Source organism: Secundilactobacillus paracollinoides DSM 15502 = JCM 11969 (assembly GCF_001311135.1).
GTDB classification, from domain to species: Bacteria; Bacillota; Bacilli; order Lactobacillales; family Lactobacillaceae; genus Secundilactobacillus; species Secundilactobacillus paracollinoides.
Genome location: NZ_BBAG01000001.1, coordinates 1 through 57,671 on the forward strand (window position 1 = coordinate 1; position 57,671 = coordinate 57,671).

Genomic DNA, 57,671 nt, shown 5'->3' on the forward strand with positions numbered 1-57,671 from the left:
GTTCCAGTTGGAACGGACGTGGTTCGGGTTCGAACCCCACCTCCGGTACTAAAAGTGACTAAGATAAATGATCTTAGTCTTTTTTTGTGTTTTAAATTATTAATATTGCCTGTAATCATTACCGGCTCTTAGTCATCTAACGGTGCTTAAGCACGTGGTGAAGTGACCCGCAATTTTGTTCTAGAACGACAGTCGTGTACGGACTGTTGTCTAATTGGTATAAACCATGATATACTTTCTCTGAAAATTTTGAATCTGTCTGGACACTTGTTCGTTACTTTGCCCACAAAATAGGAGGAACTATGTACACTGGTCACCCATCATTGAAACAAGTGATAGAAACCTACGCTGAATTACACCGCGCCAGCCACACGCTATTTCGACCTGGACACCAAATTGATACTATTTTGAACATTCACAATCCGCTTGATCGATACCGGCCTATTGAATTACGAAATGAACAGATGCTGAGGGCAACCTCTTACGAAAATAAAATTGGCGATGTCACGCTAAAACTGATTTATGAGGGAACGCCATTAACCGCATATTTGTCCTATACAATCAAACACGCCAGACTTCATTTTAAACACTTCGTCGGCTATGTTGGAAACGAACAATACCCACTTGAGTCCTTCATTAAGGTGATTGGCGTCCAATTGCCGAAATTGATGGTCCCTAAAAATAATCGTGTCATTTTTCCAGCTTTCTTTGTGTAGGCGTTGGTTGATGTAAAACATGAAGACACAGGTGCAACCATACTTTGTTTCGACTTCCGCAGCATGCTCATACGCCCTGATTAGTCATTAGTGCCTGTATGAGAGTGGTGTTTCATACTGAGTCTTAAAAACATCCCAAGACCAGAATTCATACGATGAATTCAGTCTTGGGATGTTTTTAATGATTGGGCAGGAAAACGATGAATGAGAGTCAAACCACGCTTCTACTCGACACTATATCACTCACGAAGGCGGACCCGTTATTTTGTTATCGCTAAACTCTTAAGAAGTACGACTATGGCGTCAAAATAGGCATCTGGGCGGGCATGCAACAGATCCTGATGGTCAACGGGCAAGATGTGCATTTGATGCACTTCATGCGCGTTAAAAACGGATAAAATCTGTTTATCCACTATGTATAAGATATCGTCGTTCGCATTATCCGTTACTGAAAAAGCATGTTACAGCTGAAACTGGATAGGCAAGGTGATGGGCTGTTAACCAGTCGCTGAGGTGATCACAGAATTGATTGATTAATGCAGTATCAACAATTGGGTTTCGCGTTAGCGCAGGCTGGAACTTCCCTTCACGAATGTCCCCAACAACTTTAATTTCTTTCAAGTCTTCAACCTCCCAGATAAGTCTTGATTACATTCAGTATCATAAAGCAAGAACGGCATTTATGATATTATTTGATGGACATTTTAGAAATCTTTAAAAGGTTGGTTGGGCAGGGCGCCCTATGAGATGAAAATACGGTTGAATCATCACTTTATTCTCTAAATGAGGGGGTGCATGAGCAGTGTCTTTAAACACTAAAAAAGCCTGTAAGCTAACAAATTGGGGTTTAGCTTGCAGGCTATTGGAATTGAGAAATCCTTATATAAGGCAGTAAAATCAGCTTTAAATGAGGTTCCTTTGTCGTTAACGGTTCAAAATGAGCACGATTGCAGTGAAGCAGGCTGATAACAGTAAGAATCGGTTTGACGTTTGGGATAGCTGTCTCGTGAGTAGGAACCAGATTATGAGACATACGATCGTCACAATAATCATTAAAATAGCTGATTCTGTCATGAAGAGTGCCAAAACGATTAAAACGCCTAGGAGCCAACTGCTCCTGACCATTTAACGGTTACAAAATGAGCTTTAAAGAAGTACCCGTAACACAGAAATGGCAGTAACATGGCCTTAACGGCAGCAAGGGGCAGATATTGATGACTCAGCAGGAAAAAACTGGGCACTAACGCAGAAAAAAGCAGCGCCATACTGAGCAGACCCCATTCATTCGTGAACTGAGCTGGCAGTATAAATAACAGCACCAATAAAATGACAATGAGATCGTTAATCACATTGACCATTAGGGGTAACATTAGGTTACTCAACACGGTGACAACGATGGTGGCCAATAACCATAATTGCGTTTTAAACCGGGAGTAATAAGGGCTATTTAGGGCAATGAAGAGGTCACCAAATGCAAAGAACACCACGGCAATCATCATTAAAAAGGGGAGCAGTGTTGGTGTTTCATAGGCTTTAAAAGAGATCGAAGCGGCGTACATCGTGATTCCGGCGGTTTGTAGCACACTGAATAATATCACTTGCAGGAGTCGGCGGTAGCGTACGATCAGTAGTTTTATAGTTTCGATAAGATCAAATCCTCCGCAGTATCAATGTCCTTATCCTATACATTTTTCCCTGACTGGTCAACGAAAATCACCATTTCTTATGTTAATGACAACAAATTTGTGATAAACTGGAAAAGTTATAAGTCTATTCCCGATAGGATTCACGTTTCAGTGAAGATGCCTTGTAACCGCTCTAAATCAAGAATTGGGGGAATTTTTACAATGCAAGAGAGACATTTGTTTACTTCAGAATCTGTTTCTGAAGGTCATCCAGATAAGATTGCTGATCAAATTAGTGACGCTATCTTAGATGCCATGTTAGCGCAGGATCCGGACGCTCGGGTCGCCTGTGAGACATCAGTTACCACCGGCTTAGTTCTGGTCTTTGGTGAAATTTCAACCTCAGCGTACGTTGATATCCAACACGTTGTTCGTGAAACCATTAAGAAGATTGGCTACACTGATGGTAAATACGGGTTTGACGGTGATAACTGTGCCGTGCTCGTCGCCATTGACGAACAGTCACCAGATATTGCCCAAGGGGTCGATGACGCCCTTGAGACCCGTGAAGGTGAAACGGATCCACTGGACCAAATCGGTGCCGGTGACCAAGGCTTGATGTTCGGGTATGCCATTGATGAGACGCCTGAACTCATGCCATTAGCCATTTCACTTGCACATCAATTGATGCGGCGAATCGCCAAAGTTCGCAAGGAAAACATCCTGGACTACCTTGGCCCTGACGCTAAGTCTGAAGTGACGGTTGAATATGATGATAACGGCAAGCCGGTACGTGTTGATACGATCGTTATCAGTACCCAACATGCTGAGCGCGTTGAATTGGACCAGATCCATGACGATGTGATTGCACAGGTCATCAAACCTGTCATTCCAGCTGAGCTGTTAGATGATAAGACGCGTTATTTGATCAACCCAACCGGTCGTTTCGTTATCGGTGGGCCACAGGGTGACGCTGGGCTAACCGGTCGTAAGGTCATTGTTGATACTTACGGTGGGTATGCGCACCATGGTGGCGGTGCCTTTTCAGGTAAGGACGCCACTAAGGTTGACCGTTCAGCAAGTTACGCTGCCCGTTACATTGCTAAAAACATCGTAGCAGCAGGCTTTGCACACCAAGTTGAAGTTCAACTTGCCTATGCTATTGGGGTTGCACAGCCGGTTTCCGTTTCAGTGAACACGTTTGGCAGTGCCACTGTTTCTGAATCTGCACTGACTGCAGCTGTTCGAAAGATCTTTGACTTGCGTCCAGCTGGCATCATTGAAATGCTGGATCTTAAGCGGCCAATCTACGAACAGACTGCTGCATACGGTCATTTCGGCCGGACCGACGTTGATCTGCCTTGGGAACACACAGACAAGGTCGACGCATTGAAGGCTGAGTTACAATAAGTAAACATATCGGTTAAGACCGAGTAAAAAGAGTCGTTTATCCGTCTGGATAACGGCTCTTTTTGTCTGCCTGATTGATTCGAACTACTGACGCAGCGATTGGTCTTTGTTATACTAGATATTAGCGGTTTTATGAGCGAATACAACGTCAGCGGCAGACGACTGACACTGTGGCAGGGGTAATTGACCCCTAATTTCAACGTTGGGGGTGCGGGCCAACGTATACTGTGAGGATGTAACATGGGTTCAAGAAAAACAAACGTGACGCTGGTCACCATCGCCATTTTTATTGCGACGTTTATGTCAGCAGTTGAGGGGACAATTGTGTCCACAGCAATGCCGACCATTGTGGGTGATCTCCACGGCGTTGCCTTGATGAACTGGGTCTTTTCTATTTTTTTGCTGACAAACGCAATTGCGACACCAATTTACGGCAAGCTGGCGGATATGTTGGGTCGTAAAAATGTGTTTTTGTTCGGTCTGGCTGTTTTTATTATTGGGTCAACGCTTTCCGGACTCTCGAATAGTATGGGTGAGCTCATCCTCTGGCGGGCTGTTCAGGGGATCGCGCCGGATCGATCATGCCGATTTCATTTACAATTATTGCTGATATATACCCCTTGGAAAAACGCGCCAAGGTCATGGGGTTCAACGGGTCCGCATGGGGTATAGCTTCCATTGTTGCCCCACTTTTAGGCGGGTTCATTGTTGATCAGCTGAGCTGGCACTGGATCTTTTTTATCAACATTCCAATCGGTTTGTTGGCAGTGGTGATGATTGTCGTTTTCTTGAAGGAGGAACGTCGTCGGACAACACAACGGCTGGATCTCTTGGGGAGTTTCTGGTTGACTGTTGGCTTGCTATCCCTGATGTATGGGTTCCAATTATTAGGTGATAGCACACTCAGTTGGCCGTTACTGCTTGGTTGTTTATTAGTGGCAATTCTTGGCTTCATAGCGTTTATTCGTCACGATGGCCGTGTTGACAACCCGATTATTCCATTGGGCATGTTTAAAAATCGAACGTTTGTCACGCAAAATTTAGTCGCAGCACTGATTAGTGGCTTCTTAATGGGGTTTGAAGTTTACCTGCCAACGTGGACTCAGGGGATTCTTGGTCTGCCAGCTTCATTGGCCGGATTTGCTGTAACTCCTAGTTCGCTGATGTGGATCGTGGGGTCGTTTATTGCCGGGAAACTATTACTGGATCACACGCCTAAAAGCATCATCGCAATCAGTTTAACGTTTATTTTGATTGGTGCGATTGCCATGGCAGTATTACCCGAAACTACTGCGTTTGCCTGGTTCTTTGTCATTGCCGCCATCTGTGGGACTGGCTTTGGCATCACCATCACGACCACGACAGTTACCGCACAAAATCAAGTTAGCGGCGCCAACGTTGGGGTTGCAACTTCCATCAATACACTTGGACGAACGCTCGGTCAAACACTGATGATCTCAGTCTTTGGCATCATTATGAACGTTCAAATGGCAAACGGCGTCCACCATCATCCGGGTACAACACTCAATATGATGAACAAACTGATCAACCCGCAAACGGCGTCAGAATTGCCTGCACACCTGATTAAGCCGCTGCGGGAGATCCTCTATAGTGGGCTTCACTGGATCTTTATTGTGGCGCTATTGTTGGTCGTTTTATCATTTTGCGTCAACGGGTTGGACCGCCCGAAAACAACTTCCGAACGGCAAGCCTGATATCGTTGGATAATTGCGGTATAATCGTTGTCAGATAACCAATGAAAGAGAGGCGATCGCGATGTTTGAAAATGATCACGCACGCTATGCCAGTTATGGGGTCGTAAATATCCTCCCCGATGAAATCATCGACCAGGTCTGGTACATTATTGATAATGACCTTCAAGGCATGTTTGAATTGCCTCAGACCCTCGCGCTTGGATTGAGAAATAATGACGGTCAATTAACCTTTGACTTCAGCCAAAATGACACCCTAGTAGCAAGCTTTGACACGCCGTTCCCATTCTCAGATGACTTCCCAGAAAATGTCTGGGTCTTCGATGACGGTGAGAGTCAGATTGTGCTGCTGCCGCAGGAACAGTTGTAGAGTGTGGAGCAAGGCGGTTTAGGGGCGGTGTGTAAGGGACTCTGACCGAAAAGTCCGGGCCTGACTTTTTGGTCAGAGTCCCTTACACGTTAGCCCCGTGCCTTGCGGAACACGTTTCGGCAACGTGAAAGCAACGCACATCGCCAACAGCACTGTTGGCAGAAAATCCCGGTTCTGGATTTTTTGCCAGAGCCCGTTACATGGCCGCCCCGTGCCTTGCAGAACACGTTTCGGCAATGAGACCGAGAAAGCCAGCAGCAAGATGCACTCAATATCAGAAATGCCTGAACCTGGCATTTTTGCCAGGATTTGCTTAGGCAGAAACAATCTGCGCTGTCTTGCGGAACACAATTCAGCACAGAAGCTAAGCAAGTCTAAACACCAAAGCGAATCCACAGAACCACCAAATCGTTTCCATGATAAAAAGACCTCACCCTTAACACCCAATCCGGACGCTAAGAATGAGGTTTTTTATTCACGCCTCATCGCTACCAAACCTACCGTCGCTGAATCGCCACTAAAAACGGCGGTTCATGCACCTGATTAATAAACTGATATTGCAAAACTTGAAACGCAGCTTGATCCAAGCCACTGACATAGTCCAAAACAGCCTGTTTTTCACTTTTACCGGCGGGGTGCCCATAATAGACCATTACCGAAACGATGCCACCGCGGCGAAGATGCTGCAGGCAAGCCGCAATTGCGGGCACGGTCGTCGTGCTGGTTGTCGTGATTGTTTTGTCACTACCCGGCAAATAACCGAGGTTAAACGTTGCTGCCGTGATTTCTTGGTCAGCATCAAGGTAATCGTTCAAAGACTCGTGACCGGCCAAAATCAGGTTCGTCTGAGGGGCTAATCCCGTTAACACAAGTTGCTGTTTAGTTGCTACTAGCGCTTGTGGTTGAATGTCAAAGCCCAAAACATGACCAGTCCGACCGACTTGACTGGCCAGAAAAATCGTATCGTGACCATTGCCCACCGTTGCGTCAATCACGGTATCGCCTGATTGAATAACGGGTGCCAGTAAGGTGTGACTGTATGTCAAAGGTGATTCTAAATTCATTTTTTTCGGTAACCTCCATAAAACCGTTTTCTTAAGTATACCAACCTGAATGGTATCTTGCATTTTAGACTGCCATTTGGTAGGATTAAGACACTTGAATCTATTAAAGACTGATGAGGATTAGTAGGGGATTATCACGTTCAGAAAGTGGCTGGTTGTTGCGAAGCCACCGTGATGAGATACCGAACTCGTCTCGGAGTTAGTTTGACTGAACCTAAGTAGGTCGGACCGTGGCTGCCGCGTTATGGCACAACGAAGCGCCCGTGTTATTGACGGGAAGTGTAGGTGGTACCGCGGAATTTCCGTCCTACAAGAAACTAGTCCTTAGTTTCTTGTAGGCTTTTTTAGTTTTTAATAGTGCACACAAACATATTGAAAGGGAGCGTTTTTGTTTGGCTTACAATCACGATGTCATTGAACGCAAGTGGCAACACTACTGGAAAGAACACAAAACATTTAAAACATATGACGACGACTCAAAAAAGAAATTCTATGCCCTGGATATGTTCCCGTATCCATCAGGACAAGGACTTCACGTTGGGCACCCGGAGGGTTATACCGCAACCGATATTGTTGCGCGGATGAAACGGATGCAGGGGTTCAACGTCTTACATCCTATGGGCTGGGATGCCTTTGGGCTGCCTGCTGAGCAGTATGCTTTAAAGACGGGGCACAACCCAAAGGACTTTACTGCCCAGAACATTAAAACGTTCAAACGCCAAATTCGTTCCCTTGGCTTCTCTTATGACTGGGATCGTGAAATCAACACAACAGATCCTGGTTACTACAAGTGGACCCAATGGATCTTTGAACAATTGTATAAAAAAGGGTTAGCCTATGAAGACAAGATCATGGTCAACTGGGCACCCGACTTTATGGGCGGAACCGTTGTGGCCAACGAAGAAGTTGTCGATGGAAAAACTGAACGTGGCGGGTATCCTGTATATCGTGTCCCAATGACACAGTGGGTACTGCGGATCACAGCCTATGCTGACCGGTTGATCGATGATCTCGATGATCTGGACTGGCCAGAATCCATTAAGGAAATGCAGCGTAACTGGATCGGCCGTTCTGAAGGCACTAGTGTCTTCTTTAAGGTTGCTGGTCATGAAGACAAGCAGGTCGAAGTTTATACGACCCGCCCAGACACGTTGTTTGGCGCGTCATACATGGTTTTAGCGCCTGAACATGACCTGGTTGATGAAATTACAACGACAGAACAGGCCGATGCCATTGCCGCTTACAAGAAAGAAATTGAATCACGTTCTGACCTTGAACGGACTGACCTCAACAAGAATAAGACTGGTGTCTTCACCGGGGCTTACGGGATCAACCCGATCAACGGTGAACAGATTCCAATCTGGATCGGCGACTACGTGCTGGCGTCATACGGTACTGGTGCCATTATGGCCGTGCCAGCTCATGACGACCGGGACTTTGAATTTGCCAAGAAGTTTGACCTGCCGATCAAGCCCGTTATCGAGGGCGGCGACACGGATGAAGCAGCGTTCACTGGCGATGGGACCCACATCAACTCTGACTTCCTGAATGGGATGGACAAGAAAACGGCAATCAAGGCCGCTATTGACTGGTTGGAAGAACACGACGCCGGCCACAAGAAGGTCAACTACCGTTTGCGGGACTGGATCTTCTCTCGTCAACGGTACTGGGGTGAACCTATTCCTGTCATTCACTGGGAAGATGGCGAAACCACTCTGATTCCAGAAGATGAATTGCCGTTGCGCCTGCCTAAGGCTAAGCAGCTTGAACCTTCTGGTACTGGTGAAAGTCCACTGGCGAACCTGGATGACTGGGTCAACGTGGTGGATAAGAACGGCCGTAAAGGCAAACGCGAAACAAACACCATGCCGCAATGGGCTGGGAGTTCATGGTACTTCCTGCGCTACGTCGATCCACACAACGATAAGATGGTTGCTGACCCAGAAAAGTTGAAGTACTGGTTACCAGTTGACCTGTACATTGGCGGGGCGGAACATGCTGTTCTGCATCTGTTGTACGCCCGGTTCTGGCACAAGTTCCTGTATGATATTGGCGTTGTGCCAACGAAGGAACCATTCCAGAAGCTGGTTAACCAAGGGATGATCCTTGGGACGAACCATGAAAAGATGTCTAAGTCTAAAGGGAACGTCATTAACCCTGATGAGATCGTGGACAAGTATGGTGCCGACACGCTGCGGCTGTACGAAATGTTCATGGGACCTTTGGATGCATCAAAGCCTTGGAGTACTGAAGGGATTACTGGGTCACATCGTTGGCTTGACCGAGTATGGCGCTTGATGATCGACGATAACAATCATTTGCGTGACCGGGTCACTACGTTTAACGACGGCCAGCTTGATCTGATTTATAACCAAACTGTCAAGACGGTTACCGACGACATGAAGAACCTGCGTTTTAACGTGGCCATTTCTCAAATGATGGTCTTCGTAAATGAAGCGTACAAGGCTGATAGTCTGCCATTAATGTACATGGAAGGCCTTGTGAAGCTGTTGGCACCAATCGCACCGCATATTACGGAAGAACTGTGGTCACTTCTGGGCCACGACAAGACCATTGCCTACGCGTCATGGCCAACTTACGACGAATCAAAACTGGTCGTCGAAGAAGTTGAAATGGCTGTTCAGGTCAACGGTAAGGTCCGTGCGCACATTAAGGTCGCTACTGAAGCTGATGAGGATTCAATCAAGGCGGATGCCCTGGCTGACGACGTTGTGAAGACCTATACTGAAGGTCATGATGTGAAAAAGGTCATCGTGATTCCAAAGAAGATCGTCAATATCGTTGTGGGTAAGTAATTAATCAACCTTGGAATAACAAAATGAGGAATCATGCGCGCATGATTTCCTGAAAAAGTCACTCGTTTGCACACTAACTGTGTGCGCGGGTGGCTTTTTTGCGTCAGGGTTGGTGAAGCAGTTGTTGCTGATCCGGATCACGGATAATCGACAATCGTGTTGAGAAAAAATCGACATTAGTTCTACTAAACACGAACTATCAGTCGATAAATTTAAACATAGTTCGATTATAGTATTGACACAATCAAATGAACTTGGTACGCTATGACTAATAAACGCAAAGGAGATTTTCAGAATGCAGGTCGCACTTGTCATGGGATCAATTTATGATTGGCCGTCTGTTAAGCAAACGGCTGATCTGCTGGAACAGTTACACGTCTCGTTTGATAAACACGTTATTTCCGCACATCGGATGCCACAGGAATTGCAAGCATTTGGACAATCAGCGAAAGCCGAACAATATTCGGTCATCATTGCCGCAGCGGGTGGGGCAGCCCATTTACCAGGCATGCTGGCAGCCAATACAACGCTGCCGGTCATCGGAGTGCCAATTCAGACCAAAGCGCTAAACGGCGTTGATTCGTTGCTGTCAATCGTTCAGATGCCGACGGGGATCCCGGTTGCCACCGTGGCAATCGGTAACGCTGGCGCGAAGAATGCCGCGCTGCTAGCCGCTGAGATCATCGCTTTGACGGATGAGGATGTCAACACACAGTTGGTTGCGTACCGGGACAAACAAACCAAGGAGGCCATTGCCAGCAATGCCCAATTACAGTAAGCCCATATTACCGCCAGCAACCATTGGTATCATCGGTGGGGGGCAACTCGGCCAGATGATGGCGTTAGCTGCCAAGGCGATGGGGTATAAGGTTGGCGTCCTCGACCCGACACCTGCTGCACCGGCCGGCCAAGTTGCTGATTTTCAACTGGTTGCCGACTACGATGACCAGGACCAGCTCACTGCATTAGCAAAGCGAGCAGACGTTATCACCTATGAATTTGAAAATGTTGGTCAAGAAAGTTTAACCAAGGTACTACCGCTGACCCAGTGTCCACAGGGCGTTGATCTGTTGACCATTACCAGTCATCGGCTCCGTGAAAAGAACTTTTGCCGTAACCACGGCTTGCCCGTTACCAACTACGCGTCAGTAAAGACCTTGGCAGATCTCCAAGCGGCTGTTGAACAGATCGGCGTCCCGGGGCTGTTAAAAACCGTTGAAGGAGGCTACGATGGCCACGGCCAATTTGACATCAATAGCCCTGCTGATTTTGACAAGGTCGCTGACGAATTGCCGAACACTGAATGGATCTACGAGCAGCGACAACCCTTTGTCCGCGAATTATCCGTCATGGTCACACGCGATGGCCGCGACCACGTCATTGCTTTTCCAGTTAGTGAAAACCAGCATCAGCATCACATTCTGCATACGAGTATCATTCCGGCACGAGTACCTGCTGAAGTGACCGCACGCGCAACGGATATTGCGGAACGCACGGCGGAAGCGTTAGACCTGCGAGGCGTGCTTGGCATTGAGTTGTTTGAACTGCAGGATGGCACCCTGATGATCAACGAACTTGCACCACGCCCGCATAATTCTGGCCACTACTCCATTGAGGCCTGCAATATCTCACAGTTTGAAGCGCATATTCGCAGTATCTGCGGGTTGCCAATACCACCGATTCAACAATTACAGCCGGCGGTGATGGTGAATCTGCTTGGGGATGAGCTCACTCAGGCGCGCGCCAGTTTCAAGGATCATCCAGAATGGCATTTTCATGACTACGGCAAGGCCGAGATTCGACCCGCACGTAAAATGGGGCACATTACCGTTGTCGGTCCCTCAACTGAAACATTGTTAGCATCTGTAAGTCAATTTCAATAGCATTTAGATAACCAGAAAGGATCTGAATAGTTTGGCAACATTGATCAAGGAAGGCAAAGCAAAGCAGTTATTTACAACGGAGGATGACACGATCATCCGCGTGCACTACATGAACCAGGCCACCGCACTTAATGGCAAACGTAAAGAGCAGATCGCTGATAAGGGTGAAGTGAATAATCAGATCGACAGCTTGATTTACAACTACCTGCAATCAAAGGGCATTGAAACGCATTTCATCAAGCAGCTTGATGCTAGCGACCAGCTCGTTAAGAAAATGACGATGATCCCGCTTGAAGTTGTCATTCGTAACTATTCCTCAGGTAGTTTCCAACGCAAATTTGATACTGAATACCTGCTGCCATTTAAAACCCCGGTTCAAGAGTTCTTTTACAAGAGTGACCGTCTCGATGATCCGTTTATGAACGACTCACAGATCCTGGCACTCTCGATTGCTGACGAATCTCAGTTGAAGACCATTCGTGAGCAAGCCCTCAAGGTGAACGATGCCTTGACGGAACTCTTCGCTAAAGCTGGCATCACCTTAGTTGATTTTAAACTCGAGTTTGGGTTCGATCCCGAAGGTAAGCTAATCTTGGGTGACGAAATATCGCCTGATTCATGTCGATTAGTCGATGCGAAGACCCATGATTCCTTAGATAAAGATGTTTTTCGTAAGCATACCGGTGACGTCATGGACGGTTATCGGACCGTGCTCTCTCGTTTACAAGCCACTCGTTAACCACCCACCTAAGGAGGAAATCACCCAATGTTTTTAGCGCAAATTCACGTCACCTATAAACCATCAATTTTGGATCCTCAGGGCGTTGCTATCAAGAATGCCATGCACCGGTTATCATTCAACGAGGTGGATGCCGTCACGCAAGGTAAATATTTTGAAGTGACGTTGAATGCTGAGTCAAAGGACGCTGCCGAACAACAAATCGATTCGATCTGTGACACATTGTTAGCTAACCCCAACATGGAAACCTACCGTTACGATGTAAAGGAGCTGGCGAACCAATGAAATTTGCCGTAATCAGTTTTCCCGGGTCAAACTGTGATGAGGACCTTTACTACGCGATTGTTGACGGATTAAAGGAAACCGCTGAAATCATCCCGCATACCCAGACACAACTCGATGGGTTTGACGCCGTTCTGGTACCCGGCGGTTTTTCTTACGGTGATTATCTGCGGTCAGGTGCGATTGCCAAATTTGCGCCGGTGATGCCGGCGCTGAAGGCCTTTGCTGCGACTGGCAAGCCGGTGTTGGGTATTTGTAATGGGTTTCAAATTTTAACTGAGGTCGGGTTGTTACCCGGCAGTCTTCAACATAATACGAATATGCAGTTTATTTGCGAACCGGAACCGTTACATGTTGCGAACAACAAGACGTTATTTACAAATGACTTTGCGACGGATGCGACCATCACGCTCCCGATTGCGCATGGCGAGGGGAACTACTACTGCGACGCAGCCACGCTAGCCGACCTTCAAGAAAACCATCAAATTGTGTTTACCTATCGTGATAATCCGAACGGCAGTGTCGCCGATATTGCTGGAATCGTGAACAAACAGGGGAACGTGCTTGGCATGATGCCCCACCCAGAGCGGGCTGTCGATCCATTACTTGGCGGCAGTGACGGACTCAGTGTTTTTCGGTCACTTTTAGCCAACTTTACAAGGATGGTGTAATTTGATGCAAGAACTGCGAACGGAACCAACACCGGAAGAAATTCGGGATCAAAAACCGTATAAAGATTGGGGCTTATCTGAAGAAGAATACGACCTGATCAGTAACAAGTTATTACACCGATTGCCCAATTATACTGAGACCGGCTTGTTTGCTGCCATGTGGAGCGAACACTGTTCCTACAAAAACTCTAAGCACGTGCTTCGTAAGTTTTGGAATAAGGGATCAAGGGTCATCATGGAACCTGGTGAAGGTGCGGGTGTCCTCGATATTGGTGACGACCAGGCCGTCGTGTTTAAGGCTGAAAGTCATAACCACCCAAGTTTTGTTGAACCCTATGAAGGTGCAGCAACCGGCGTTGGCGGCATTATCCGCGACATCTTTTCTATGGGTGCCAAGCCAATTGCATCACTGGACAGTTTGCGCTTTGGCGAACTGACTGATGCCAAAAACCGTTACCTGGTGGACGAAGTCGTTCGTGGCATTGCCGCTTATGGTAACTGTATTGGGATTCCAACAGTTGGCGGCGAAATTGGGTTTGACAGTGTCTATAACGGTAATCCACTCGTTAACGTGATGTGCGTTGGTTTAATGAATCAAAAGGACCTGAAGAAGGGCCGCGCTACCGGGACTGGCAACAGCATCATTTATGTTGGCGCAAAAACCGGTCGCGATGGCATCAATGGCGCCACGTTTGCTCCAATGAATTTAGTGAAGAAAAGGAAGCCGATCGTTCCGCTGTTCAAGTTGGTGATCCCTTTATGGAAAAACTGTTAACGGATGCTTGTCTGGAAATTATTCACGACCACGCCGACATTTTAATGGGCATTCAAGATATGGGCGCCGCTGGACTAGTCTCTTCCTCCGCTGAAATGGCAGCTAAGGCCGACGATAGCGGTTTAACGATGAACCTAGACCTTGTCCCGCAACGCGAACCCAATATGAACGGTTACGAGATCATGCTGTCTGAATCACAGGAACGGATGTTGCTCTGTGTGAAGCAGGGTGAAGAACAGACCGTTCTGGACATTTTTGCCCGTTACGAGCTTGATGCAGTCGTTGTTGGTCATGTGACCGATGATGGCATGTATCGACTGACGCAACATGGCGAGGTCGTGACGAACGTGCCCGTTTCAACGTTAGTCGATGATGTGCCGGAATACGTCCACGAAGGGCGAAAGCCGCAACATATTGTGAGTCCCGCTAAAAATGATCTGCCAGATATTCCTAATGCTGAGGCCACGCTGAAGGCACTCTTGGCACAGCCAACGATTGCGTCTAAAAGACCAGTCTTTCGCCAGTATGATGCTCAGGTGCAGGCCAATACCGTCGTGACACCTGGGAGCGACGCATCCGTTATCCGCGTGCGGCATACGAATAAAGCTCTGGCCATGACGACCGACTGTAATGGCCGCTATATCTACCTTGACCCATATCAGGGTGGGGAGATTGCTGTCAGTGAAGCTGCTCGAAACATTGTGGCTGCTGGGGGCACACCAATTGGCATCACGGATTGTCTGAACTTTGGCAGTCCCGATGATCCTGAAAGTTACTGGTCCCTTGATCAATCCGTTCCAGCATCGCCAAGGCCTGTGAGTTATTTGATACACCCGTCATTTCTGGAAACGTGTCGATGTACAACGAAACGGATGGCAAGGCAATCTACCCAACACCAATGATCGGCATGGTTGGGCTAATTGAAGACTTGAACTACATTACGACTCAGGATTTCAAACAAGCGGGGGACTTAGTCTACCTCGTTGGCGAAACTCATGATGACTTTAGCGGTTCAGAACTTCAAAAATTGCTGGGTCAGACCACGCCAAGCGGCACCATCAGCTTTGATTTAGCGACTGAACATTCTAATCAACAATTTATCAAACAAGCGATTCGCAACGGTTTGATTCAATCTGCTCACGATTTAAGTGAAGGCGGGTTAGGGGTTGCCTTAGCGGAAGCCCTGTTTACCAACCACCTTGGTTTTACGGGGACACCCCCCCTGACTAACCGCCAGCTGTTTGCCGAAACGCAATCCCGGTTCTTAGTTAGTGTGAGTGCTGACCAACAAACGGCTTTCGAGGCACTTGCAGGAGATCAGGTCGTGCTGCTCGGATCAACTACTGATGCAACAACAATTACGCTGTCAACTGCTGACGGTGAACTACGCACCGATAGCAACGACCTAAATGAGATATACGGAGGCGCACTCGCATGCCTGCTGAAATCAAAGGATTAAATGAAGAATGCGGTCTGTTTGGTATCTGGGGCGCAAGTGATGCGGCTCAGTTGACCTATGACGGCCTACACAGCCTCCAACACCGGGGTCAAGAAGGCGCCGGTATTGTGAGCAATGACCAGGGGCAGTTTTATCGCCACCGCGGTCTGGGGCTGTTATCAGAAGTGTTTCGAGATTCGGAAACAATTCATCAATTATATGGGTCATCAGCCATTGGTCATGTGCGATACGCGACGGCAGGTAATCATGGGGTCGAAAACATTCAACCCATGCTGTTTACACACGATGAAGTTGGTGAATTTGCGTTAGCCCATAATGGTAACTTAACAAACGCGGATACGATTCGCGGTATACTCCGTGATGCAGGTGTCAGTTTTCAAGCCACATCTGATAGCGAACTTCTGGGTGAACTTGTGGCTACCAGTCATGAAACGGGCTTCATTAATCAACTTAAAGCATCACTTAACCAGATTCATGGTGGGTTTGCCTACCTCTTGATGACACCGCATATGATGGTCGCTGCACTGGATCCAAATGGGTTTCGCCCGCTCGTTGTTGGCGAGATGCCTGATGGGGCGACGGTGATCTGCAGCGAAACCTGTGCGCTTGACCAAGTCGGTGCTAGTTTCGTTCGCGATGTTGAGCCTGGTGAACTTATTATTGTCACTGACGATGGCATGACCATTGATCACTTTACGACTGACACGCACCTGGCGCTCTGTTCAATGGAATACATTTACTTTGCCCGCCCGGATTCAATTATTCGCGGTATCAGCGTGCATGAAGCGCGGAAACGCATGGGTGCCTTGGTTGCCCGGGAAAATCCGGTGAAAGCCGACGTCGTCCTTGGGGTACCGAATTCATCACTGTCAGCGGCCATTGGGTACGCTCAAGAAAGTGGTATTCCTTACGATATGGGGATGATCAAAAACCAGTACGTTGCGCGCACCTTTATTGAACCGACGCAGCCAAACGCGACCGCGGCGTTTCAATGAAACTCTCCGTTGTGAAGTCTGTTGTCGCTGGCAAAGATATCGTTCTAGTGGATGATTCGATCGTTCGCGGGACGACCAGCAAGTATATCGTTCGATTGCTGAAAAAAGCCGGCGCAAAATCGGTTCATGTGCGCATCGCATCCCCTGCGCTGAAGTTTCCGTGTTACTACGGGATCGATATTCAAACGACCAAGGAACTCATTGCGGCAAACAACACGATTCCAGAAATCTGTACGCAAATTGAAGCAGACTCATTAGCCTTTTTAAGCGTCCCAGGGTTGATCAAAGCCATTGGTGACCTCAACGATGCAGAAAATCATGGGCTGTGTACCGCCTACTTTGACGGCAATTATCCAACCCCGCTTTACGATTATCAGGCCGGGTTTGATGCTGAAGTTGCCCGACTCGGACTTTATGAAGGAGCGAATATTGGTGACTAGTCAATACGAACAGGCCGGCGTCAACATTGAAGCTGGCGAACAAGCAGTGGACAACATTAAGACGATTGTTGCGGCCACACAGGACACCAACGTCTTGAATGGCATTGGCGGATTTGGTGCCGAGTATGAACTGACCGCCTTAATGGGGCAGTATCACGAACCTGTGCTGGTTTCCGGAACCGATGGTGTTGGGACGAAGTTGTTGCTGGCGATTCAAGCGCAACAGCATGCCACCATTGGGATCGACCTGGTTGCCATGTGTGCCAATGATATCTTGGCTCAGGGGGCTAAACCACTGTTTTTCCTGGATTATCTAGGGCTTGGTCAGCTTGAGTCCGACCAAGTCACAACAGTGGTCAGCGGCATTGCCGAAGGATGCAAACAGGCAGGATTGTCGCTGATTGGCGGCGAAATGGCTGAAATGCCTGGCATATACCACGATGGCGATTATGATCTGAGTGGGTTTGCTGTTGGGATTGCTGACAAGCAAAACCTGCTCGGCAGCCATCACGTTGCGGCTGGTGATGTCCTCATTGGTTTGGCATCCAGTGGCGTGCATTCGAATGGGTTTTCACTGGTGCGCAAGATCATTAGTGATGCCAAGTTAGACGTTGATCACCAATACGAAGGTCTATCGGATTCCTTAATGCAGACGCTGCTGACACCGACCATCCTTTATGACAAAGCGGTGCGACCATTGATCGACGCCGGTTTGATTCACGCCGCCGCAAACATTACGGGTGGCGGGATCATTGAAAACTTAGCGCGGATGATGCCAACGGCGTTAACGGCTGAGGTGGATGAGACAACCTGGTCGACGCCGACAATTTTTAAGCTCTTACAACGGGCTGGGTACGTGAGTCAGTCTGAAATGCGGACCGTCTTTAATATGGGAATCGGGATGGTATTGATCGTTTCAGCTGACAAGGCGCAAGTTGTTCTGGATAAGTTGCATCAAACGACAGTTAAAGCCCAATCTATCGGTAAGGTGGTGACACGACATGACCAACCAGTCGAATACGTTGCCCACTAAACGGGTCGCCATCTTTGCTTCCGGTAACGGCACCAATTTTGAAGCCTGATGCAGGCGTCATTGCCGATGGATGTCGTCATGTTGGTCTGTGACCATGATAACGTGCCGGTGATCGAACGGGCAGCCAAGTATCACGTGCCTGTTGTGCTGTCGCAAGTTAAAAAAGGGGTGTCTAAGATTCAGCGTGAAACCCAGCTATTGACGCAGTTACGCGTAGCCAAGGTTGAGGCCATTCTGCTTGCGGGTTACATGCGGATCGTTGGCACGACGCTCTTAGATGCCTATCCGCGGCGAATTGTGAACATTCACCCGGCGTTGCTGCCATCATTTCCTGGTCGGACAGGAATCGAGGACGCCTTTGCGGCCGGGGTCAAGGTCACCGGTGTGACGATTCACTTCGTTGACGCTGGGGTTGACTCGGGGCCGATCATCGCTCAGGAACCTGTTCGTCGGTACGATGATGATCAGTTAAGCGATTTAGAAAATAGAATTCATGAAGTGGAACATCAGTTATACCCAAAAACCGTTCGGAATTTAATTGAAAAAGGAGTGCTTTAAGTGGCTAAATTAGCATTGTTAAGTGTTTCAGATAAAGATGGTATCGTCGACTTTGCCGCGCAATTGACAAGTCGGGGCTTTAAGGTCATTTCCACTGGCGGGACGTTAAAGGCCATTCAGGATGGCGGCGTTCAGGCGACAGCCGTTGAAGACATTACCGGATTTCCAGAAATGTTGGATGGCCGGGTCAAAACGCTGCATCCACGCGTACATGCCGGTATTTTAGCGAAACGGGATAACGCTGACCACATGGCACAGCTGGCCGAAAACCACATTGATCCGATCGATTTAATCTGTGTTAACCTTTACCCATTCAAAGAGACGATTCAAAAGGATGGCGTTTCCGATGCGGAGGCCATTGAAAACATTGATATTGGCGGGCCTTCGATGTTACGTGCAGCCGCAAAGAACTACCGTGATGTGACGGTGATCACTGACAAGGCTGACTATGCTGATTTCTTAGCCAAATTTGATAATGGCACAGCAGACGAGGCGTATCGTCGTGAGTTAGCAGCGAAGGTCTTTCGCCAAACTGCTGCCTATGATGCCCTGATTGCCAAGTATCTGACCACGGAAGAATTTCCTGAGAAGCTCACCATGACCTATGAAAAGGTTGAGGACATGCGCTATGGTGAAAACAGTCATCAAAAGGCGGCCTATTACAAGGATCCAATTCCAGAAGCTTACTCACTGGCGAATGCGAAGCAATTACATGGCAAGGCGTTATCGTATAACAACACCCGTGACGCAGATGCGGCCCTACGGATCATTGCTGATTTTGACGAGAAACCAACCGTTGTCGCATTGAAACATATGAACCCGTGTGGTATCGGTGTTGGTGATACGTTATTAGATGCTTGGCAATTAGCATTCGATGCGGACCCAATTTCGATTTTCGGCGGCATTATTGCTTAAATCGTCAAGTTGACTTAGCGACCGCTGAAAAAATGCATGCGCTGTTCCTCGAAATTATTATTGCTCCAGGCTATGATGACGATGCCTATGCAGTGTTAGCTAAGAAAAAAAATTTGCGGATCTTGACGCTAGATTTTGTCCCGATGAAAAAGCAGCGACAAGATAGTGTCAGTCTACTTGGCGGTCTTTTGCTGCAAGATAGCGACACGACCCATGAAACTTACGATCAGTTTGAGGTTGTTTCTAAAGTACAACCTACGCAAGCCCAATTAAAGGCCCTCCAATTTGGACAGACCGTAGTTAAGCACGTTAAGAGTAACGCCATCGTTGTTACAACTGATCATCAAACGTTAGGCGTTGGCGCTGGGCAAATGAACCGGATCGATTCCGTGAAGATTGCGATTGATAAAGCAAAGGATAAACCAGATTTTGCTGATGCCATTTTAGCCTCTGATGCCTTTTTCCCAATGGATGACTCGGTTGAATTTGCTGCCAAAAATGGCATTAAAGCCGTCGTGGAACCGGGTGGTAGTATCAAAGATAAGGATTCAATTGCCAAAGCGGACGAGTACGGTATTGCCCTGGTCTTTAGCGGCGTTCGGCATTTTAAACATTAATCACAGCAATCTTACAATGAAGATGACACTACGGCCGGAATACAAATTGGATTCCAGCCGTCTTTAGAAGGGACGACAATGATGGAAAATTGGTTAGTGATTGGTGGCGGCGGTCGTGAATTTGCACTCGCACAGACTTTGGCGAAAGCTGGTAACCGACTTGTTTTTGTGGCACCTGGCAATCCCAAAATGGCTGATTTAGCCCATGTTGAACCAGTTGCAATTGACGAGCTGGCGTTCTCTCAACTCGCCTATTTTGCGAAGACTCACGCGGTCGTTTGCACCGTGGTTGGACCTGAACAGCCTCTGTCGAAGGGCATCGTGGATTATTTTGAGGCGCGTGACTTACCGATTTTTGGGCCTTCTCAGATGGCGGCACGCCTTGAAACGTCAAAATCATTTGCCAAACAAATCATTACCGACAGCGGGGTTCCGACTGCAGCTTATCAGGAATTTACGGATAAAACGCAGGCTTTGAGCTATGCTGAGACGCTGACCTATCCACAAGTCATCAAAGCAGATGGTCTTGCTGCGGGCAAGGGTGTCATTATCGTCAACAGCGCCGCTGAAGCGAAAACTGCTATCACAACCATCTTTGATAAACCGGATCAGCATCGCCTGTTGATCGAGGCCTATTTGACCGGTGAGGAATTTTCACTCTTCACAATGGTGCAGGGCGACCAGCTTGTGGTGATGCCGATTGCCCAGGACAACAAACGTTTGGCGGATGGTGATAAGGGGCCGAACACGGGTGGTATGGGTGCATACAGTCCAGTACCCACATCACAGATGACCTTAAACAGGCGGCAATTGATCAGGTCGTCAAACCCGTTTTAGCAACGATGAACACCAATGGCACACCGTTCAATGGTTTTCTGTATTCGGGGTTAATGAACACAGACCAGGGGCTTAAAGTGATTGAATTTAATGTTCGGATGGGTGATCCTGAAACGCAGGTCGTTTTGCCGCAGTTGACAAGCGATTTGGGGGCAATCATTCTTGATTTGCTTGCAAACCAGACCCCACAAGTGACCTGGCAAACGGATGACTTTTATTTGGGCACCGTGATTGCATCACGCGATTATCCACGCAACGTGGTCAACGGGCGACCGTTACCCACTATTCATAATGACCAAGTCTTAGTCAGTTATGCTGGTGTTGCTGAGGAGAATGGGCAGCCAGTCAGTCACGGTGGTCGGGTGATGATGGTTACAGCCAAGGCCCCTGATTTGAAAACGGCCCAACAGCTGGTGAACGCTACGTTGGATGCTGATGTTGATGCGACGGCTTATACGTTCAGGCATGACATTGGGTTTCATGCGTTTTTGTAAGCGATCGCCACGTTAGTGATAGTGTAACTTCTACACTAGTCTTTACCCTTTTTCCAATAGTTAACAAAAAAAGCGATCAACCCATTAGTTGATCGCTTTATTTTTGCCCCATATAAAATTGGTGAGGGCTTTGTTAACTGTTAAATTATATTCGTGAAGCTTACTATGTTGTGCATTTGCGCCTGTCACTCGTAATTCGTGGTACGAACGGACTTCGTTCTTAATCAAGTACTAGAGAGCGCGCTGAGGGAATCGTAATAACACCATCTGAATTAGACCCGTCCAACAAATCACCGTAAATATTAAGCACTTCAGCCTGCTTAGGGAAACGGCTGCGAATCGCCAATAGTTTTTGGTACTCAGGCCGAATGATCGCTGGTCGGCCATTTTTTAAAAGGTGGTTCTCATTTGGCCGGTCATCCCAAAGTTTACTCAGTGGTGGATTCTGCGGTTGATTGAGTTTATGGTTATCAATGATGCCGTCGTAGGGGCCACCAATGAGGACAGCGCGTTCCAGTTTTGGATACTTCGCACTATTGCCGACAAGCATGTTGTAATAAACCCAGGCATAAGACCCCATGGAGTGGCCGACCGCGTTGTATTTATTGACGTGATATTTCGTTTTTAGGACCCGCATGATCTTTAATAACCAGTGCGCATCCTTGATTTCGCCGGCGCGATTATTCTTAAAGATCACCTGAACGATCGGATTCTTCATTTTAGCAGTCAAATGCCCCTTGATTTTGAGCTTGCCATTTGGACGCATATAAATAATCATGTGCCGTTTAGCAATTCCCAAGCTTTGGGCAGACGCAAAGAGTGGCTCCTCCGAGCGACCAGTACCTGTCCAGCCGTGCACGAAAATAGTGGGTGTGCTGGAAAAACTGTACTCATGTTTAATTGTTTGATGCTGGGTGTATCGCGCATACCAGACACCAAGTCCGAGGCCGCAAATCAAGCTGATGATAAGCGCAATCAGCAATTTTTTACTTTTCAAATGAGCCTCCTGTATGACAATTAGATTTCAAATTACGTTTATTATACCAGAGTTTGGCGGCGACTATTTTGAATTCGTGTTGAGACGCATGGGTTTAAGAAAGTCTTTTCATTTGGCCTTTAATCTAAGTGACAGGTTGTTTCAGTATGGAATTTGGTATTTTTGTCTCTGAGTGGTACCGGCGACTAATTTCTGCTGATATATTGCCGAAACGTGTTCAGCAAGGCGAGACCATGTAAGGGACTCTGGCAAAAATGCCAAGTTCGGGCATTTTTTCTTCTGAGTGGTACCGGCGACTAACTTCTGCTGCTACATTGCTGAAATGTGTTCAGCAAGGCAAGGGGCTAACGTGTAACGGACTCTGGTTTTAAACTTTCTCAAATTTAATTGCGTCAAACTCACATTCATAATACAATGTATAAGTTGTGACGAAGTTAAAAAATGATATTAGATTAGCGCTCCAACCAGCGCGATGAAAGCAGGGTTTTTGAATGAGTGAGATGTCAAATAAGGATGACACCTTAACGCCTGAAATTGATGCACAGGACCAAATGGTTAAGGGGTCAGCCTGGATGACAGCCGGCAGCATCTTTTCACGCATACTTGGGGCGATTTACATTATTCCTTGGGGGATCTGGTTTGGGTCCTTCTTTCTTCAGGGGAATGCGCTGTATGGTAAGGGATACAATATCTACAGTTTCTTTTTGATTGCAGCGATTGCCGGGATTCCATCCGCGATTGCTAAACAGGTGGCGCACTATAATACGCTTAATGAATACGGCGTTGGGTTTCGGCTCTATAAGCATGGGCTAGTCCTCGCAGGCGCCACTGGTGTGATCTGTATGCTGGTGCTGTACTTTGGCGCACCAGTCTTCGATGGCGGCGATCCACACGTGATTCCAGTGTTACACTCACTGGCTTGGGCCGTTTTGATCATTCCAGTCATGAGTTTATCCCGGGGCTTTTTCCAAGGCTACCAGGACATGGCACCATCGGCAATCTCTCAATTTGTTGAGCAGCTTGCCCGCGTCCTTTATATGTTGATCACAGCGTACTTGATTATGCGCGTGTGGCATGGCAGCTGGATCACAGCCGTTTCCCAGTCAACTTTTGCGGCCTGCGTCGGTGCGATTTTTGGCTTGCTGACTTTAGGTGTCTATTACCTGCGGCGGCGGTCACTGTATCGCAATTTAGTTGCCAACAGTAATAATGAAATCGTGGTGCCGGCTAAACAGCTCTACCAAGAAATTCTACAGCAAGCACTGCCATTTATTGTGCTTGGTGCCGGTATCACTATCTTTCAACTGATCGATCAATTTACCTTCTTCAAGTTTATGCCATCAACAGGGATATCAAACCCTGTGATGCTTAATGATCTGTTTGCGCTGTTTAGCGTGAACGCCAATAAATTGATCATGATCACCGTTTCGTTGTCCTCTGCTTTGGCCATTACGGCGGTACCGTTACTGTCCGAAGCCTTTACTCGCGGCGATAAGAAGGACATCAGCAGTCAAATTACGAACGCAGTCTTGCTGTTTGAATTCGTGATGCTGCCTAGTGCCTTGGGTATGGCAGCGATTGCCCACCCGTTGAATATCCTGTTTTATGGGGTTGCTCACAAGGGACTGGCCGCCGCAGTTTTGGCCTTTTCTTCCTTTATGTCGATCATGCTTGGGTTGTTCAGTGTCACTTCTGCAATCATGCAGGGGGTCTCGCAAAACAAGCGGGCAGTTCGTTATTTCTTGATTGGGACAGCTGTCAAACTGTTGTTGCAGTGGCCATGCATCCATTTCATGGGCGTCTTTGGACCACTTGTTGCAACAATGATCGGATTTATCGTGGCGAACTACTTTATCATGCACTGGCTCAATGGCGAATTTGGTGTTGATTACGCTGGTATCGCCAAGAAAACGAACGGTATCTTGAGTTTCTCGCTGATCATGTGCGTGATTGCGTACGCCTTGGTTAAGATTGTGAGCTGGCTGATCAGCATGTCATGGTGGTTGATTCACGTGTCGGCAGTTTGCTCGTTATTATTTTTGCGGTGGGCATTGCTGGGTACTTTTATGTCTACATGGTCTTAAAGACCCGCTTAGCTGATACGGTGCTGGGTGCGCGGACTGAACGATTAAGACAACTGTTAAGAATTAAATAATCATATCAAAAAGAAGTTGGAAATGACCTTATTCCCAACTTCTTTTTGATTCGATTCTCCTTTATTGTGCTTGGTGATCATGCATAAATCGTGGCAACTCATGCATGATCTGCGTTGGCAAGACCACATACTGCGTTGCCGCCAGTTCGTCAGCAATTGCGCTGTGCGCGTAAACGGCAGCTAACACGGCGTTCTCCAAATCAGCAAACTGCGCGGTAAAGCCACCGACCATCCCGGCGAGGGTGTCTCCCATACCACCGGTAGCTTGCGCAGGTGTGCCAGTAGGGTTCAGGTAAACGTCGTCCGCGGTGTAGATGCGGGTGTGATGTGATTTAAGGACCACGATACCGTTTAACTGTTCGCGGACTTGGGCATTGTGCGCGTCAGTTTGATCCGTAATCGTAATGCCAGATAGCCGTTGCCATTCCATTTCATGTGGGGTAAAGACCAGCCGTGCGTTTGGCAGCGAGAGGGACTTGTCTGCAACGAGGGTGATAGCGGACCCGTCGATGACTAGGATCTGGTTGGGTGACACGGTTTTGAAAACAGTCTCCAGAACCGCTAAACTATCAGCGTCCGTTCCTAATCCTGGGCCGACAACGACCGTCGTTGCAGCAGCTACCAACGATTCAAGTTGGTGTTCGTCATGGAAATCAGCAACCATCGCTTCTGGCAACCGTGAATGCAGACTCACAAAATTGGCTGGGTCAGTCAATGTGGTGTTCAGGCCGGCACCGCTATAAACCGCCGCTTCGGTGGCCATCATGATGGCGCCGCCATACTGGGCGTTACCACCTACGAGGCAGACACGGCCATAAGTGCCCTTATGGCTATTTTCCGGGCGAATTCGAATCGTGTTGCGTAAGATCTGTTCCGATAATGTTTGCATATTTTGGCCTCCGTTCAATGTCGCTACCTTGAGTATAGCACGCACGAGAAAAGAAAAGGGGCTTTCCACTTTTAGGGGATAGTCCGTTGCATTCCGTAATTCGGCAGGCCGTGTAGTGGCTCGTGATGAAGCTAATTCGATTTCTGCTGTGCAGCTCTCGAATGGATCTTCATCGTCTCGCACATCAGTAACCGACCCAAGTACGGTCGCTAACTGATGTCGACACCACAGTTCCGTGCCAAATTGGGCCATTTCACTGACGTTGAGCACCCTTTTTCCCACTGGTTAAGCATCATAACAGCGTTAATCCGAGGTCGAAGAGAATCCATCCTCGACTGCTAGTCAGACAATTAACAGCAATGCTTCTCTCGCGATGTGCTAGTTACTGGTCACGATTCATTAGCAGGTTCCATGACACCACTTATGAAACCTGACCATCTATTCAGACTAATACCAGTATCGTAGCGTAGTGGAGCCGTTCGGCATTGCCGGAGCGACCCCACCTCAGCCTGCAGGCCCGAACGGCGCAACGGAGCGACATGTTAATGCTATTTGGATCACCTAACAATGGAAAGACCCAAAGAAAAGCGGATTCATAACAGTAAACACGGTCACCTATGCTAAAATGGAGGTAGAAATAAGATGGAGGGACTTTCATGACAATTGATTGGAAACAAGCAGCAGCGGACCATCGCGATGCTTATTTAAGTGATTTAAAGGATCTGATCGCCATTCAGAGTGTGCGTGACGATAGTCAAAAAACGGCTGACGCGCCACTAGGGCCTGGGCCAGCAACGGCTTTACAGGCGTTCTTAAAACTCGCTGAACGCGACGGCTTTGAAACAACAAATCTGGACAATCTTGCGGGCTTCGTGGAGGTTGGATCAGGCGACGAAACTGTCGCTATTTTGGCGCACGTTGACGTGATGCCCGCTGGCGAAGGTTGGGACACGGATCCGTTTACCCTGACTCTCAAAGATGGCAACGCCTATGGCCGGGGAACCTCTGATGATAAGGGGCCAGCGTTGGCCTGCTACTACGGGTTAAAGATTCTCAAAGAACAGGGCGTTAAACTCAATAAGAAGATTCGGTTTATTTTGGGCACTGACGAAGAAAGCGGTTGGGCTGGGATGACCCACTACTTTAAGACGCATCCAGAACCCACAATGGGCTTCTCACCAGACGCCGAATTTCCAATTATCAATGGTGAAAAAGGGAACGTTTCCTTCACATTAACAATGGCCGGTGAAAATGATGGCGACTATACGTTGACCTCATTTAACGCTGGCTTACGGGAAAATATGGTCCCTCGTGATGCACACGCCGTTGTTGAAACTAGCGACAACGAAGCCCTGGTCAGCGACTTCACCAGTTTCTTAGATAACCAGCCCGTTACTGGGGATGTGACCACGGATGGTGACGGTGTGCATTTGCATGTGATCGGTAAAGCCGCGCATGGGATGGAACCTAAGAATGGCATCAATGCGGGGACTTATTTGGCCCGCTTCTTGAGACAGTATGGATTTGGTGCTGATGCTAAAGCCTTTCTTAACCTGTTAGGTGACCAATTACACGATGATTCGCGGGTCACAAAACTTGGGCTTGCCTACACTGACGACATCATGGGTGAGCTCACGATGAACGTTGGTGTCATGGCCTTTGATGCTGAAAAGGGCGGGCATATCGTATTGAATTTCCGTTATCCAAAGGGCATCGGCTCTGACGATATTCAAGCCACCTTTGCTGAGGTCGCAAAATTAAATCATTTTGAACTCGAAAAGGGTCGCGAAATGGTGCCACACTACGTCTCACCTGATGATCCAATCGTAACCACGTTAATGAGCACCTACCAGGAGCTCACTGGTGACACGGCTGCTGAACCAGAAGTTGTTGGCGGTGGGACCTATGGCCGGTTAATGAAGCGCGGGGTTGCGTTTGGTGCCCTGTTTGCCCACACCCCAGACACGATGCACCAGGTCAATGAATTTCAACCGGTTGATGACCTTCTGACCGCAATGGCCATTTACGGCCGGTCAATTGAGGCGCTGTCAAATGAATTAGCCGATTAATGTCAGTCGGTTAGACGACCACTTGGAGGTGGGGTCCTATGAAACTCAGTGCAAACTATCACCATATTCTGGTCGGTGTTGACGGATCAAAACAGGCCCAACGCGCGGTTCAAAAAGCGATTGCCGTTGCCAAACGAAACCAGGCTGAACTCACGATTGTGAGTGTCCTGAACGTGAGCAAACTCATTGGGTTAGGGTCGACTAAACTCGGATTTGGTTACGTCGATCAGGGCTTGCTCGATGAAATCAAGGAAAAAATTGAGCGCCTCGTTGATAAAAACGTGGCCAGTGCCAAACAAGCAGGGGTCACGAACGTCAGAGGTGAGGTTCAGTATGGCAATCCTAAGGTTGAGTTAGCTAAGAACTTACCCGCTAAGTTTGGCACCGATTTGATCATGCTTGGTGCTACGGGCGCAAACGTTGTTGAACGGATGATGCTGGGGTCAAACGCCAGCTACGTTGTGACGAATGCCCGCTGTGATGTACTGATCGTTCGAACAGACGTGACGAATCAACCAATTTTAAGTCAGAAATAAGCGACAAATTAAAAGACCTTCAACGAGGAAACCACCAAGTTGAAGGCCTTTTTTGTAGCTCGTTAACACGGATTCAGTTAAAACTGACGATTTTACAACATAAGTCTATAATACGGGCAATTTTGTGCTATACTTACGATCACTCCAGACCCCAAGCCACATAAAATGCAAAAAAGAGGCGGTCAACTCAAAATCCCCAACGAGGATATTCGAATCGACCGCCTCTATTCAACGCCTCAATTAAAATAATTGCGCTATACATTTAAAAGGCATGCCACCAACGGCGTACCGCAACACTCATTAGATCAGCGCTACTTTATCAAATTAAAGTGCTTTAACCCGTGCACGATCCCATCAGTGACATTGGAAGTGGTCACATAGGACGCTTTTTCCTTCGCTAGTTGGTGGCCGTTTGCCATGCAATCGGATTGTCGACCACGTCAAACATCTGCAGGTCATTGAGCTGATCGCCGAAAGCGTATGTTGGAATGTTTTCTAATTTGGCCGCCGACAACAGGATCTCGATACCCGTCTTCTTAGAAACGCCGGCCTTCATCGTATCCAGACAACGTGGGTTATTTCGAACCAGTGACAGCTGATTCTTGAATTCAGCGGTATACTGGTCTTCTTTGTTGGTGTTGAACACGTTCATGAAATTAATCGGTTCTTTGCGGTAAAAATCAGGGTCGACCTTGGCATCGAGTCGTAATAATTTAAAGTTTGGCCGGGTCAGGTCATTTTCTTTACTTAAGCGAAAACCACGATTGTTAAAGTAGGCGACCGCATCTCCCTGACGGTTTGCATAGTCGGTGAAGGTCGCAATCAGTTCTGGGTCAATTTCTTCTGCGTGCAGTTTTTTGCCTTCATATTGGACGTAGCTGCCGTTTGCACTGACGACTGAATTAATCCCCGTTTCATCTAGAACATACTGGATTTCAAAAATATTGCGGCCAGTTGAGACCACTGAAAGAATGTTTTGCTGCGCCATTTGTTTAATTGCGTCAATACTTGCTGGTAACACGTGTTTGTCGTTATCAAACAGAGTACCGTCTAAATCAAAAAAGACAATTGCATCATATGCCATAGGTGATCCGCTCCTTTTCTATTATGCCTGTTACTTCTGTATGAAACTGGACATCTGTCCTGCTACAATGTGCTAACCCTTATACGTTCATTATACTACACGTCGTGCGCTGTCTCAGGAACCGCGCTTGACTAAAATATCGTCAATATAGATGTGGTAGGGGGTGAATTTTGGTACACTATATCTTGCATATTTTTTTAAAAGAGGGGCTATTATGGTGATAATTACTGCCGGAATGATTGGCGTTGGGAAAACCACGCTCACAGGAATGCTCGCAGACCATTTGGGAACAAAGGCTTTTTTTGAACCCGTTGGCGAAAATCCTGTTTTACCGTTATACTATTCAGATCCAAAACAATATGGGTTCTTGCTGCAGATCTACTTTTTAAACAAGCGCTTTGGGATGATCAAACAGGCGTTGGCTGATGACAACAATGTGCTTGACCGGTCGATCTACGAAGACGCTCTGTTTACAAAGGAAAACAACGCGGAAGGCAACATTACAGACACAGAGCTTTCCGTTTACCTCAAATTGTTGGACAACATGATGGGGGAATTAAACGAACTGCCAAAGAAAGCGCCCGACCTGTTAGTATACGCAGATAGTGACTTTGACACGATTCTGTACCGGATCAAGAAGCGTGGTCGCGACTATGAACAAATTGACGGCCACCCGGAGCGTGAGGATTACTACTATAAGATGTGGACTGCATATCACAAGTGGTTTGATGAATATGATGTCAGTCCCAAGTTAAAGATCAATCTCCAGCAGTATAACCTGGAAGATCCTAAAAATGTTACTGCTGTTTTGGGTCAGATCGACGATGCGCTTAAGGCCATTCGTTCTGATAACTCAATGACTGAAGCATAAAAAATACAAAATAGTGACCAGAAAAGTACGCGGCCTATCATGCGTGCTTTTTTAGTTGCAATGAAACAAAAAAGACGCTCGGAAGCGTCTTTTTTAAAATCGACATTAAGCCATCGCTTTTTTGATGTTTGCTAACGTCATTTCAGCAGTGTTATCAAACCGAACGTCGGCATCCTTCAGCAACGTTGCGTCACCGATACCAACGGAGACTTCGTTTGCTGCGTTAATGGCTTCAATGCCAGCTGCAGCGTCTTCAACGCCGATGCAGGTCTCTGGTGCCAGGCCAAGCAATTCAGCACCCTTGGTGTAAATTTCTGGGTCTGGCTTGCCCTTAGACAATGAGGCTGGATCAACGATCTTTGGGAAGTAATCTGTTAGTTCAAGGTTTTTTAGGACGGTTGGGCCGTTTTTAGAAGCGGATGCTAATGCAATTTGGTAGCCGTTAGCGCGCAGATCATCTAAGAACGCTTGATACCGGGAAGAATATTTTCTGGGGTCATTTTACTGATCTCATTGACATAGTTGGTGTTCTTTTCGGTAGCAAGCGCGACCTTTTCGTCATGCGTATAGTCGTTTTCCTTGTGTCCGGCTTTGAGAATCATCTCGAGTGAATCCATCCGCGAGATACCCTTTAAACCGTCTTCCAATTCCTTGCTCCAGGTAACGTCTAGCTTATCTGCAAGCTGGTGCCAGGCCTTTGTGTGGTAGAGCGAGGTATCCGTAATGACCCCGTCGAGATCGAACACAAAGCCCTTAATTTGTTCAAATGAAACCTTTGCCATACTGCAACACTCCTTCGTAGTTGGTTAGTAATCGTAAATCGTTTCCTTGTTTGGTGTTAATGCAACCGGTTGTCCTAGGATTTGGATCGTCACCTTCGTATCTGTTTTAACAGAAATTTGATGGTGCGTGATCGTAAATTCAAACCAATGACCACGGATCAACTGTTTGAAATGCAAGCGCTGCCACTGAGCGGGTAAGTGCGGGTGAATTTCAAGCTGCGGTCCCAGGCTATCCACACCACCATAGTTTCTGGTCTCGATCATTAAGGTTGCACCCATGACACCAAGGTGAATCCCTTCGGCGGTCGTGCCACCTTGAATATCGTAGTAGTCAGAAAAGAGGGCGGTCGAGAAGAGCGACCAGGACTGATCCATGTTGTCGTCCATTTCAGTCAGCACTGAGTAAACAATTCGTGACAGGGTCGAGCCATGAGTCGTTCGGTTCAGATAGTACTGAATGTTCTTGGTTAAATATTCCTTCGGCAACTGATAGCCTAATTGTCCCAGAATATGACCCACTTCGTCAATGCTTAATGTGTAATAGGGCATTAATGTATCAGCCTGTTTGGCCACTTGATAAGCATCCGGGGTCTTGCCCTCGGCCTTTAAGATTCGGTCGATCCGTGAAATATCACCATACTTGCTCCGGTAATTGTCAAAGTTCATGCTTGGCAATTTGAAGTAGCCTTCGAATTGGCCAATGATGCCGTTATCGTTGATATCAAGCTTGAGCTTATGGGCAACATCGGTCATCTTTGTAAAGAGGGTTTCGTCAAACGCACTTCTTTCGGCGACGTCCTTAAAATCAGCCGCCTTCATGTCGGTCCGAATCGTACTTAGCATGTTGAAGAGCCAAGCCACCATGATATTGGTGTAGGCGTTGTTGGTTAAGCCAGGTTCGTCACTGTTGGGATAATTTTCGTGGAATTCATCCGGTCCCATGACGTGTGGAATACTGTAGCGGTCCGCCTTTTTATCATAGGTGACGGTACTTAGCCAGAACTTCGCGATGCTCAGCAGCATTTCCAGCCCGTATTGTTTCATAAACTTCCGGTCGCCAGCCACGTTGACGTACGTGATGATGTTGTAGGCAATCGCCAACGAGACGTGCCGTTGCAGGCGGCTGTTGTCTGGATCCCAAGTGTGCGTGATCGGGTTCAGATGAACAAACTGAGATTGTTCATCGCCGGTCTCACCAGACTGCCAAGGGAACATCGCACCATCGTAATTTTCGCTCTTGGCGTAGGCCTTTGCGGCGTCCAAACGACGGTAACGGTACATCAACAGCTGTTTAGCTAACTTCGGGAAGTGCAGGCTGTAGAAGGGCATGATGAACATTTCATCCCAGAACACGTGCCCCCGATAGGCTTCACCGTGTAACCCACGCGCACCAACAGATGCATCAAGTTCGCCAGATTCATTTGCGGCGGCTGAGACCATGGTGTGAAAGAGGTTGACCCGGGTCAGTTTTTGACTCGTGATATCGTTATCGATCTGAATATCGAAGTTATCCCAGGTTGACTTCCAGTAGGCGAGACTCTGTTTCTTAGTCTGCTTGTAACTGGCTTTAGCGAGTGCTTCGCTTGCAGTTGACATTGTTGGGGTCTCGGCCGTTTCCAAGGTCGTGTAGATGACGACGTTCTTCGTAAACGAATAGGTCTGGCCGGCAGTGACTTCTGTCGATAATTGCTGACGGATGTGCTTATCGTCGTTTGTCACCTCAATATCATTGTCTGTTGGTTGCTCACTTAACAGGCTTGCCCCGACCGTAAATCCGATTTTTGACGTTTTGGTTTCACCAGTGAGGTACATTTCGTTACCGTGGGCGCTCATGCCCGTGATGTCGATATGATGCTGGTCGAAGTCCTGGTACCGATCGACGTTGCCGTTGGTCACATCGCCATCGATTTCTGAATAGATCTGAATGCTACCAGAGAAATTGACGGGTGTCAGCGTGTACTTGATGGCGTATTGATGCCAATCTTGCATGTTAGCCATCTTTGTCGTTGTCACGTTGAGGACGTGACCCGTTGAAAGCTGAACCCGCATCATTGTTGTCAAGGTCCCATGCTTAAGATCAAGCGACCGGTAAATATCTTGAATGTCTCTTGATGTGATCTTAAATGGCGGCTGATGATCAACACCAAACGTGAGAAACTGGGCGTTAGGCATGTTCACCAGATCTTCGTTCGTGACGTCACGGTCACCAATTTTGGTGGTCAGTTGGTTATAGACACCAGCAACATAAGTGCCTGGGTAATTATCCTCATCTGCTCGCGACTCAACAAAGGCCCCACGCAGTCCAAGATAGCCGTTTCCGACCGTCAGCATGGCTTCCTGACCATAGTTACGCTTTTTTTCATACTCACCATAGTAATCTAGGTGCCACTCGTTGTAGCGCTGCTTTTTATCGGTTGCTGCTTGGAGACCGTTTTCTTCAACATCTCGCTGGCAAACCACCGGAATGTTCAACATGTTGGTCAACGCAAGCCCAATATCGATTCGTTGGTGGTTGATGCCAATAACCGTGTCTGAAAAATCGTATTCCAGTGAATTCGTCAAAATAGCGGCATCGACTGGAAGACCGGCTAGCACAACCTTGATCTTTTCCAAGTTATCCCCAATGGCCTGATCAGGATTGTACGTGATCATAAATTGCCGAAAGGGCGGTTCGTTATTATTCGTTGAGTAAGCGACCTCAATCGATTCTTGCATGACATTTAGTGCAATAGTTCTCATACAAGTTAGCCTCTTTTCCTTAAAGTTTAAATTCCTTAATTAAAACCCCTCTAAATTAATGATAGGCATGATTCGGGTTTTCTACAAATATTGTGATTTAAGTTTCATTTTTCACATTAAATTGGAAATGGTACGGTAACTCTTTCACTCCCTAAGGTCACCTGTTTGTCACCAATTTGGATGGTGATCGGTTTACCCTTTAGATTTTCAAGAATAACGGCTTGATGATTGATCGTGATACCAATGTGCCGGTGCTGGAACCAAAGCTTAAAGCGCATTTCCAGCCACTCAGTCGGCAGTTTGGGATGCAGGTGCAGCGTGGTATCTTTAATTTCAAGTCCTGCAAAGCCATAAATCAGACTTAGCCAGCTGCCGCCCATGTTGGCAGCGTGAATGCCATCGCCAACGTTACCCTGAGCGTCTGTTAGGTCCGTCAGGGCAGTGTCCATAAAGTACTGGTACGACTTATCGGCTTCATCCAAGCGGTGCGCTAAGATACCAAAAATGGCCCGAGAGAGGGAAGAATCATGAACCGTGATGGCTTCATAGTAATCGTAATCTCGTTTCAATTGGGCCTGATCTTGATCCTCTGGAAATAAGAAGTCACTCATGACCGTATCAGCCTGCTTATTGACCTGGTAGTGGTAGATCGTCATTGGGTGGTAGTGAAGCAGTAACGGAAACTGCGTCCGCGGCGTTTCTGCAATCGGCCAAACCGGTTTTTCCGTACTGGTATCATCCTGCTTTTTGATTTGGCGATTCGGATCAAACGGCAGATACATCTGGTCAGCTGCGTGCTGAAAAGCATCGATCTCGGTCGTCGTAAGCCCTAATTTTCCAATCACATTATTGTCAGTCTGTCCCAGTATTCTCGCGTAGTGCGCTGCTAGATACAAATTATGTTGCGCCATGCGGTTGGTGTAATAGTTGTTGTTGACCATTGCCGTGTATTCATCCGGACCAGTCACATCGTTGATCACAAATCGACCATGGTGTGCATCGTCCGTTGCGTAATGCCCATAAGACAGCCAGAAGCGTGCTGTTTCAATGATCAGCGGCAACCCCTGAGTTGCTAAAAAGTCCTGGTCATCAGTCACGCGAACGTACAGGTCGACGGCGTAGGCAATATCTGCGTTGATGTGAACCTGTGCAGTGCCGGCGGGATAGTAGGCACTGGCCTCGGTGCCGTTGATGGTTCGCCAGGGGAAGAGAACGCCCTTTTTAACAGTCATTTCTCGGGCGCGTTGCTGGGCTTGAAGCAGCTTACTATACCGGTAACTGAGGACTTGTTTGGCCGTTTCTGGTTGGGTGAAAATAAAGAAGGGTAACATAAACATTTCAGCATTCCAGAAATAGTGACCTTCATATCCAGAACCAGTCAATCCCTTTGCAGGAATACTCGTCATGCCATCACGACCCGCAGCTTGATTGAGGTGAAAGAGGTTAAACCGGATACTTTTTGCCAGTTTTGCGTCCCCCTTAAGTTCAACGTCGCTGTTGTCCCAAAAAATAGCCCACTGGTGCGCAGACTTATTGAGTAACGTTGAAAACGTTTCGTTCGCCAGCGTTTGGTCGACCGTATCCGGATCGGCATTGGCGATGACGACCGGGTGTGGAAACCCGATACTATAAACGAAATCAACTTCTTGGGCAATGCAGGAACAAGATCAAAGTCGGTGACGTACGTCGGCAATTGATCCTGAGTCGTTAATTTAGGGACTGGCTGGTCGTCATTTTTCAAAGGTTGTACCTGCAGCGTAATGGCCAGCTGACTCTTTCGCGTAATCATCTGCATTGTTGGATGATCAGCTTCTTGGTACGTACAAGTCAATTGTGATTGTCGCTGCACATTTCGAACATCAATGTCGTGTTGTGGAATTTGCTGCTGCGTATAGCGGTGCTGTTTGATCACCTTGACGTTTCCCGAGAAGTTGAGGGCCGATAGGGAATAGGCCACGCCATATATCCGGGCATCATCCTGCGAGGCAAAGGTCTGCATGGTCAACCGAACTGTTTTATCAGTCGGCGACGTGATTTCATAAATTTCCGATAGCAACCCCGTTTTGAGATTCAGATTTTTATCGACCTGCTTCACGCTAAATGTTTCATCGTCAGAGCGCAGACCATCAATTTCTAACACAATAAAGCGGGGATCCGGCAACTGACACATTGTTTGTGAATTTTGCGGGTATCCGGGATAGTCCTCGCCGTAATGGAGCGCTGTCAGGTCATAAAACCCGTTGATAAACAGTCCTGGCTGCCTGGGTAATCGGGGTTATCGCCCTGAAGCGGATTCGATGCACGGACGCCAAAATGGCCATTTCCAAGCGCGTAGACCGTTTCAATCGCAGTTGCTTTCTTGAAAGGGAGTCGCTGTAAGTGAATTTGAAACTCATCTGTTGTATCCATAACATGCCTTCTTTGTCACTAATGAACAGGAACCGCTTACAGTTATTGATATTGGGAAGTTTCAATGGCTGTTTGCGGTCGACTGTTAGCAATGTGGTTGTAAAACAACTCGAGAGCGGGTGGCTGAACTGCGCTTTTGTACGGACAGGTATTTTGGGTAAGTTGAGTTAGATTGAAATTCCTTGAATAGGAATTTGCTTCGGTGGTTCTCTTGTCTGTAGCTGAAACGCGTTCAGCAAGGGGCTACCGTGTAAGCAACTTCGACCGATAAAGGCAAAACCCGGCCTTTACGTTAGCTGTTCACTTATCTGTAGCTGAAACGCGTTCAACAAGGCAGAGGCTCCTGCCTAAGCTAACTCTGACAAAAATGCCAAGTTCAGGCATTTCTGTCAGAGTTAGCTTAGGCTCCGCCCTCTAAGCGCCTTGCTTCACGCTCTAAAAAAAGAGCACCGCCAAAATGGCCGCACTCATTCCTTGGTTTGCTGTTGAGTTGTTTCCTGCTGTTGCTTTAATAAATCACGGATCTCGGTGAGGACGATCTCTTCTGAACTTGGTTCAGGGGTCGCTTCTTCCTCTGGTTCCTCGGTAGGCATCAGTTTAGTGATCCCTTTGACCATAAGAAAGACCACGAATGCAATGATGAGAAAGTTAATCACGCATCTAGGAAGTCGCCATAACGAAAATGGGCTTGGCCCACGGTCAAAACCAGCCCGGATAAATCAATCTTACCCAGGAAGATCCCAATCAGCGGGTTGATCAAATTTTTCGTCAACGATGTCACAATAGCAGTGAACGCTGACCCAATGATCACCCCAACGGCGAGATCAATCACGTTTCCACGCGCGATAAATGTCTTGAATTCCTTTAACACAATCATGTCACCTCAATTCATTCTTTATGGGTCTAGTGTAACGAAAAATAGGGGGTGGGTGCAAGGAAAACGCCGTATGTTGCGACATTATGGTCATAGTGTACCCCATTAACCATTAAAAGCGACTATTAGAGATAACGTGGTTGCCCGTGAAAATCTAATTAACACGATGCCAAGTACCGGCGAGCAGATTTGGTTAAAATGGTGATAACCAATTCGGGTTCTTGCGGCTATTCTCAAAATTTGTGCCAGACCTAAATACCAAGACTTGAACAATCAGTCAATAATTGCTATTTTTAAGGTAGCACCAATTTAATCTAACAAAAATTATTCGGCGATTAACCACGGAGGCAAACTATGAGGACAGTTCGTGAACAATTGTTAAATGCAGCTAAGACCGGTCGGCTTGTGGAAATCTATCGGTATGGCGATAACGCGCATTTTTCAGTTGGCAATGTGTTGGCAGTGGATGATAAATTTGTTCTATTGAAACAGATCAACCCGGATGGGGCGATTAATGGCGGCGGTGTGTATCGCCTGAATACCATTACCCGAGTGATCGAACAATCAGATTATCTCAAATCGCTGGTTGCAGTGATGGCACTCGCTAGAGAACGTGGCTATGCCAATGTTTGGCAGTTAGACAGTATCATCAGCTCTCTGGACTTTAAGAAAAAATCGATTCTGAAGACCCTTTTAGCCTGGGCGTTTAATGCTGACCAAGTCGTGACGGTGGGAGAACATCCGGGGAAACGTGAAGCTGTCTATACCGGATTTTTGGGGAGTTTAAAAAACAAGCAGGTTGTCTTTAATTACGTTGATCGGTCAGATCTTTCAGCGCGGTGGCAGGTAGGCTTAAAGTACGCGAACATGAACTTTGTGGAGTTTAATAGCTTTGAAACATTAGCCATCACCGCCATTTTGGAGCGGTATATGTCGGAAGACTTTCATTAACCACACAATATAATGTGGGTAAGGAGACTTTAATTGAAGGGATTTATGTACACGATCATTGTATTGGTGCCGTGTCTCATTATTGGGGGCACCATGGTGCTCGTTCATGACTGGCCAGCAAATAGCGTTGTCACGATTTTGACGCTGTTTGTGGCCTTTGTCGTTTCTATGACCTTAGTGACGGTGATTTATTTGAAGTTGCTGCCCTTTGTTAAACGAGCAAACGGTGATACGGCAACGGATGACGATGATCATCACGAGAGTCATTAATTGTTAGGAGGTGGCCAGCTGCATGCAGCCATTGGAAAAGTCGGGCATCGCAAAACCGTCTGTTGCGACTCGAATCTTAATTTTTTTGACGTTCTTTGTTTTAATTCAGTTGGTACCTCTGTTATTAACGGTGATTAGGGGGCTACCTAAAACGCAGTATTTGGGGCGTTCCCTAGCCGCCGCAGGGTACATCTTAGGCTATGTTGTGCTGATCTTGGTTCTGTATCAGTGTTTAAAACGGGTGATGGACCATCCAGTGTGGCACCGACCATCACGTAACGATATTGCCTATTTGCTAATTGCGTTCGTTGTCTTTTTGGCAGTTGAGATGCTGCTGACGACGTTAAATAGTCGACTGTTTGGTGAGACTCAGACGGCGAACAACCAGGTGATCATTACGCTGTTGCGCAGTGACAGGTGGATCTTTTACCTTTTGATGTTCTCGGGAATCTTTTTATCGCCAATCATTGAGGAACTCCTGTTTCGCGGCTATTGGATCAATGCTTTCTTTAATCCTGGCAGACTTTGGCTGCCAGTGATCACAAGCGGGTTGATCTTCTCAATCGCCCATGCAAGCAATAACGTGATCAGTTTTTTGATTTACGCCTGTCTCGGCGGAATCTTGGCCTTCATCTATCGTCGGACGGACAACCTGGTAACGTCGATTGGATTGCATATGTTAAATAATTTGATGGCGATGTCGATTATGGCGGCGATGTTGAGATAGAGAGTGGCGGAAAGCGATTAAGGAGCGGAGCGTAAGCTGACTCTGGCACAAATTCCAGAACCGGGAATTTCTGCCAGAGTTAGCTTACGTGCAGCTCCTTACTTTCCAGAACTCGTTTCGGCACGGTAGACCGAAACAATCAAAAATACTGTCATAAAGCATAATTGCTATGTACAATCGTGTAAAAATTGGTAAACTGAATCAAAAAAAGAATGTCTTCAGTACAATGCAAGAAGAAACCTAACCGGTCAACCAAGCACAAACAGATCAGGGTTCTCAAAACTAAAAGTTGCTATATACAATAGACCTAATAAACAACAAAAAAACGACCCACAGGATTCAACTGTGAGTCGCTTTTTAATACCTAAATATGCTGTTAAAAACTCTTCTGAATCTTCCGGTCATTTCGCACGTTGTCCAAATCATCGCCAACGCTACGAATCTGGTCAAGAAAAGCATCGTAAGTTGCAAGGTCGAGATCAAGCAGGTCCACACACTGGTTAACGCGGTCGTAAACGACATCGCGTTGCTCAATGGCATAGTCGGTCAGTGAGATGTCCACTTGACGTTCATCCTCTTCACTGCGATCACGAGAGATCCACCCTTGTTTTTCTAGTCGTTTTAAGAGTGGTGTCAGGGTGCCACTGTCTAAGTTGAGTCGTTGCCCAAGTTCGCGAACGGTCAATGGCGACGTTTCCCAGAGCGCTAACGCTAACATGGTAATGTACTGGGGGTAGGTTAGGTGAAACGGCTTGAGCGCCTCCTGATAAAAGTGATTAAATTTTTTACTTGCCGTATAGAAGGCAAAACAGAGCTGGTCGTCTAGGAGACGCGGTTTCGTATCGCTCATAACGGTCCCTTCTTTCTTGTGAAATTGATTATGGTCATATCTTATTGTGTACAATTAAATTGCTAATTGAATTGAATTATAACGTGAATACACCATTTTGTCCATGGAATGGGGGCTAAAGTTCGTGATTTAAAGAAAAACCTCGATCAGGTATTAATTGGGACTTTGAGAAAATTGGATATTTAAACCTCTTGAAAGACGGATTAATTCAGATACGAGACGATTTGCGTTTCTGTTAACTGTGCTGAATATGTGCAAACTAGTTTATTTTTCGACTAAAAACAAAAAAATAAGAACCGGCCAAAGTTTGATTTAGCGCGATTCTTATTTTATAAAATTTATCCAGTTTTGTTAAAAATGCCCCGGGCAGGATTCGAACCTGTACTTGGTTACCCAAACAGCGACCTGAACGCTGCGCGTCTGCCAATTCCGCCACCGGGGCAGTGCCTTTAACAACAAAAAATATATTACACTATAATTGCCATATTTGCAAACCTTATTTTGAATTTTCTATCGAAATAACGGTCCCATATGCATGAACAATTAAAAACTTAGGGGCGACACTCATGCGAACAACCTCGGTGTTAAAGGAAACATCGACGATGCCGTCCGCATTTTTTTTCAGCCGCCTTTTGATATAACTTTTGCTTTGCGTCTTCAAATAGTTGATCAAATAAGTCAAACTCATCTGGCTTTTCTGAAGTTAATTGTGTATGACAAGTAACCGCAACCACACCTTTTATCACGTGTGGTTGATTAAACGCCCCCGTTGACATAAACATCATTCTCACACTCCAATCTCATAAGGCCATTATACCTAATATCGATTTTTAATGACACCTGAATATTATTTCAACAGCTCAAGACTACCCGAGTTCTTCGTTTACCATTGGCTTGATCTTAGAAATTAAGATGCCATTATATTCAAACCAGTCAAACCCATTTCGGTCGTGACCCTGTTGTGCTTCTGGTAGCTGGTGGAAATAATCGAAGCAGCAGATTGCTGCGCGAGAGAGGGTGTGTTCTTTACCACATCGGCACAAGACGTGATTTTTGTCATCTATGACGGTGACCTGTAACTTTGGGTCTTCTTTAAAGGTTAATTTTGACCCGGCAGGAATACTCAGATACTTGAAGGTCCGATTGGGGCGGGAGCCAACCTTTCGTTTGACGACCTGAATGGGTTTGCCCGTAATCTTTTCGTTGAATTTTTCCGGGCGGACTAGCTCGGCGTTGGGGTCGTTAAAACTTAACAGGTCAAATTCGGCTCTCACTTGGTTATAGGTGGCTTTGAAAAATTCCGTTGAGGTGCTTTCTCGCTTATCGGACAACGCTTTATGTAAGATCCGCTCGGCTTTCTTATAGTGGTTTAAATGCACCGCAAATAGCAGCAGTGTTGGTTTTTCCTGCGGGATCCCCGTACTGTTAAATTGGGCTAAACGTCGCGCCAGATTTTTTGTCTGGCCAACTTTAATGTATCCAGGGAACGCCTTATTTTCTAACGCATATACGTAACCATAATCTTCATCCAATGGTCGCCATCTCCAGCTTATTTTAATTTTAGGTTGCTTGTCTCGATTGGCAAATCATTACCCAATCAGACACCTGTAACACACTTATCTTCATTTTAGAACTTGCCACATTTAGATACAACAAGAAATCGTAGTGATACACGTTTGGCATAATTGACAGGCATAATTGTTTGGTTTTAGAGAGAACGTGGTATTATTTTAAGCAACGGACGTTAGGTCGGTCACCAAAGTCGTCACAACGTCTTAAATGTCATTGCCGGCAGTTATTTGTATAGCACAATAACTGGTTGAGCGAAAGGATGAGCGTAATGTTAACGAAAGAACAATACAATATTTTAGATGCCATTGCTTCAGGACGTGTCGAACCCGGGACGAGTCTCAGTCACTTTGTTGACTACTGTGACAACGCAATTGGCGGCGATCCGCAACCCTTGATCGATGCCGGCTACATTGACGCAGGTCACTACGTTAACGGGTTGGCCGAGAAGGGGAAAAAGGCGGTCGCTGAACGCCATGAATCGCAACAAAACAATTGATTTTTCAGACTATGATCGTGCTGAACAAGCCATTATCAGCCAACTTCAGGCCTGGCAACGTTGCGTTGATCAGGTAGAGATTGCTGTTCGAGACACCCAGCAGTTCACACTAGCGATTCAGGTCAACAATCAGATCCGCAGCGAGATACAGATCCTGTACCAGCAAAATCAACGTGTGAATGGCTTGCTGCCAGCTGCAAATCGTCGGTTGCAGCGCCGATTTTTAGCCGTTTTGATGACCTTAGTCAACCAACTGCGGTCGGTTCCAAGTCATGCAGAGGTCTACACTGATCTGGTAGCGTTTAAAGACCGAGTCATGGATGGGCGCATCTACATTAAAACGGGCCACAGGGGGTGACGGGATGCCATTGTTGATCAGTGATACCAGCGAGCTTCAAGATGCCACGCGATTAGCGGAGACGCAGATTTATTTGCGGGCGACAGGGTATGACTTGCAACCAGTGGACGATCAACATTTTCTAATTGCTAATAGCGTTACGTCACTTCAAGTGCGGGTACCAGTGTTACTTACCCGTTATGATCGTGAGCAATTTCTTAGCGTTCACGCGGATGGTGAAACAACCACTTTGCCGTACATTAAAAAAACGCCCCTCAGACAATGAGGGTGCGTTTTTTTAATTGTCAGTTATGTGTTAAATAAGGGAACGTCTTAGAGTTTCTTTGAGACGTAGTAGGGTTGTGACCGTGATTTTCCCTTTTGTGGATCCGTTTCTGGATTGATCATTTGATCATCAGCCAGGAAGACATCGAATTTTTTATTATCGACACCCTTGACCACAAAGACGTGGCCGCTTTCAATTTTGTTAGATTCACGGTAGATTTGGGCACTTCTCACTGCCTCGTCGTAGTCGTGAAAGTTACCAACAGAATCGCCGGGATTAAAAAAGATTAAGTTATCCATACAATCACTCCATTTCCTGGTGCCACTCTATTATACCGCATTGTTGTGGATTTAACGATGGGAGCGCTTTTTTACAGTTATTGGTGATGTTGGCTACGAGGCATTTATGTGATGTAGCGGAAACGCGCGAAGCAAGGGGGCTTTCCAATGTTAGGTGATAGGTCCGTTGCATTCCGCAATTTGGCACTCCGTGTAGTGGCTCGCGATGAAGCTAATTCGATTTCTGCTGCGCAGCTCTCGAATGGATCTCCATCGACTCGCACATCAGTAACCGACCAAAGTACGGTCGCTAACTGATGTCGACACCACAGCTCCGTGCCAAATTGGGCCATTTCACTGAAGTTGAGCTTACTTATTCCATTTTGCCAAGCATCGAAATGGTATTAAAACCAGTTCGTAGAGAATTCACCCTCAACTGCTATTAAGTCCATTAATATTAATGCTGCTAACAATGAGCTAGTCACTGGTAATAATTGATTGAGAGGCTTCATGTAATCATTGATGAAGGCGTACCCTCCGAATGACTCCTGCAAGTATTGTAGCGTAGCGGAGCCGTTCGGCATTGCAGGCTGTGGTGTCAGTGTTAGTTGGCGAGGGTTCTTTCCTCGCCTGGTAACCCGGGAGACGTAGGAAATCCTTGAATTTCTGTTAAGAAATTCAATAGCTCCGAAGCGACCCCACCTCTGACTGCAAGGCCGAACGGTGCAACGAAGCGACATGTCAGCGCTATTTGATTCACCTAATAGTGGAAAGACCCGAAGCAAGGCAAAAGGCTCCAGTGTAAGTAACTCTGGTCAAAAAAGTCAGGCCCGGGCTTTTCTGACCAGAGTTACTTACACTCCGCCCTCTAACCGCCTTGGGTCGCGCGCTCTCTAAAGAAATCCTTACAACCCCACAACCCTGGTAGTATTACAACCAGATATTTGCTAAAATGAAGACTGTTTGAACGACCATTTTGTTAAGGGTTACGATGCTGGACTTCATTGCTGGCTGGCTAGGACAAAATGGGTCGCTTTTTGTGGCGTTATCTTTGCCTTAAACAGCACAGATGCCGTTAACCCCGTCCTGGAGTCTGATGGCGGGGTCAGTTTCTTTTTTGAGGGAAACGTGAAATAATAGAAACAGTATTTTATTCATAAGTTGGAGATGAAGAAGCCAATGTCACTTGATATGACCCAAGTGTTGACTTTATTACAGGAACATCAGTTATTAACTGCAACGGTGGGGAACCAGGGGCGTCAATTCACCAGTGTGACTTATGATTCGCGCCAGGTTCAACCAGACACGTTGTTTTTTTGTAAGGGTAATTTTAAACCAGAATATTTAACGGCTGCTAAGGCGGCTGGGGCTACGGGCTACGTTGCCGAAACGGTGTACCCAGAAGGTGCTGGCATGACTGCCATTACGGTTTCAAATATTCAACAAGCAATGGCACTGTTGGGGGCGGCGTTTTACGGGTATCCGCAAAACGACCTCTTCATCATTGCGTTTACTGGGACGAAAGGGAAAACCACTTCCGCTTATTTTGAACACCATATTCAACGGACCCACACCCATGACAAGGCCGCGTTGTTTTCGACCATTGACCGGGTGCTGGGTAACCAACCAGATCAGCGGTTTAAATCTGATCTCACAACACCTGAATCACTCGACCTGTTTCACGATATGCGGGCTGCGGTCACTAATGGGATGACGCATTTGGTGATGGAAGTGTCTTCCCAAGCTTATAAGAAGAACCGGGTCTATGGGTTGACCTATGACGTGGGCATCTTTTTGAACATTACGCCGGATCATATTGGGGAAAACGAGCACCCGACGTTTGCGGATTACCTGTTTTGCAAGGAACAGTTACTTGTCAATTCACGGACCTGCATTATTAACGCAGAGACAGACCATCTTGAAGATGTCTATCAGGCCGCTAAGACGAGCACACCGCCAGAAAACATCTATCTGTATGCGCGCAAAGGGGCCAAATTACAGTTGCCACTCGACCTGGACGTGCAGTTTAGTAATGACGAAGAGACGCTTAAAGACAGCGCATTTGACGTTCAAAGTATTTCCGACAAGGCCAAGTCACTTGCCCTTGATGGCACCTACGCACTGAGCGTCCCTGGCGACTATAATGAAAGTAACGCCGCCAGTGCCATTATTGCGGGCGCGTTGTCTGGTGCTACGGCTGCTGAAATGCAGACAGCCTTGACGACGGTTCACGTGCCCGGCCGGATGGAAATGGTGACGAGTTCTCAATATGGCACCATTTACATTGATTACGCGCATAACTATGCTAGTCTGAAAGCCTTGCTGAGTTTCTTGCGGCGCCAAACCGATGCTGGTCGCGTGATCGTGGTCGTTGGCAGTACCGGAAACAAGGGGGTCTCAAGACGAAAAGGCTTCGGGAAAGCACTTAGCGAAGAGGCGGACCTGGCCATTTTAACGACCGACGATCCTGGCTATGAGGACCCGCGGGCAATTGCGGATGAAATTGATTCGTATATTGACCATGATAAGGTCCAGGTCGCGTTTGAAATGGATCGCAAGACGGCCATTCGCAAGGCCATTGAAATGAGTACAAAAAATGATATCGTGGTGTTAGCAGGTAAGGGTGAAGACAACTACCAAAAGGTTAACGGCGTCAACACGCCTTACGAAACGGATGTTACGATTGCCAAAAATGTTGTGGAGGAAAACTAGTCATGCAGGAAACACCAAAGTTTACGCCAATCTTATTAGGGAGCGACTTTAACGTCTACGGAATGGCCCGGTCACTATACGCGCTGTACCATCAGCCAGTTAAGGCCATTGCGTCGATTCAACTTGCGCCGACCCGCTATACCAAGGTGGTTGACCTTGAACTGATCCCCGGATTTGATGAGGATCCCGTTTGGATCGAATCTATGCGAAAAATTAAGGCACGCTACAAGGACCACGCCGAACCCGTTATTTTGATCGGGTGTGGGGACGGTTACGCTGAGTTGATCGCTAAGCATAAAGACGAACTTTCCGATACGTTTGTGTGCCCATACATTGACTACGATCTCTTGAAACACCTCAATAATAAGGAACGCTTCTACGAAATTTGTGACAAGTATCAGCTGCCATACCCTAAGACCCGCGTCATCACAAAGGATGAGCACGATAATCGCCAGGTCATTGACCAGCCATTTGACTACCCGGTCGCCTTGAAGCCAGCTAATAGCGTGGAGTGGTTAGACGTGCATTTTGAAGGGCGTAAGAAGGCTTTTCGGATCCAGTCTCGCGAAGAATTTGACCGCGTCCTTGATGCTGCATATGAGAACGGGTATAAATCCGACTTTATCTTGCAGGACTTTGTGCCTGGCGATGATAGCAATATGCGGGTGTTGAACGCATACGTTGACCAGCACCACCACGTGAAAATGATGTGTTTGGGCCATCCACTCTTGGAGGATCCGGCACCGTCTGCTATCGGGAACTACGTGGCGATCCTGCCAGAATACAACGAAACGATCTATCAGCAGATCAAGACCTTCCTTGAAGCCATTGAATTTACTGGTTATGCGAACTTCGATATGAAGTACGATGCGCGGGACAACACATTTAAATTATTTGAAATTAACTTGCGTCAGGGTCGCAGCAGCTTCTTCGTGACGCTAAACGGGTACAACCTTGCCGACTGGGTCGTCAAGGACTACGTGAAACAGGATCTGGCGGAGGAACCGACCGTTTATGGCAACCAGAATCCGGAACAGCACGCCCTTTGGCTGGGTGTCCCAGTTAAAACGTTTAAGAAGTATGCCCGTGAAAATGCGGATAAGGAGCGTGCGTTAGAACTGATCAAGGAACACCGTTATGGGACAACCTACGAATATTCAGACGACATGAATCTGAAGCGGTGGGCACTGATCAAGTGGATGAACCACAATTACGTGAAGAACTTTGATAGGTATTTTGCTGAAAACAAGGGGTGATCACGATGAACCATTTCTTTACGATCATCGGCGGCATGGGTACTCAGGCCACCGAAAGTTATATTCACCAGTTAAATTTACGCACACCAGCGCATTCTGATCAGGACTATCTGGACTACATCCTCGTCAACCACGCGACGGTGCCGGATAGAACGGACTATATTTTGGACCACTCAAAGCCTAATCCGTTACCGCCATTGCTGGACGACTTTAAGCGCCAGTCGGCCTTAAACCCTGATTTTTTCGCGCTACCGTGTAATACAGCGCACTACTTCTACGATGAGTTAACGGCGGTGACCGATATTCCGATCCTGCATATGCCGCGCGAGGCTGCCGGTGAAATCAAAATCAAGTATCCCAATGCCAAGAAGATCGGTATCGTTGCGACCGAGGGGACAATTGCAGATGAAATCTACGACCACGAAATTGAAGCGGCCGGTTATGCATTTGTCAAACCAACGCCGAGCGTTCAGGCTAAGACTAACGAACTCATTTACACGCAGATCAAGGATAACAACACTGTCGACGGGAACCTGTTCCATAGTTTGGTGCAGGAAATGTTTGATACGTTTGACGTAGATGCAGTGGTGCTCGGGTGTACTGAGCTCTCACTCGCGCAAGAACGTGAACCGATCACTGACTTACCGATCATTGATAGCCAGTCGATCTTAGTGGATCACTCGTTGACGTTAGCCTTGAAACAGCAAAAGGGTATTGATTACAAGACCGAATAGAAACAAAAAACCATTCTTCCGATAATTTGGAAGAATGGTTTTTAATGTTCCGAAATCAGGGCAGCTTAACAGCCAGCCACCAGCCGAGACCCGCAATGAGCAAGATCAAGACGGTCAGCACCACAACGAGCCTGGTGGAAAGGGAGCGTTCCTGTTTGCGTCCAAAGGCCAGTTCAATTGCCACTATGAGCAATAGTTCCAACCCTTCCCGCAGGCCCACCAATACTGGCGCATGCTGAAAGGTTCGAATCAACAGAATGATGCCACTGATGATGATGACCAGGTAGATGATCCGGTCAATAATTAAGAACTGCGAAATACGTTTTTCAGAGGTGCGATTTAAGCCGATAATCGTGCAAAGAATTAAGAAGACAAAACTTACCGAGTGGATGGCTAGCCACATAGACCCACGTCCTTTAATTACAATCTATGCTTAGTTTACCACGTCAGCTGGTCCAGTGGGCGTGAGTTAAGTGGAATTTGGGAAAACTTATGGAACGACAATTGTGGCCTATTCGTTGCTGTTTTCCCAAAAGTTTAAAAATATGAGGAATACTGCTTGTAATTTACTGAGGGGTTTGTTATTATCTTGTTCATCATCTTGATATGGAGGGCTTCACATGGCAGAACTTAAGATTGGCGATTACGTTAAAGGCAAACGTTTTGGCTCTTTCGAACACGATTTTCAGGGCGAGATTGAAAAGGTCTACGAAAATTCTGTTTTAATCCACATCCTCGAGTTTGATCAAGCAGACCGCATCTTAGTCGGCGAGTTAAACAACCGGGCAATTGTGCGTAAAGACGATGCAACGTTAGCAAAAGTTAAAAACAGCTAACCACGGTAATGGTGGGCTTTTAAAAAACGAAAAAGGTTGACTATTGAAAGAATTTACAAACTTTTTTTTTTTGAATTTTTACTGACAAGTTTGTAAGGATATGATATAGTTAATCTTGTTGTTGCGGGTATAGTTTAGTGGTAAAATCCAAGCTTCCCAAGCTTGTGTCGCGGGTCCGATTCCCGTTACCCGCTTAGGTTTTAATCGAATCAAAAGACGTTCTGTTTATAAAAACTGAACGTCTTTTTTCTAACTTTAAATTCAAATAACCACGCGCCATAAACGCATAAAAAACACGATTTAGCAATCATTGCCAAATCGTGTTTTGTCAGTTTATTTTGGTTGATCTTTCTGATAACGAAGGCGCACAACACTGTGCCGATACCCATAACTAAAGTAAACACACAGACCGATCAATAACCAAACGAAGAAGGCGATCCAAGTAAAGGCCTTCAATTCAAGCATGAGTGTGATACATAGGATGAATGACACAATCGGCAACACAGGATAGAGCGGGACTTTAAAGGCTGAATCCAGATCCTTAAACGCCGGATTCTGTCGGAGAAAGACGATCCCAATCGAGACCATCGCAAAGGCAAACAACGTCCCAATGTTGACCAATTCGGTAATTTTATCAATTGGGATAATGCAGGCGAAGATACTGCCGACGATTCCAAACACCCAAGTATTCACAGCTGGTGCGTGCGTTTTTGGGTTGAGACGGCTGAATAATTGTGGCAACAGGCCGTCACGACTAATCGCAAAGACCAATCGGGTACCGCCATAGAGAAAGACGATCAGCACGGTGGTCATTCCAATAACCGCCCCTAAGGAAACAATTCCAGAGACCCAATCTTGGTGAATAAAGTGCAGCGCGTAGGCAACCGGGTCAGCAACGTTTAACTTCGTGTACTTGACGATGCCGACAAGAACTGCAGACAATGCAATGTACAGGGCTGTCGCAATCAATAGGGAGCCGATGATGCCAATTGGCACGTTCCGTTGCGGCTGCTTTACTTCCTCGGCCGCTGTTGAGACGGCATCGAACCCGATGTAGGCATAAAACGCAACCGCCGCCCCTGAAACAACGCCCTTGAATCCGTGTGGTAAGAAGGGGTGGTAGTTTTCAGGGCGAATGTAGAAGACGCCGACCACAATGAATAGGATAATGACAATAATCTTTAAAATGACCATGATCGCGTTAACTCGGGCGGATTCACGGATACCACCGATCAGCAACAAGGACACGATCATGATGATTACAAACGCTGGCAGGTCGAAAATCGCGTGCGGTTGACCGGCTGTTCCGAATGCTGCTCGTAATTGTGCTGGTAAGTAGAGGTTAAACCCGGCGAGAATATTTTGGAAATACGACGACCAGCTCGCCGCGACCGCTGAAACGGAGAATAAGTATTCGGACACGAGTGCCCAGCCGAGAATCCAGCAATGAATTCGCCAAACACAGCGTATATGTAAGTATAGGCACTGCCGGCAAGTGGAATCGTCGAGGAAAACTCGGAATAACACAACGCTGCTAACGAACACACGACTGCCGCGAGGACAAAGGCTAGCATGGCCCCCGGACCAGTATATTTAGCAGCGATAATGCCTGGTGTAATAAAGATCCCGGCCCCGACGATGGCGCCAACACCCATGGTAATTAAACTAAATGCATTCAATGATTTAGCCAACCCCGTTTTTTTGAAGATATCCGTCCGAATATCTTTCCGCAAGAACAGGGTCGACTTATGTCTTCTGTCACCCATAATCAAAATCCCTTTCATTTGAAGCGCAAGACACTTCACTTATTTGTCCCTTATGGTTGTCAACCGGTGGTGACCAGCGTGGATAAATGAATTAATCCTTTGGTGTCAGCTTATTAAACAATAACCCAGGATGTGATGGAAAATGAATTTTATCTCATTCTCATAATACCCAAGGAGGTCTCACCAGTTTCTAGCATACGCCATAATTCATTAAACGTTAATGAGAAAATACTCAGTTGTTTGAATCTTTAGCTAGAATGACGGTAATCACCAGTTAAGACTTGTTATTCCTATTCAGATGCGGTAGAATGCATCAAGTGAGATTGTCACTGACAATCACGTTCAACGATAAAAGAGGAGTAACTGAGTCGGCTGTGTACAGCAAGTCAGGGAGGTTGGAAGCCTGATGGCACCATTCAGTGAAGCGCGCTTTTTAGAACGGTCAATGTGAATACGTTAAAGTGGATACTAAATATCAACTAGAGTGGTACCGCGGGTTAATCTCGTCTCTTACAATTTTTAAATTGTAGGGGGCGTTTTTTTATACCGTTTCGCGCCAGTAGTGCACACAAGTGTGATATTCTAAGATTGACACAGACATTATAGATACGATAGGAGAGTATTCGTTATGGATTACAAACAATTAGTTGCTGATACGTTAGCACCCAGCCTGACTGATGTCTTATCGGCTGAAGATATTTATCAAAAAATTGAACGCCCTAAGGACACGTCAAAGGGGGATTACGCCTTTCCAGCATTTACGCTGGCAAAAGCGATGAAAAAGGCACCCCAACAGATTGCGGCCGACCTGGTAGCCAGATCGACACATCTCATTTTGAAAAGGTTGAAGTTGCTGGTCCATACCTGAACTTCTTCCTTGATAAGAGCGTCTTTAGTGCTGACATTCTTGGTCAAGTGATGAGCGACGGTGCTGACTATGGTCAAAATGAAGACGGAAACGGTGGCAATGTGCCAATCGATATGTCTTCTCCTAACATCGCCAAGCCTATTTCCATGGGACATTTGCGGTCGACTGTGATCGGTAATTCCATTGCTGAGATTCTGAAGAAAAACGGCTACACCCCAATCAAGGATAATCACTTGGGTGACTGGGGGACCCAATTTGGGAAGTTGATCGTCGCTTACCTGAAGTGGGGAACGAAGAAGACGTTAAGAAGGATCCAATTACCAATCTGGTAAAGTACTACGTTAAATTCCACCAGGAAGATAAGGAACACCCTGAACTTGACGACCAAGCGCGTGAATGGTTTAAGAAGCTTGAAGATGGTGACGAAGAAGCTCACCATCTCTGGTCATGGTTCCGTGACGAATCATTAAAGGCATTCAATGCCATCTATGACAAATTAGGTGTTAAGTTTGATACCTATAATGGTGAAGCTTTCTATAACGACAAGATGCAGGCGGTTATTGATGATCTAAAGGCTAAGGGACTCCTGAAAGAATCACAGGTGCCCAAGTGGTCGATCTGTCTAAGTACGACTTGAACCCGGCCTTGATCCTGAAGAGTGATGGGGCCTCACTGTACATCACCCGTGATATCGCGACAGCGGTCTACCGTGAAAACACGTACCATCCAGCTATGAACCTCTATGTTGTTGGTTCTGAACAAATGTACTACTTCCAACAATTAAAGGCTGTTTTAACTGAAATGGGCTTGCCATCTGCTAAGAACCTGCACCATATTCCATTTGGTTTGATTACTGTTGATGGTAAGAAATTGTCGACGCGTTCTGGCCGGATCATCTTATTGGATGTCGTTTTGGATGACTCCATTGAAATGGCCAAGAAGCAGATTGCTGCTAAGAACCCAGACCTGCCAAACAAGGATGAAGTTGCTAAACAAGTTGGTGTCGGTGCGATTATCTTTGGCGATTTAAAGAACGAACGGATGAACAGTATTGACTTCAACCTTGAAGACCAACTGAAGTTTGAAGGGGAAACTGGCCCATACGTTCAATACGCTCACGCACGTGCCGAAAGTATTCTGAGAAAGGCCGGCGATGTGACGCTGCTTGAGTCGGATGCCAAGATCTCGGATCCTGAAGCTTGGGAGACGTTGAAGGTCTTAGCTGACTTTCCAGACACCGTTAAACTGGCCTTGAAGGAATTCGAACCATCTGACGTTGCGAAGTATGCCATTCGGTTAGCGAAAGCCTTTAACAAGTACTATGCACACTCTAAGATCTTAGCTGATGACAGTGAGAAGACTGCTCGGTTGACCCTTGTTAAGAGTGTGTCAACGGTGCTAAAGGAAGCATTGCGGTTGTTGGGTGTTGAAGCACCTGATGAAATGTAGGATGACGCTTTGTTGCTGAAGCGTTCGGCGGACAAAGAAAGTGAACTAGACTGGGTCAAAGGCTAGGGCAACTATCGAGATTGCTATATCTGTTACGTTAGCGCATCCAGATTATCTAGCCTAAATACAACAAACGGCGGATTCCGGTCATAAAGGAGGCGTCAACTAAGACCTAAATGCAGGGGTTTCAGTTGACACCTTTTTTTATTTTGGGAGAAAATTTGACTTTTATTCCAGGCTCAGGACAAACTGAGTTTCGCAAAGCGTTCTGCTGCGCTGCTTCCTCCCATTTTCCGTCACGCCCGCCATGCATCATAATGTTTAAATGAAATATTAATGAGAAAACAAACCCTGGAAATGCCCCGGTGGCTCGCTTTTTTTAGTTATACTGGACACCAACCCTGTAAATAAATATTCAATTAAAAGTAGCCATATTCATCTTACTTTGTTATAATAATTGCAGTGTTACTTACAGTAAGGGGGCTGCATTAGGATGAAAAAGAGTATTCGTCAATCGAGAATTGAACAGTTAATCAATCAATATCCGATTGGAACGCAAGAAGACCTAATGCGTCATCTAAAGGAAATTGGGATTAAGGCGACGCAAGCAACGATTTCTCGTGACATTCGTGAAATGCAGGTAGTCAAAGCCCAGGATGGCCATGGACACTTGCGTTATACCATTTTTAAACCGGGGAACAAATCCGAAGAAGAACACATGCGCGAAACAATCAACGAAGTGGTCGTCGGTCTGACCCAGATTGAGTTTATCAACGTTATCAAGACACTACCAAGCAACGGCAATTTATTGGCAGCAATCTTGGATGATTTAAAGCTGCCGGAAGTTGTCGGCACCCTTGCCGGTCACGACACTATCTTGGTCATTAGCCCAAGTAAAGAAGTCGCCCAGCAACTGAATAATGAAATTGCCAAAAGCATGAACCGGATATCGTGCACTAGTCTCGTATCCAGTTATGGTTCACTGGTGTCATTCAATTCTCCTAAATTAGGAGAGTTGGATGACATTTTTGGTTGAAATAGCGATACCACGGGTGTTGGAATTGCCCAATACCTGGATTCGAACATCTAATTTTTCTTAAATTTCAAGTGAACAGCCAGTTGACTGAACACAATGTGCTAAAATTAACGTATTAATTTGTGTAGTGAATGAGGGAGTCTATGAATAGAAATCGAGGAAATGGGTTTTTTCAGCAAATTAAGGCTTGGCTGTCACCTGGCTGGCATCGGTTTAAACGCGGGTTAGGCCGAATCTGGCATCGCTTTCAGATCACGCGGTGGCTCATTGTCATCGTGTTAGCCATCGTGTTTGTGATGAGTGCGGTATTAACGTTTCAAGCAAAGACAGCCAACGTTGGTGATTTGAAGAATCAACTTGAAAAAACAACGTATATTTACGACAAAAATGGGAAAAAGGCGGGGTCACTCTACTCACAAAAAGGGACGTATGTCTCGTTGAGCAAGATTTCGCCTAACATTCAGAATGCCGTCATTTCAACGGAAGACCGGGGCTTTTACCATGAGTATGGTTTTTCAGTAAAAGGAATTGCCCGGGCGTTTTTACTTCTGGCGAAGAATAAGATCCTTCACCGAGATTACATTAGCGGTGGTGGGAGTACACTGACGCAACAGTTGGTTAAAAATGCGTTTTTGACGCAGGAACAAACCTTCACACGAAAGTTTAAGGAACTGTTTTTGTCGGTTGAAGTTGAAAATGTGTATACCAAAAAAGACATTCTGTCCATGTACCTCAATAATGCCTATTTTGGGAATGGTGTTTGGGGGGTTCAGGACGCGTCACAGAAGTACTTTGGTAAATCAGCGTCGCAGTTAACGGTTCCAGAAGCTGCGGTACTGGCCGGCATGCTGACGTCGCCGAGCGGGTATAACCCGATCGACCATCCGAAGGCCGCGTTGGCACGGCGCAACGTTGTGCTGGATCTGATGGCCGAAAATGGCGCGATCACGCAAGCGCAGGCTAAAGCGTACCAGCAAACTAAAATCGTGACACATGATACGTGCAGTTATAAGGATTCATACAAGTATCCCTATTATTTTGACGCCGTTATCAGCGAAGCCATTTCAAAGTATGGGTTGACGGAGTCTGAAATTTTGAATCATGGGTACAAGATCTACACCTATTTGGATCAGAATTATCAGTCATCCATGCAAACAAACTTTAAATCGGCCTACCTTTTTCCGTCCAACGCTGTGGATGGCACGAAGGTCCAAGCAGCCTCGATTGCGGTCAATCCGAATAACGGGGGTGTGTTAGCCGTCGTTGGTGGCCGTGGGAAGCACGTCTTCCGCGGGTATAACCGGGCCACCCAGATGGCGCGGCAACCGGGATCGACAATCAAGCCATTGGCGGTGTACACGCCAGCACTCGAAAACGGCTACTTCTATGATTCTGAGCTGACAAATAAGAAACTGTCATATGGGACAAATAAGTACACGCCTAAAAATGAAAATAACGTCTATACGGGTAAGGTACCGATGTATGAGGCGTTAGCCCAAAGTATGAATGCGCCAGCCGTTTGGTTGTTAAATAAGATCGGTGTGAATAAGGGATACCAGTCCGTTAAAGACTTTGGCCTGCCCGTCACTAAATCAGATGATAATCTTGCGCTGGCACTTGGTGGGTTGAACAAAGGGGTTTCACCGCAGGAATTAGCGAGTGCTTATACGGCGTTTGCGAATGGCGGGACTCGAACGGATTCACACTATATCCGTAAAATTGTTGATGCAAACGGGAAGACCATCGTGGCGCAGCCCAAAGTGACGACCAAGAAAGTGATGTCCAAAAAGGTCGCTAAAGAAATGACCAGTATGATGCTGGGTGTTTATAATACGGGGACTGGGGCTGCCGCTAAACCATATGGCTACCAAGTTGCCGGTAAGACGGGGAGTACTGAAGCCGATGATACGGGTGACGGTGACGCAGCCAAGGATAAATGGATGGTTGGGTACACCCCTGATGTGGTCGTGACGACCTGGGAAGGGTTTGATAACACCAACAAGGAACACCATTTGGAAAACCTTGGCGGCACCGGAATCAGTACCTTATTTAAGACAGAGTTGCAAGAAATCTTACCGTACACAAAGCAGACGTCGTTTAATACCCAGGACGCGGCAACCTTGGCAAAGGCCTCAAAATCGTCTAACAATACTGGTTTCTGGGATAATGTTCAAAACGGCGCGTCGCAAGTTGGTAGCCAGATCAAAAAGGGTGCCAGCAGCGCTGCTAATTCCGTTAAAAAGTGGTGGTCGAATACCACTTCAAGTATTTTAGGCAACTAGACAGATAGTCAGCGCAACGCTTTCATGATACAATTATGAAGACAACTAGACAGGAGGATTCATAATGGCTGATATTAATGAAACGGCAACAACACTGAAGGAACAACTGAAGACATCCGACGAATTCAAGAAATTGGCGGATGCATATGACAAGATGAAGGCGGAACAGGCCACTTTTGATCTGTTCAAGAACTTCCAGGAGATTCAGTTGAACATTCAACAAAAACAAATACAGGGCCAACAGTTAACCGAAGAAGAAATGACGCATGCCCGCGAGGTTGCGGATAAGGTTGGTCAAGCTGATGCCATTAAAGTCTTAATGGACGCCGAAAAAGGGGTCAATGATCTGCTTTCAAAATTGAACGATGAGATCACAAAACCGATTCAAGACCTTTATCGCAACTAAGACACTAACACCTGTGAACAACGGCCACTTTTGGCCATAAGAGGCCCCATCTTAAAATCCAAGTTCAGGATTTTCGGATGGAGCCTCTTATCATTTGGGCGTTAACTAGCGATTGATTCAAAGAAATCAGGCACCTGATCGTGCCAAAGAAAGGAGCCCCTGTCGTGAAATTTATCCACGCGGCTGATTTACATTTAGACAGTCCCTTTGAAGGGCTAAGACAGCTTCCAGAACCAGTGTGGCAGCTGATTTACCAAGCACCATTTAAAGCGACGCAGCAACTCGTTGACCAAGCAATTGATCAGGAGGTGGCGTTCGTCTTATTGGCAGGCGACCTTTTTGACCGAGAGACGCAGAGTGTCGCAGCTCAGTTATTCTTAAATGAACAGTTACAGCGGCTGATCGATGCCCAAATTGGCGTTTATCTGTGTTTTGGCAATCATGATTATCAGACAGCCAACCAAGCCATCGATTTGCCAGAGGGGGTGCACGTTTTTGTGTCGACGGTCAGCACGATGACGTTGAGACCCGGAATCAAAAACGGGTTGCAATCAGCGGCTTTAGTTACCCAACCCGCTGGCTGGAAACGGACATGGCAGCCCAGTTCCCGGTACGTGGGGATGTTGATTATCATATTGGCATGCTGCACGGCGCACTGAGACAATCCGGCACAAACCATTACGCACCGTTTACACTTGATGAGTTACGAGAAACCCATTACGATTACTGGGCGCTGGGTCATATTCACAAACCAGAGGTCTTGCAGGAACAGCCGCCAATTGTTTATGCGGGTACGATTCAAGGTCGGCATAAAAACGAAGCAGGTGAGCACGGGTACACACTGGTAAGGAGTCAGGATACCCGGTTGGTACCGTCGTTTGTGCCGGTAAATCCAGTCGACTGGGTCACCTTAGCCATTACGGTGACGGATCAACAAAGTGAAACTGAGCTGATCGACCTCGTGTTTGAGCAGCTCAGCCGGTTAACGGATGAGACGACGTTTAAACTGGTCTCCCTCACGCTGACCAACGTGGAGGCGCTACCCGGTCAGGTTGTTGCCCAGCTGAACAATGGTAATTGGTTCGACCGGTTGTCGCAACTTCAAGAAGATCAATATGAGGCCAATCGCTGTTGGATCTACGAAACGCATAGTCAACCTGCCGCAACAGACATTCATTACAGTCAATTGGATGCCGAATTTTGGAAGGCAGCTCAGGCCGACGTTTTTACGGGCGATGAATTGACTAAAGCGGCTGGTAAGAAGCTGTTGAGTTACCCATTTTTAGCCGATCATTTACTGGCGTCAACCACGCTGGAGGATACCCAAGAACGTGCAGAAAATGAGTTATTACAACAGGCACGTTTGGAGGCGGATGACCATGCGGATTAATCAGCTGACCATTTATGGGTTTGGCAAGTTCCACGATACGCAGGTGCAGTTTGACGCCCAGCTTCAGGTGATCTACGGGCCAAACGAGGCTGGCAAAACGACCCTCGTTGCCTTCATTACCAGTATGTTGTTTGGCTTTGCGACAGCTAAGCACAAATATGCCATGTACCACCCAAAAAATGGCGCAACGTACGGCGGAGAAATGACCTTTTCCCATAAGGGGCATGATTACTGGCTCAAGCGGGTCGATGGCACCCACGGCGGGGACGTGACCTTTAGGGATACCACTACGGATACCGACCTGACGAAGGCGGACCTCGCCACAATGCTCAGACCGGTTGACCGTGAGTTGT

The 57,671-nt window shown here is 46.9% G+C and carries 45 protein-coding genes, 2 tRNA genes, 12 pseudogenes, 1 riboswitch and 1 other annotated feature (1 of these 61 running past the window's edge); of the genes and pseudogenes, 39 read left to right on the forward strand and 20 right to left on the reverse strand.

The window, feature by feature from the left end; genetic code table 11:
• The first annotated feature begins 302 nt into the window (after positions 1-302).
• Positions 303-716, forward strand: a complete 414-nt coding sequence (locus tag JCM11969_RS00005) for a hypothetical protein (protein ID WP_054706743.1) — start codon at positions 303-305, stop codon at positions 714-716.
• 438 nt (positions 717-1,154) lie between these two features.
• On the opposite strand, the gene JCM11969_RS00010 is transcribed toward JCM11969_RS00005, so the two are convergent.
• Together JCM11969_RS00010 and JCM11969_RS00015 are read right to left on the reverse strand one after the other, a co-directional pair.
• Positions 1,155-1,337, reverse strand: a complete 183-nt coding sequence (locus tag JCM11969_RS00010) for a hypothetical protein (RefSeq protein ID WP_054706745.1) — start codon at positions 1,335-1,337, stop codon at positions 1,155-1,157.
• 479 nt (positions 1,338-1,816) lie between these two features.
• Positions 1,817-2,299 (reverse strand): hypothetical protein, encoded by a 483-nt coding sequence (locus tag JCM11969_RS00015; protein ID WP_054706748.1) that lies wholly within the window; start codon positions 2,297-2,299, stop codon positions 1,817-1,819.
• A gap of 174 nt (positions 2,300-2,473) precedes the next feature.
• A riboswitch (SMK box riboswitch) is annotated at positions 2,474-2,566 on the forward strand.
• Here JCM11969_RS00015 and metK point away from each other — a divergent pair.
• The 3 genes and pseudogenes from metK (at position 2,564) to JCM11969_RS00030 (ending at position 5,833) form a co-directional block, all read left to right on the forward strand.
• Positions 2,564-3,751, forward strand: a complete 1,188-nt coding sequence (gene metK, locus JCM11969_RS00020) for a methionine adenosyltransferase (protein WP_054706750.1) — start codon at positions 2,564-2,566, stop codon at positions 3,749-3,751. (Overlaps the previous riboswitch by 3 nt.)
• Positions 3,752-3,991: 240 nt before the next feature.
• Positions 3,992-5,466, forward strand: a pseudogene (locus JCM11969_RS00025) (MDR family MFS transporter).
• Positions 5,467-5,527: 61 nt separating this feature from the next.
• Complete coding sequence (locus JCM11969_RS00030) at positions 5,528-5,833, forward strand: DUF960 family protein (protein WP_054706753.1); 306 nt, start codon at positions 5,528-5,530, stop codon at positions 5,831-5,833.
• 497 nt (positions 5,834-6,330) lie between these two features.
• On the opposite strand, the gene mnmM is transcribed toward JCM11969_RS00030, so the two are convergent.
• A complete protein-coding gene (gene mnmM / locus JCM11969_RS00040; protein ID WP_054706760.1) occupies positions 6,331-6,897 on the reverse strand; it encodes a tRNA 5-(aminomethyl)-2-thiouridylate-methyltransferase MnmM in 567 nt (188 codons plus the stop codon).
• 103 nt (positions 6,898-7,000) lie between these two features.
• Positions 7,001-7,210 (forward strand) — a binding site (T-box leader).
• 79 nt (positions 7,211-7,289) lie between these two features.
• Between mnmM and leuS the strand changes: the two genes are divergently transcribed.
• The 13 genes and pseudogenes from leuS to JCM11969_RS18365 all read left to right on the forward strand — a co-directional run bounded on the left by leuS (position 7,290) and on the right by JCM11969_RS18365 (position 21,411).
• Positions 7,290-9,713, forward strand: coding sequence for a leucine--tRNA ligase (gene leuS, locus JCM11969_RS00045; protein WP_054706762.1), 2,424 nt, complete (start codon positions 7,290-7,292; stop codon positions 9,711-9,713).
• A gap of 295 nt (positions 9,714-10,008) precedes the next feature.
• Positions 10,009-10,491, forward strand: coding sequence for a 5-(carboxyamino)imidazole ribonucleotide mutase (purE, locus tag JCM11969_RS00050; RefSeq protein WP_054706765.1), 483 nt, complete (start codon positions 10,009-10,011; stop codon positions 10,489-10,491).
• Positions 10,475-11,596: a 5-(carboxyamino)imidazole ribonucleotide synthase gene (gene purK, locus JCM11969_RS00055; protein ID WP_054706768.1), complete on the forward strand. Its 1,122-nt coding sequence runs from the start codon at positions 10,475-10,477 to the stop codon at positions 11,594-11,596. The genes purE and purK overlap by 17 nt, the downstream gene beginning before the upstream one ends.
• Positions 11,597-11,627: 31 nt before the next feature.
• Positions 11,628-12,335 carry a phosphoribosylaminoimidazolesuccinocarboxamide synthase gene (gene purC / locus JCM11969_RS00060; RefSeq protein WP_225353060.1) on the forward strand — a complete coding sequence of 236 codons (708 nt, stop codon included), beginning with the start codon at positions 11,628-11,630 and terminating at the stop codon, positions 12,333-12,335.
• 27 nt (positions 12,336-12,362) lie between these two features.
• Positions 12,363-12,620 (forward strand): phosphoribosylformylglycinamidine synthase subunit PurS, encoded by a 258-nt coding sequence (purS, locus tag JCM11969_RS00065; protein WP_054706775.1) that lies wholly within the window; start codon positions 12,363-12,365, stop codon positions 12,618-12,620.
• Positions 12,617-13,288 (forward strand): phosphoribosylformylglycinamidine synthase subunit PurQ, encoded by a 672-nt coding sequence (gene purQ / locus JCM11969_RS00070; protein ID WP_054706778.1) that lies wholly within the window; start codon positions 12,617-12,619, stop codon positions 13,286-13,288. Before purS ends, purQ begins: the two co-directional genes overlap by 4 nt.
• A gap of 4 nt (positions 13,289-13,292) precedes the next feature.
• Positions 13,293-15,522 (forward strand): annotated as a pseudogene (gene purL / locus JCM11969_RS00075) (phosphoribosylformylglycinamidine synthase subunit PurL).
• Positions 15,498-16,957, forward strand: a pseudogene (purF, locus tag JCM11969_RS00080) (amidophosphoribosyltransferase). Before purL ends, purF begins: the two co-directional pseudogenes overlap by 25 nt.
• Positions 16,947-17,990: a phosphoribosylformylglycinamidine cyclo-ligase gene (gene purM / locus JCM11969_RS00085; protein WP_156319201.1), complete on the forward strand. Its 1,044-nt coding sequence runs from the start codon at positions 16,947-16,949 to the stop codon at positions 17,988-17,990. The pseudogene purF and the gene purM overlap by 11 nt, the downstream one beginning before the upstream one ends.
• Positions 17,959-18,548: pseudogene (gene purN, locus JCM11969_RS00090) on the forward strand (phosphoribosylglycinamide formyltransferase). The gene purM and the pseudogene purN overlap by 32 nt, the downstream one beginning before the upstream one ends.
• Positions 18,549-20,080 (forward strand): annotated as a pseudogene (gene purH, locus JCM11969_RS00095) (bifunctional phosphoribosylaminoimidazolecarboxamide formyltransferase/IMP cyclohydrolase).
• A gap of 81 nt (positions 20,081-20,161) precedes the next feature.
• Positions 20,162-20,973: pseudogene (locus JCM11969_RS00100) on the forward strand (phosphoribosylamine--glycine ligase); the annotation flags it as partial.
• Positions 20,974-20,994: 21 nt separating this feature from the next.
• Positions 20,995-21,411, forward strand: a complete 417-nt coding sequence (locus tag JCM11969_RS18365) for a phosphoribosylglycinamide synthetase C domain-containing protein (protein ID WP_263849969.1) — start codon at positions 20,995-20,997, stop codon at positions 21,409-21,411.
• A gap of 84 nt (positions 21,412-21,495) precedes the next feature.
• On the opposite strand, the gene JCM11969_RS19485 is transcribed toward JCM11969_RS18365, so the two are convergent.
• Together JCM11969_RS19485 and JCM11969_RS00105 are read right to left on the reverse strand one after the other, a co-directional pair.
• A complete protein-coding gene (locus JCM11969_RS19485; protein WP_263849970.1) occupies positions 21,496-21,600 on the reverse strand; it encodes a hypothetical protein in 105 nt (34 codons plus the stop codon).
• 31 nt (positions 21,601-21,631) lie between these two features.
• The gene (locus JCM11969_RS00105; RefSeq protein WP_263849971.1) at positions 21,632-22,408 is read right to left on the reverse strand and encodes an alpha/beta hydrolase; all 777 of its coding nucleotides are present in this window, start codon (positions 22,406-22,408) and stop codon (positions 21,632-21,634) included.
• A 491-nt stretch (positions 22,409-22,899) separates the two neighbouring features.
• Between JCM11969_RS00105 and JCM11969_RS00110 the strand changes: the two genes are divergently transcribed.
• On the forward strand, positions 22,900-24,492 hold the full coding sequence (locus tag JCM11969_RS00110) for a putative polysaccharide biosynthesis protein (RefSeq protein WP_369523166.1): 1,593 nt from the start codon (positions 22,900-22,902) through the stop codon (positions 24,490-24,492).
• Between the two features lie 132 nt (positions 24,493-24,624).
• On the opposite strand, the gene JCM11969_RS00115 is transcribed toward JCM11969_RS00110, so the two are convergent.
• Positions 24,625-25,452 carry an NAD(P)H-hydrate dehydratase gene (locus tag JCM11969_RS00115; protein ID WP_054706781.1) on the reverse strand — a complete coding sequence of 276 codons (828 nt, stop codon included), beginning with the start codon at positions 25,450-25,452 and terminating at the stop codon, positions 24,625-24,627.
• A gap of 656 nt (positions 25,453-26,108) precedes the next feature.
• On the opposite strand from JCM11969_RS00115, the gene pepV reads away from it, so the two are divergent.
• Together pepV and JCM11969_RS00125 are read left to right on the forward strand one after the other, a co-directional pair.
• Positions 26,109-27,521, forward strand: a complete 1,413-nt coding sequence (gene pepV / locus JCM11969_RS00120; protein WP_054706784.1) for a dipeptidase PepV — start codon at positions 26,109-26,111, stop codon at positions 27,519-27,521.
• 38 nt (positions 27,522-27,559) lie between these two features.
• Complete coding sequence (locus JCM11969_RS00125) at positions 27,560-28,057, forward strand: universal stress protein (RefSeq protein ID WP_054706786.1); 498 nt, start codon at positions 27,560-27,562, stop codon at positions 28,055-28,057.
• Positions 28,058-28,452: 395 nt separating this feature from the next.
• On the opposite strand, the pseudogene JCM11969_RS00130 reads toward JCM11969_RS00125, so the two are convergent.
• Positions 28,453-29,141 (reverse strand): annotated as a pseudogene (locus JCM11969_RS00130) (Cof-type HAD-IIB family hydrolase); the annotation flags it as partial.
• Between the two features lie 214 nt (positions 29,142-29,355).
• On the opposite strand from JCM11969_RS00130, the gene JCM11969_RS00135 reads away from it, so the two are divergent.
• The gene (locus tag JCM11969_RS00135; RefSeq protein WP_054706789.1) at positions 29,356-30,012 is read left to right on the forward strand and encodes a deoxynucleoside kinase; all 657 of its coding nucleotides are present in this window, start codon (positions 29,356-29,358) and stop codon (positions 30,010-30,012) included.
• A gap of 105 nt (positions 30,013-30,117) precedes the next feature.
• On the opposite strand, the pseudogene pgmB reads toward JCM11969_RS00135, so the two are convergent.
• From pgmB to mscL, 6 genes and pseudogenes are all read right to left on the reverse strand, one after another.
• Positions 30,118-30,794: pseudogene (pgmB, locus tag JCM11969_RS00140) on the reverse strand (beta-phosphoglucomutase).
• Positions 30,795-30,818: 24 nt separating this feature from the next.
• Positions 30,819-33,533, reverse strand: a complete 2,715-nt coding sequence (locus JCM11969_RS00145) for a glycoside hydrolase family 65 protein (RefSeq protein WP_054706792.1) — start codon at positions 33,531-33,533, stop codon at positions 30,819-30,821.
• A gap of 116 nt (positions 33,534-33,649) precedes the next feature.
• A complete protein-coding gene (locus JCM11969_RS18370; protein WP_263849972.1) occupies positions 33,650-34,939 on the reverse strand; it encodes a glycosyl hydrolase family 65 domain-containing protein in 1,290 nt (429 codons plus the stop codon).
• On the reverse strand, positions 34,936-35,784 hold the full coding sequence (locus JCM11969_RS18375; RefSeq protein ID WP_225353075.1) for a glycoside hydrolase family 65 protein: 849 nt from the start codon (positions 35,782-35,784) through the stop codon (positions 34,936-34,938). The genes JCM11969_RS18370 and JCM11969_RS18375 overlap by 4 nt, the downstream gene beginning before the upstream one ends.
• Positions 35,757-35,942, reverse strand: coding sequence for a hypothetical protein (locus JCM11969_RS18380; protein ID WP_225353062.1), 186 nt, complete (start codon positions 35,940-35,942; stop codon positions 35,757-35,759). Before JCM11969_RS18380 ends, JCM11969_RS18375 begins: the two co-directional genes overlap by 28 nt.
• A 467-nt stretch (positions 35,943-36,409) precedes the next feature.
• A pseudogene (mscL, locus tag JCM11969_RS00155) lies at positions 36,410-36,813 on the reverse strand (large-conductance mechanosensitive channel protein MscL).
• A gap of 357 nt (positions 36,814-37,170) precedes the next feature.
• Between mscL and JCM11969_RS00160 the strand changes: the two are divergent.
• The 3 genes from JCM11969_RS00160 to JCM11969_RS00170 are packed head-to-tail and all read left to right on the forward strand — an operon-like array spanning position 37,171 to position 38,764.
• Entirely contained in the window at positions 37,171-37,767 is a 597-nt protein-coding gene (locus JCM11969_RS00160; RefSeq protein WP_054706795.1) for a hypothetical protein, read from the forward strand.
• 33 nt (positions 37,768-37,800) lie between these two features.
• Complete coding sequence (locus tag JCM11969_RS00165) at positions 37,801-38,037, forward strand: hypothetical protein (RefSeq protein WP_054706798.1); 237 nt, start codon at positions 37,801-37,803, stop codon at positions 38,035-38,037.
• A 22-nt stretch (positions 38,038-38,059) separates the two neighbouring features.
• The gene (locus tag JCM11969_RS00170; RefSeq protein WP_054706801.1) at positions 38,060-38,764 is read left to right on the forward strand and encodes a CPBP family intramembrane glutamic endopeptidase; all 705 of its coding nucleotides are present in this window, start codon (positions 38,060-38,062) and stop codon (positions 38,762-38,764) included.
• A gap of 376 nt (positions 38,765-39,140) precedes the next feature.
• On the opposite strand, the gene JCM11969_RS00175 is transcribed toward JCM11969_RS00170, so the two are convergent.
• The 4 genes from JCM11969_RS00175 to JCM11969_RS00190 all read right to left on the reverse strand — a co-directional run bounded on the left by JCM11969_RS00175 (position 39,141) and on the right by JCM11969_RS00190 (position 41,146).
• A complete protein-coding gene (locus JCM11969_RS00175) occupies positions 39,141-39,614 on the reverse strand; it encodes a MarR family winged helix-turn-helix transcriptional regulator (protein ID WP_054706804.1) in 474 nt (157 codons plus the stop codon).
• Positions 39,615-39,972: 358 nt separating this feature from the next.
• A tRNA-Leu gene (locus JCM11969_RS00180) sits at positions 39,973-40,056 on the reverse strand.
• Between the two features lie 142 nt (positions 40,057-40,198).
• Positions 40,199-40,399 carry a hypothetical protein gene (locus JCM11969_RS00185; protein ID WP_225353063.1) on the reverse strand — a complete coding sequence of 67 codons (201 nt, stop codon included), beginning with the start codon at positions 40,397-40,399 and terminating at the stop codon, positions 40,199-40,201.
• Between the two features lie 81 nt (positions 40,400-40,480).
• Complete coding sequence (locus JCM11969_RS00190; protein ID WP_054706807.1) at positions 40,481-41,146, reverse strand: GIY-YIG nuclease family protein; 666 nt, start codon at positions 41,144-41,146, stop codon at positions 40,481-40,483.
• A gap of 308 nt (positions 41,147-41,454) precedes the next feature.
• Here JCM11969_RS00190 and JCM11969_RS00195 point away from each other — a divergent pair, with 308 nt between their 5' ends.
• The 3 genes from JCM11969_RS00195 to JCM11969_RS00205 are packed head-to-tail and all read left to right on the forward strand — an operon-like array spanning position 41,455 to position 42,305.
• Positions 41,455-41,682: a hypothetical protein gene (locus tag JCM11969_RS00195; RefSeq protein ID WP_225353064.1), complete on the forward strand. Its 228-nt coding sequence runs from the start codon at positions 41,455-41,457 to the stop codon at positions 41,680-41,682.
• On the forward strand, positions 41,660-42,040 hold the full coding sequence (locus JCM11969_RS00200) for a hypothetical protein (protein ID WP_054706814.1): 381 nt from the start codon (positions 41,660-41,662) through the stop codon (positions 42,038-42,040). The genes JCM11969_RS00195 and JCM11969_RS00200 overlap by 23 nt, the downstream gene beginning before the upstream one ends.
• Positions 42,041-42,044: 4 nt before the next feature.
• Complete coding sequence (locus JCM11969_RS00205) at positions 42,045-42,305, forward strand: hypothetical protein (RefSeq protein ID WP_054706817.1); 261 nt, start codon at positions 42,045-42,047, stop codon at positions 42,303-42,305.
• A 47-nt stretch (positions 42,306-42,352) separates the two neighbouring features.
• Here the strand turns inward: JCM11969_RS00205 and JCM11969_RS00210 are convergent, their stop codons facing one another.
• Positions 42,353-42,604 (reverse strand): hypothetical protein, encoded by a 252-nt coding sequence (locus tag JCM11969_RS00210; protein ID WP_054706819.1) that lies wholly within the window; start codon positions 42,602-42,604, stop codon positions 42,353-42,355.
• A 1,158-nt stretch (positions 42,605-43,762) separates the two neighbouring features.
• Here JCM11969_RS00210 and JCM11969_RS00215 point away from each other — a divergent pair.
• The 3 genes from JCM11969_RS00215 to JCM11969_RS00225 are packed head-to-tail and all read left to right on the forward strand — an operon-like array spanning position 43,763 to position 47,285.
• Entirely contained in the window at positions 43,763-45,295 is a 1,533-nt protein-coding gene (locus JCM11969_RS00215; protein ID WP_054706822.1) for a UDP-N-acetylmuramoyl-L-alanyl-D-glutamate--2,6-diaminopimelate ligase, read from the forward strand.
• 2 nt (positions 45,296-45,297) lie between these two features.
• Positions 45,298-46,551, forward strand: coding sequence for a carboxylate--amine ligase (locus tag JCM11969_RS00220; RefSeq protein WP_054706825.1), 1,254 nt, complete (start codon positions 45,298-45,300; stop codon positions 46,549-46,551).
• A gap of 5 nt (positions 46,552-46,556) precedes the next feature.
• Entirely contained in the window at positions 46,557-47,285 is a 729-nt protein-coding gene (locus JCM11969_RS00225; protein ID WP_054706828.1) for an aspartate/glutamate racemase family protein, read from the forward strand.
• A 55-nt stretch (positions 47,286-47,340) separates the two neighbouring features.
• Here JCM11969_RS00225 and JCM11969_RS00230 read toward each other — a convergent pair whose 3' ends face one another.
• Complete coding sequence (locus JCM11969_RS00230; protein ID WP_054706831.1) at positions 47,341-47,688, reverse strand: DUF1516 family protein; 348 nt, start codon at positions 47,686-47,688, stop codon at positions 47,341-47,343.
• Between the two features lie 217 nt (positions 47,689-47,905).
• Between JCM11969_RS00230 and JCM11969_RS00235 the strand changes: the two genes are divergently transcribed.
• Entirely contained in the window at positions 47,906-48,121 is a 216-nt protein-coding gene (locus JCM11969_RS00235) for a hypothetical protein (RefSeq protein ID WP_054706834.1), read from the forward strand.
• 123 nt (positions 48,122-48,244) lie between these two features.
• A tRNA-Gly gene (locus JCM11969_RS00240) sits at positions 48,245-48,315 on the forward strand.
• A 139-nt stretch (positions 48,316-48,454) separates the two neighbouring features.
• Here the strand turns inward: JCM11969_RS00240 and JCM11969_RS00245 are convergent.
• A pseudogene (locus JCM11969_RS00245) lies at positions 48,455-49,887 on the reverse strand (APC family permease).
• 628 nt (positions 49,888-50,515) lie between these two features.
• Between JCM11969_RS00245 and argS the strand changes: the two are divergent.
• From argS to JCM11969_RS00280, 7 genes and pseudogenes are all read left to right on the forward strand, one after another.
• Positions 50,516-52,204 (forward strand): annotated as a pseudogene (gene argS / locus JCM11969_RS00250) (arginine--tRNA ligase).
• Between the two features lie 493 nt (positions 52,205-52,697).
• Positions 52,698-53,147, forward strand: a pseudogene (gene argR / locus JCM11969_RS00255) (arginine repressor); the annotation flags it as partial.
• Positions 53,148-53,383: 236 nt separating this feature from the next.
• Positions 53,384-55,522 carry a PBP1A family penicillin-binding protein gene (locus JCM11969_RS00260; protein WP_054706837.1) on the forward strand — a complete coding sequence of 713 codons (2,139 nt, stop codon included), beginning with the start codon at positions 53,384-53,386 and terminating at the stop codon, positions 55,520-55,522.
• 64 nt (positions 55,523-55,586) lie between these two features.
• Positions 55,587-55,928, forward strand: coding sequence for a YlbF family regulator (locus JCM11969_RS00265; RefSeq protein WP_054706840.1), 342 nt, complete (start codon positions 55,587-55,589; stop codon positions 55,926-55,928).
• Positions 55,929-56,092: 164 nt separating this feature from the next.
• Positions 56,093-56,587, forward strand: a complete 495-nt coding sequence (locus tag JCM11969_RS00270; RefSeq protein ID WP_054706843.1) for a metallophosphoesterase family protein — start codon at positions 56,093-56,095, stop codon at positions 56,585-56,587.
• Positions 56,521-57,318 (forward strand): metallophosphoesterase family protein, encoded by a 798-nt coding sequence (locus tag JCM11969_RS00275; RefSeq protein ID WP_156319202.1) that lies wholly within the window; start codon positions 56,521-56,523, stop codon positions 57,316-57,318. Before JCM11969_RS00270 ends, JCM11969_RS00275 begins: the two co-directional genes overlap by 67 nt.
• Positions 57,308-57,671: the 5' portion of an AAA family ATPase gene (locus tag JCM11969_RS00280; RefSeq protein ID WP_054706848.1), read on the forward strand. It continues 1,283 nt past the right edge of the window; only the first 364 of its 1,647 coding nucleotides appear in the window; its start codon is at positions 57,308-57,310; its stop codon lies off the right edge, out of view. Before JCM11969_RS00275 ends, JCM11969_RS00280 begins: the two co-directional genes overlap by 11 nt.

Bases quoted from the DNA above. Each gene is read 5' to 3' on its own strand.
- JCM11969_RS00005 (WP_054706743.1), top strand. From the start codon at position 303: ATGTACACTGGTCACCCATCATTGAAACAAGTGATAGAAACCTACGCT.
- metK (WP_054706750.1), top strand. From the start codon at position 2,564: ATGCAAGAGAGACATTTGTTTACTTCAGAATCTGTTTCTGAAGGTCAT.
- JCM11969_RS00030 (WP_054706753.1), top strand. From the start codon at position 5,528: ATGTTTGAAAATGATCACGCACGCTATGCCAGTTATGGGGTCGTAAAT.
- mnmM (WP_054706760.1), bottom strand. From the start codon at position 6,897: ATGAATTTAGAATCACCTTTGACATACAGTCACACCTTACTGGCACCC.
- purE (WP_054706765.1), top strand. From the start codon at position 10,009: ATGCAGGTCGCACTTGTCATGGGATCAATTTATGATTGGCCGTCTGTT.
- purK (WP_054706768.1), top strand. From the start codon at position 10,475: ATGCCCAATTACAGTAAGCCCATATTACCGCCAGCAACCATTGGTATC.
- purS (WP_054706775.1), top strand. From the start codon at position 12,363: ATGTTTTTAGCGCAAATTCACGTCACCTATAAACCATCAATTTTGGAT.
- purQ (WP_054706778.1), top strand. From the start codon at position 12,617: ATGAAATTTGCCGTAATCAGTTTTCCCGGGTCAAACTGTGATGAGGAC.
- JCM11969_RS00110 (WP_369523166.1), top strand. From the start codon at position 22,900: ATGAGTGAGATGTCAAATAAGGATGACACCTTAACGCCTGAAATTGAT.
- JCM11969_RS00115 (WP_054706781.1), bottom strand. From the start codon at position 25,452: ATGCAAACATTATCGGAACAGATCTTACGCAACACGATTCGAATTCGC.
- pepV (WP_054706784.1), top strand. From the start codon at position 26,109: ATGACAATTGATTGGAAACAAGCAGCAGCGGACCATCGCGATGCTTAT.
- JCM11969_RS00125 (WP_054706786.1), top strand. From the start codon at position 27,560: ATGAAACTCAGTGCAAACTATCACCATATTCTGGTCGGTGTTGACGGA.
- JCM11969_RS00135 (WP_054706789.1), top strand. From the start codon at position 29,356: ATGGTGATAATTACTGCCGGAATGATTGGCGTTGGGAAAACCACGCTC.
- JCM11969_RS00145 (WP_054706792.1), bottom strand. From the start codon at position 33,533: ATGAGAACTATTGCACTAAATGTCATGCAAGAATCGATTGAGGTCGCT.
- JCM11969_RS18370 (WP_263849972.1), bottom strand. From the start codon at position 34,939: ATGACGAGTATTCCTGCAAAGGGATTGACTGGTTCTGGATATGAAGGT.
- JCM11969_RS18380 (WP_225353062.1), bottom strand. From the start codon at position 35,942: ATGGATACAACAGATGAGTTTCAAATTCACTTACAGCGACTCCCTTTC.
- JCM11969_RS00160 (WP_054706795.1), top strand. From the start codon at position 37,171: ATGAGGACAGTTCGTGAACAATTGTTAAATGCAGCTAAGACCGGTCGG.
- JCM11969_RS00170 (WP_054706801.1), top strand. From the start codon at position 38,060: ATGCAGCCATTGGAAAAGTCGGGCATCGCAAAACCGTCTGTTGCGACT.
- JCM11969_RS00175 (WP_054706804.1), bottom strand. From the start codon at position 39,614: ATGAGCGATACGAAACCGCGTCTCCTAGACGACCAGCTCTGTTTTGCC.
- JCM11969_RS00185 (WP_225353063.1), bottom strand. From the start codon at position 40,399: ATGATGTTTATGTCAACGGGGGCGTTTAATCAACCACACGTGATAAAA.
- JCM11969_RS00195 (WP_225353064.1), top strand. From the start codon at position 41,455: ATGTTAACGAAAGAACAATACAATATTTTAGATGCCATTGCTTCAGGA.
- JCM11969_RS00200 (WP_054706814.1), top strand. From the start codon at position 41,660: ATGAATCGCAACAAAACAATTGATTTTTCAGACTATGATCGTGCTGAA.
- JCM11969_RS00205 (WP_054706817.1), top strand. From the start codon at position 42,045: ATGCCATTGTTGATCAGTGATACCAGCGAGCTTCAAGATGCCACGCGA.
- JCM11969_RS00210 (WP_054706819.1), bottom strand. From the start codon at position 42,604: ATGGATAACTTAATCTTTTTTAATCCCGGCGATTCTGTTGGTAACTTT.
- JCM11969_RS00215 (WP_054706822.1), top strand. From the start codon at position 43,763: ATGTCACTTGATATGACCCAAGTGTTGACTTTATTACAGGAACATCAG.
- JCM11969_RS00220 (WP_054706825.1), top strand. From the start codon at position 45,298: ATGCAGGAAACACCAAAGTTTACGCCAATCTTATTAGGGAGCGACTTT.
- JCM11969_RS00225 (WP_054706828.1), top strand. From the start codon at position 46,557: ATGAACCATTTCTTTACGATCATCGGCGGCATGGGTACTCAGGCCACC.
- JCM11969_RS00230 (WP_054706831.1), bottom strand. From the start codon at position 47,688: ATGTGGCTAGCCATCCACTCGGTAAGTTTTGTCTTCTTAATTCTTTGC.
- JCM11969_RS00235 (WP_054706834.1), top strand. From the start codon at position 47,906: ATGGCAGAACTTAAGATTGGCGATTACGTTAAAGGCAAACGTTTTGGC.
- JCM11969_RS00260 (WP_054706837.1), top strand. From the start codon at position 53,384: ATGAATAGAAATCGAGGAAATGGGTTTTTTCAGCAAATTAAGGCTTGG.
- JCM11969_RS00265 (WP_054706840.1), top strand. From the start codon at position 55,587: ATGGCTGATATTAATGAAACGGCAACAACACTGAAGGAACAACTGAAG.
- JCM11969_RS00275 (WP_156319202.1), top strand. From the start codon at position 56,521: ATGGCAGCCCAGTTCCCGGTACGTGGGGATGTTGATTATCATATTGGC.